The sequence below is a fragment of the Paenibacillus tuaregi genome, from assembly GCF_900086655.1.
In the GTDB taxonomy this organism is placed as follows: Bacteria; Bacillota; Bacilli; order Paenibacillales; family Paenibacillaceae; genus Fontibacillus; species Fontibacillus tuaregi.
In genome coordinates this window covers 2329869-2387539 of sequence record NZ_LT575476.1, presented here as the reverse complement: position 1 = coordinate 2387539, position 57671 = coordinate 2329869, and the positions used below count along the sequence as shown (strand labels likewise).

At 49.2% G+C, this 57671-nt stretch carries 48 protein-coding genes and 1 tRNA gene (1 of these 49 only partly in view); 11 read left to right on the top strand and 38 right to left on the bottom strand.

The window, feature by feature from the left end; genetic code table 11:
• The 5 genes from BN6628_RS11050 to dhaK form a co-directional block, all read right to left on the bottom strand.
• Window positions 1-883, bottom strand: partial view of a HAMP domain-containing sensor histidine kinase gene (locus BN6628_RS11050; RefSeq protein ID WP_068617339.1) — the 5' portion only. The gene continues 230 nt to the left of window position 1, outside the view; 883 of the gene's 1113 nt are visible here — the first part of the coding sequence; it begins with the start codon at window positions 881-883; its stop codon lies beyond the left edge, outside the window.
• Window positions 876-1577, bottom strand: a complete 702-nt coding sequence (locus BN6628_RS11045) for a response regulator transcription factor (protein WP_068617338.1) — start codon at window positions 1575-1577, stop codon at window positions 876-878. The genes BN6628_RS11050 and BN6628_RS11045 overlap by 8 nt, the downstream gene beginning before the upstream one ends.
• 208 nt (window positions 1578-1785) lie before the next feature.
• Window positions 1786-2001, bottom strand: coding sequence for a zinc-binding dehydrogenase (locus tag BN6628_RS25625; RefSeq protein WP_082927102.1), 216 nt, complete (start codon window positions 1999-2001; stop codon window positions 1786-1788).
• Window positions 1974-2849, bottom strand: coding sequence for an AraC family transcriptional regulator (locus tag BN6628_RS11040; protein ID WP_068622199.1), 876 nt, complete (start codon window positions 2847-2849; stop codon window positions 1974-1976). The genes BN6628_RS25625 and BN6628_RS11040 overlap by 28 nt, the downstream gene beginning before the upstream one ends.
• Before the next feature lie 151 nt (window positions 2850-3000).
• Window positions 3001-4767 carry a dihydroxyacetone kinase subunit DhaK gene (dhaK, locus tag BN6628_RS11035; protein WP_068617337.1) on the bottom strand — a complete coding sequence of 589 codons (1767 nt, stop codon included), beginning with the start codon at window positions 4765-4767 and terminating at the stop codon, window positions 3001-3003.
• A 259-nt stretch (window positions 4768-5026) separates the two neighbouring features.
• Here dhaK and BN6628_RS11030 point away from each other — a divergent pair, with 259 nt between their 5' ends.
• Window positions 5027-5455, top strand: coding sequence for a VOC family protein (locus tag BN6628_RS11030; protein ID WP_068617334.1), 429 nt, complete (start codon window positions 5027-5029; stop codon window positions 5453-5455).
• 174 nt (window positions 5456-5629) lie between these two features.
• Here the strand turns inward: BN6628_RS11030 and BN6628_RS11025 are convergent, their stop codons facing one another.
• The gene (locus BN6628_RS11025; protein WP_068617332.1) at window positions 5630-8227 is read right to left on the bottom strand and encodes a metallophosphoesterase; all 2598 of its coding nucleotides are present in this window, start codon (window positions 8225-8227) and stop codon (window positions 5630-5632) included.
• Between the two features lie 93 nt (window positions 8228-8320).
• Window positions 8321-9226, bottom strand: coding sequence for a chitosanase (locus tag BN6628_RS11020; RefSeq protein ID WP_068617330.1), 906 nt, complete (start codon window positions 9224-9226; stop codon window positions 8321-8323).
• 261 nt (window positions 9227-9487) lie between these two features.
• On the opposite strand from BN6628_RS11020, the gene BN6628_RS11015 reads away from it, so the two are divergent.
• A complete protein-coding gene (locus BN6628_RS11015; RefSeq protein WP_068617328.1) occupies window positions 9488-10339 on the top strand; it encodes an AraC family transcriptional regulator in 852 nt (283 codons plus the stop codon).
• Between the two features lie 328 nt (window positions 10340-10667).
• On the opposite strand, the gene BN6628_RS11010 is transcribed toward BN6628_RS11015, so the two are convergent.
• The 4 genes from BN6628_RS11010 to BN6628_RS10995 form a co-directional block, all read right to left on the bottom strand.
• Window positions 10668-11363, bottom strand: coding sequence for an ABC transporter ATP-binding protein (locus BN6628_RS11010; protein ID WP_068617327.1), 696 nt, complete (start codon window positions 11361-11363; stop codon window positions 10668-10670).
• Window positions 11360-12475, bottom strand: coding sequence for an ABC transporter permease (locus BN6628_RS11005; RefSeq protein WP_068617326.1), 1116 nt, complete (start codon window positions 12473-12475; stop codon window positions 11360-11362). The genes BN6628_RS11010 and BN6628_RS11005 overlap by 4 nt, the downstream gene beginning before the upstream one ends.
• A gap of 64 nt (window positions 12476-12539) precedes the next feature.
• Complete coding sequence (locus BN6628_RS11000; RefSeq protein ID WP_068617325.1) at window positions 12540-13916, bottom strand: sensor histidine kinase; 1377 nt, start codon at window positions 13914-13916, stop codon at window positions 12540-12542.
• Window positions 13913-14590: a response regulator transcription factor gene (locus BN6628_RS10995; RefSeq protein ID WP_068617324.1), complete on the bottom strand. Its 678-nt coding sequence runs from the start codon at window positions 14588-14590 to the stop codon at window positions 13913-13915. The genes BN6628_RS11000 and BN6628_RS10995 overlap by 4 nt, the downstream gene beginning before the upstream one ends.
• A gap of 189 nt (window positions 14591-14779) precedes the next feature.
• Between BN6628_RS10995 and BN6628_RS10990 the strand changes: the two genes are divergently transcribed.
• Window positions 14780-15094 carry a DUF485 domain-containing protein gene (locus tag BN6628_RS10990; protein ID WP_068617317.1) on the top strand — a complete coding sequence of 105 codons (315 nt, stop codon included), beginning with the start codon at window positions 14780-14782 and terminating at the stop codon, window positions 15092-15094.
• Window positions 15091-16611 carry a solute symporter family protein gene (locus BN6628_RS10985; RefSeq protein WP_068617310.1) on the top strand — a complete coding sequence of 507 codons (1521 nt, stop codon included), beginning with the start codon at window positions 15091-15093 and terminating at the stop codon, window positions 16609-16611. The genes BN6628_RS10990 and BN6628_RS10985 overlap by 4 nt, the downstream gene beginning before the upstream one ends.
• A 315-nt stretch (window positions 16612-16926) precedes the next feature.
• Here the strand turns inward: BN6628_RS10985 and BN6628_RS10980 are convergent, their stop codons facing one another.
• Complete coding sequence (locus BN6628_RS10980; RefSeq protein ID WP_068617308.1) at window positions 16927-18378, bottom strand: MFS transporter; 1452 nt, start codon at window positions 18376-18378, stop codon at window positions 16927-16929.
• Between the two features lie 240 nt (window positions 18379-18618).
• On the opposite strand from BN6628_RS10980, the gene BN6628_RS10975 reads away from it, so the two are divergent.
• Window positions 18619-19041: a MarR family winged helix-turn-helix transcriptional regulator gene (locus tag BN6628_RS10975; protein WP_068617306.1), complete on the top strand. Its 423-nt coding sequence runs from the start codon at window positions 18619-18621 to the stop codon at window positions 19039-19041.
• A 75-nt stretch (window positions 19042-19116) separates the two neighbouring features.
• The gene (locus tag BN6628_RS10970; protein WP_068617303.1) at window positions 19117-19440 is read left to right on the top strand and encodes a hypothetical protein; all 324 of its coding nucleotides are present in this window, start codon (window positions 19117-19119) and stop codon (window positions 19438-19440) included.
• Window positions 19441-19533: 93 nt separating this feature from the next.
• Here BN6628_RS10970 and BN6628_RS10965 read toward each other — a convergent pair whose 3' ends face one another.
• The 3 genes from BN6628_RS10965 to BN6628_RS10955 form a co-directional block, all read right to left on the bottom strand.
• Complete coding sequence (locus tag BN6628_RS10965; protein ID WP_068617301.1) at window positions 19534-20976, bottom strand: M14 family zinc carboxypeptidase; 1443 nt, start codon at window positions 20974-20976, stop codon at window positions 19534-19536.
• Window positions 20977-21104: 128 nt separating this feature from the next.
• Window positions 21105-21941, bottom strand: a complete 837-nt coding sequence (locus BN6628_RS10960; protein ID WP_068617300.1) for a prohibitin family protein — start codon at window positions 21939-21941, stop codon at window positions 21105-21107.
• A 193-nt stretch (window positions 21942-22134) separates the two neighbouring features.
• Window positions 22135-22914, bottom strand: a complete 780-nt coding sequence (locus BN6628_RS10955; protein ID WP_068617295.1) for an ABC transporter ATP-binding protein — start codon at window positions 22912-22914, stop codon at window positions 22135-22137.
• Window positions 22915-23112: 198 nt separating this feature from the next.
• Between BN6628_RS10955 and BN6628_RS10950 the strand changes: the two genes are divergently transcribed.
• From BN6628_RS10950 to BN6628_RS10940, 3 genes are all read left to right on the top strand, one after another.
• On the top strand, window positions 23113-23973 hold the full coding sequence (locus tag BN6628_RS10950) for a GNAT family N-acetyltransferase (RefSeq protein ID WP_068617292.1): 861 nt from the start codon (window positions 23113-23115) through the stop codon (window positions 23971-23973).
• Between the two features lie 278 nt (window positions 23974-24251).
• Window positions 24252-25115, top strand: a complete 864-nt coding sequence (locus BN6628_RS10945) for a class I SAM-dependent methyltransferase (RefSeq protein ID WP_068617290.1) — start codon at window positions 24252-24254, stop codon at window positions 25113-25115.
• A gap of 6 nt (window positions 25116-25121) precedes the next feature.
• Window positions 25122-25871 carry an RluA family pseudouridine synthase gene (locus tag BN6628_RS10940; RefSeq protein ID WP_068617286.1) on the top strand — a complete coding sequence of 250 codons (750 nt, stop codon included), beginning with the start codon at window positions 25122-25124 and terminating at the stop codon, window positions 25869-25871.
• A 124-nt stretch (window positions 25872-25995) separates the two neighbouring features.
• On the opposite strand, the gene BN6628_RS10935 is transcribed toward BN6628_RS10940, so the two are convergent.
• From BN6628_RS10935 to BN6628_RS10910, 6 genes are all read right to left on the bottom strand, one after another.
• A complete protein-coding gene (locus BN6628_RS10935) occupies window positions 25996-26433 on the bottom strand; it encodes a MarR family winged helix-turn-helix transcriptional regulator (protein ID WP_068617284.1) in 438 nt (145 codons plus the stop codon).
• Between the two features lie 427 nt (window positions 26434-26860).
• The gene (gyrA, locus tag BN6628_RS10930) at window positions 26861-29296 is read right to left on the bottom strand and encodes a DNA gyrase subunit A (protein WP_068617282.1); all 2436 of its coding nucleotides are present in this window, start codon (window positions 29294-29296) and stop codon (window positions 26861-26863) included.
• Between the two features lie 11 nt (window positions 29297-29307).
• On the bottom strand, window positions 29308-31287 hold the full coding sequence (gene parE, locus BN6628_RS10925; RefSeq protein WP_068617279.1) for a DNA topoisomerase IV subunit B: 1980 nt from the start codon (window positions 31285-31287) through the stop codon (window positions 29308-29310).
• Window positions 31288-31455: 168 nt separating this feature from the next.
• Window positions 31456-32445 (bottom strand): ABC transporter permease, encoded by a 990-nt coding sequence (locus BN6628_RS10920; RefSeq protein ID WP_068617277.1) that lies wholly within the window; start codon window positions 32443-32445, stop codon window positions 31456-31458.
• Window positions 32438-33412, bottom strand: a complete 975-nt coding sequence (locus BN6628_RS10915) for an ABC transporter ATP-binding protein (RefSeq protein WP_068622196.1) — start codon at window positions 33410-33412, stop codon at window positions 32438-32440. Before BN6628_RS10915 ends, BN6628_RS10920 begins: the two co-directional genes overlap by 8 nt.
• Window positions 33413-33466: 54 nt before the next feature.
• Window positions 33467-34279 carry a GDSL-type esterase/lipase family protein gene (locus tag BN6628_RS10910; RefSeq protein WP_068617275.1) on the bottom strand — a complete coding sequence of 271 codons (813 nt, stop codon included), beginning with the start codon at window positions 34277-34279 and terminating at the stop codon, window positions 33467-33469.
• A 141-nt stretch (window positions 34280-34420) separates the two neighbouring features.
• On the opposite strand from BN6628_RS10910, the gene BN6628_RS10905 reads away from it, so the two are divergent.
• A tRNA-Lys gene (locus BN6628_RS10905) sits at window positions 34421-34493 on the top strand.
• A 265-nt stretch (window positions 34494-34758) separates the two neighbouring features.
• Here the strand turns inward: BN6628_RS10905 and BN6628_RS26635 are convergent.
• The 12 genes from BN6628_RS26635 to BN6628_RS10845 all read right to left on the bottom strand — a co-directional run bounded on the left by BN6628_RS26635 (window position 34759) and on the right by BN6628_RS10845 (window position 49310).
• Window positions 34759-35298 (bottom strand): CAP domain-containing protein, encoded by a 540-nt coding sequence (locus BN6628_RS26635; RefSeq protein ID WP_082926874.1) that lies wholly within the window; start codon window positions 35296-35298, stop codon window positions 34759-34761.
• A 171-nt stretch (window positions 35299-35469) separates the two neighbouring features.
• Window positions 35470-36477 carry a galactose/methyl galactoside ABC transporter permease MglC gene (gene mglC / locus BN6628_RS10895; RefSeq protein ID WP_068617273.1) on the bottom strand — a complete coding sequence of 336 codons (1008 nt, stop codon included), beginning with the start codon at window positions 36475-36477 and terminating at the stop codon, window positions 35470-35472.
• Between the two features lie 25 nt (window positions 36478-36502).
• Entirely contained in the window at window positions 36503-37996 is a 1494-nt protein-coding gene (locus BN6628_RS10890) for a sugar ABC transporter ATP-binding protein (protein WP_392397660.1), read from the bottom strand.
• A gap of 157 nt (window positions 37997-38153) precedes the next feature.
• A complete protein-coding gene (locus BN6628_RS10885) occupies window positions 38154-39176 on the bottom strand; it encodes a galactose ABC transporter substrate-binding protein (RefSeq protein WP_068617268.1) in 1023 nt (340 codons plus the stop codon).
• A 987-nt stretch (window positions 39177-40163) separates the two neighbouring features.
• A complete protein-coding gene (locus tag BN6628_RS26955) occupies window positions 40164-40301 on the bottom strand; it encodes a cysteine-rich KTR domain-containing protein (protein WP_454188892.1) in 138 nt (45 codons plus the stop codon).
• Window positions 40302-40584: 283 nt separating this feature from the next.
• On the bottom strand, window positions 40585-40992 hold the full coding sequence (locus BN6628_RS10875) for an ester cyclase (protein ID WP_235847725.1): 408 nt from the start codon (window positions 40990-40992) through the stop codon (window positions 40585-40587).
• A gap of 2 nt (window positions 40993-40994) precedes the next feature.
• Window positions 40995-43256, bottom strand: coding sequence for an ATP-binding cassette domain-containing protein (locus BN6628_RS10870; RefSeq protein WP_068617262.1), 2262 nt, complete (start codon window positions 43254-43256; stop codon window positions 40995-40997).
• Window positions 43246-43785 carry a PadR family transcriptional regulator gene (locus tag BN6628_RS10865; protein WP_262363153.1) on the bottom strand — a complete coding sequence of 180 codons (540 nt, stop codon included), beginning with the start codon at window positions 43783-43785 and terminating at the stop codon, window positions 43246-43248. The genes BN6628_RS10870 and BN6628_RS10865 overlap by 11 nt, the downstream gene beginning before the upstream one ends.
• 189 nt (window positions 43786-43974) lie before the next feature.
• On the bottom strand, window positions 43975-44784 hold the full coding sequence (locus BN6628_RS10860; protein WP_068617258.1) for an MBL fold metallo-hydrolase: 810 nt from the start codon (window positions 44782-44784) through the stop codon (window positions 43975-43977).
• A gap of 130 nt (window positions 44785-44914) precedes the next feature.
• A complete protein-coding gene (locus BN6628_RS10855) occupies window positions 44915-45895 on the bottom strand; it encodes a substrate-binding domain-containing protein (protein ID WP_068617256.1) in 981 nt (326 codons plus the stop codon).
• Window positions 45892-47679, bottom strand: coding sequence for a cache domain-containing sensor histidine kinase (locus tag BN6628_RS10850; protein ID WP_068617254.1), 1788 nt, complete (start codon window positions 47677-47679; stop codon window positions 45892-45894). Before BN6628_RS10850 ends, BN6628_RS10855 begins: the two co-directional genes overlap by 4 nt.
• Entirely contained in the window at window positions 47676-49310 is a 1635-nt protein-coding gene (locus BN6628_RS10845) for a response regulator (protein ID WP_068617252.1), read from the bottom strand. The genes BN6628_RS10850 and BN6628_RS10845 overlap by 4 nt, the downstream gene beginning before the upstream one ends.
• A gap of 214 nt (window positions 49311-49524) precedes the next feature.
• Between BN6628_RS10845 and BN6628_RS10840 the strand changes: the two genes are divergently transcribed.
• A complete protein-coding gene (locus tag BN6628_RS10840) occupies window positions 49525-50205 on the top strand; it encodes a PsbP-related protein (protein WP_068617250.1) in 681 nt (226 codons plus the stop codon).
• Window positions 50206-50303: 98 nt separating this feature from the next.
• On the opposite strand, the gene BN6628_RS10835 is transcribed toward BN6628_RS10840, so the two are convergent.
• The 5 genes from BN6628_RS10835 to BN6628_RS26305 form a co-directional block, all read right to left on the bottom strand.
• Entirely contained in the window at window positions 50304-50765 is a 462-nt protein-coding gene (locus BN6628_RS10835) for a GNAT family N-acetyltransferase (RefSeq protein ID WP_082926872.1), read from the bottom strand.
• On the bottom strand, window positions 50758-51945 hold the full coding sequence (gene purT, locus BN6628_RS10830; RefSeq protein ID WP_068617248.1) for a formate-dependent phosphoribosylglycinamide formyltransferase: 1188 nt from the start codon (window positions 51943-51945) through the stop codon (window positions 50758-50760). Before purT ends, BN6628_RS10835 begins: the two co-directional genes overlap by 8 nt.
• A gap of 146 nt (window positions 51946-52091) precedes the next feature.
• Window positions 52092-53936: an ABC transporter ATP-binding protein gene (locus BN6628_RS10825; protein ID WP_068617247.1), complete on the bottom strand. Its 1845-nt coding sequence runs from the start codon at window positions 53934-53936 to the stop codon at window positions 52092-52094.
• The gene (locus tag BN6628_RS10820; RefSeq protein WP_068617246.1) at window positions 53933-55705 is read right to left on the bottom strand and encodes an ABC transporter ATP-binding protein; all 1773 of its coding nucleotides are present in this window, start codon (window positions 55703-55705) and stop codon (window positions 53933-53935) included. The genes BN6628_RS10825 and BN6628_RS10820 overlap by 4 nt, the downstream gene beginning before the upstream one ends.
• Before the next feature lie 167 nt (window positions 55706-55872).
• Window positions 55873-57671 (bottom strand): dynamin family protein (locus BN6628_RS26305; protein WP_187386129.1); only part of this gene is annotated, 1799 nt, incomplete at its 5' end.

Here is a 57671-nt window from a genome sequence, read left to right as displayed (position 1 = left end):
TGATAATTTGCACCACTGCCTCACCTTCTTGGAGGTAACCATGGATGTCCACATATTTGCCTTCATGGCCATATCTAATGGCATTCGTGAGCAGATTTGCATAGACGCGGGCCAGCATCTCGCCGTCACCTTGAATCAACAGATTAGGTTCCAATCTAAGACGGGTGGTCAGTTCATTCTTCTCAAGTACGGGATATAACTCCTCGTTCAACTGATGAAGAAGCTGACTGAGATTAATCATCTTTTTCTCCATCTTTAGTTTCCCGTAGTTCATTCGGCTAATTTCAAACAATTGATCGATCAAGGTTTCGAGGCGCTGTGATTTGGTATAAGCAATACTTGAGTAGTGTTTAATTTCATCTACAGTCAGTTCATGGTTCTGCCCGATAAAATCCAGATACCCGAGCACTGAGGTCAGCGGTGTCCGCAGGTCGTGCGCCAGGTTCAAGATCAGCTGCTCCTTACTGTTCTCCGCAAAATCCCCCCGCTCAACCGCCTGCTTCAACTTCTCACCCGCCAAATTGATGTCTCTGGCAATGTGTCCGAATTCATCTTTGGTTGGAATGTCCACCTTACTGTTAAAGTCGCCAGATGCAAGCTGATTGATTCCGTTAGAAATTTGCTGGAAGTAACGGGCGTAACGCTTGGTAAGCAGAAAGAAGAACAAGATGGAAAGCGGGATAAAAATAATCATAAAAAAGTTAATATCGCCAACTTCTCTTATGAAATAACGGACTTGAGTCAGCGGATTCTCGAACCGGGTGGTATGATAATAACCTTGCAAAGCTTTGAAGACCAGATAAGTTATCCCACCGGAGAATAACATACTTAGACCAAACAAAAGAATCATTTTGAACCGGAAGCTTTGGATCATCTTAGCCATTGAACGTATATCCCACTCCCCAAACCGTTTTGATCAGCTTATTTTTATGCGTATCTTCCCCAAGCTTCTTACGCAAGGTACGAATGTGGACCATGACCGTATTGCTGCCCTCATAGTACGCTTCGCCCCACACCTGTTCAAAAATATTCTCCGTAGTGAAGACCTTCTTCGGATAACTGGCGAGCAGATATAAAATATCAAATTCTTTTGGCGTAAGCTCAATAGGTTTGCCATAAAGAAAAACCGTACGTTCCTCCGGGTGAATGACTACTCCCCCTGCCTGTACAACCGAACTCGCCGGGCTCGCTTGTGTCTGCTGATTGAATTCCCTGACACGCCTTAACTGTGCGTTCACACGGGCAACCAGCTCCATAGGATTGAAGGGCTTAGTCACGTAGTCGTCCGCACCGCGGACCAGTCCGCTAATCTTGTCCAGATCCGATGCTTTAGCACTCAAAAAGATGATCGGCATGTAATCCTGCTCGCGAATTTGCCGGGTTAATTCATAACCGTCCATGATAGGCATCATTATATCCAGAATAGCCAAGTCAATCGAATGGGTCTGAACCACCTGTAGAGCCTCCTGCCCATTAGATACTTTGATACATTGATAGCCTTCTTTCACTAAATGAAGCTCTACCAGATCGGCAATCTCCGGCTCATCATCTGCAATGAGAATCGTGATGGTTTTCAAACTTTCCACTCCCTGTTACGTTTTTTCCAATTATAGCAAATATACCAGATTGAGCTGGCTGTGTCTGTTTTGGTGTGACTTTACTTTCTTAATCCAGATTTACGATATGATGTAATATAGAAAAAAGGCCCTAGGAGCTTCCCCCTGGACCTTCCTCTTATCCTATGAATAACAGGAAATTGCTAGATTTAACTGGATACTAGCCGCTCTAATCTACATTTATAACAACCTTTCCCCGGCCATGTCCGAGCTCAACAGCCCGGTAGGCATCTGCCGACCGCTCCAGAGGGGAGACCTGTCGAATATGAATCTTCAGCCTGCCCTGTTCATAAAGATCAGCGAGCTCCTTAAGCCGCCAGGCCGACCGCTGGCTGCGGATGATCCGGGCCCTGTTAACTAATCCTTCTTCAACACCGGAATCCATATCTCGCTTCTGAAATTCGGAACGGACACATCCTTGCTCTCATTCCAGAGAAGCTCCGGCCCTTCCGCCAGTTCATAACTGGACGACGGGAACCATTCAGAATAAATACGACCCCAAATATTCTGGAGAGTATCCGGGAACGGACCAACAGATTCAAAAACAGCCCACGTTGAAGCGGAAACCTCCAGACATGACCATTTATCCGGGCACAGCTCCTTCGTTGCCGCTCCAATGTAATGGTCTAATTCACCTTTTTCGTTCATTCGGCCCTCCGAGAAATTTGTTGAGGCACTGATCAACCCGTAAGGCTCCACATTGGACAGCGCTTTTAATTCTAGAATATCCTCCTCCTTCAGACTCTCCGCCATAGCCGAGATCTCCGGATTAACGCCTTGAAACACAATCGGCACCCGTTTGCTGAGACCTACAATCCGAAATGCTTCTTTCTCCACAATCCTGTAATTCATCTGTTCTCCTCCCTTTATCGTTAACTGGAAGGTCATCCGCGGATAGGCCTTAAGCGGTTGACCGTGATTGCGGGCTTCTGATGGAGTCAAACCGTGCATACCCTGAAAAGCTCTGCTGAACGCATCCGCCGACTGATATCCGTACTTCACGGCGATGTCGAGAATCCGATGTTGTCCGTTGACAAGTTCAAATGCGGCCAGGGTTAGGCGCCTGCGCCGGATATACTCACTTAAGGTGACACCAGCCAGAAATGAGAACATCCTTGTAAAGTGATATTCCGAACAGAATGCATGCTTGGCCGCCTCTTTGAGATCGATCTCCTCCAGAAGATGATCTTCGATATAATTCATGGCTTGATTCAGATTTTCCAGTGTATTCATGAGATCAGCTCCTTCCCGCATATATAAAATAACAAAATCTTTCATCGCCGATCCGACTTTCTGAGCACCATAATGTAGGGTATATGAACTCCTCAAGCGTAAAATGACGCAGCCACTTGAGCTGCGTCACCATGTCGCGTATCCTCAAACCCTATTCCATTGCCTGAGCCAGCTCTGTGAAAATAACCCCCAGCGCGTGAGCACCCGCATCTGGATAACCCAAGCTGCGCTCCCCTACGGCCCCTGCTCTGCCCATCCGGGCAACGATGGAGGCTGTGTGTTCTGCCCCCTGAGCCGCAGCCTCTGCCGCCCTGATAGCCGTAAGCTTCAGGTCTTCCCCTTGAAGAGAACCCTGCTCCCACACTTCTGCAAAAGGAATCAAGGCGTCCATCAAGGTCTTGTCGCCAAGCACCGCCCCTCTGCCGAAGGAGCGTTCCCCAGTGTCCTGTATTCCCTTCACCACAGCCTTCATCATGCCTGCAAAGTCGGAACTGGTAAGCTCCATCAAGCCAGCGGCATATTTGCCCGCAGCCCGGAACCCCGATCCCCAGATCGGGCCGGAAGCACCGCCGCAGTGTTCCATAATAATCAGTGAACAGGCTTGCAGAAATTCACCGATGCTGCCTGTATGCTGCTGCAGAATGTCCGGCCAATCGCGCTTCAGCTGTTTGAAGCCTTTGGCAATGCTCATTCCGAAATCCCCATCCCCCGCATGGGCGTCCAATTCACAAAAAGGCACTTCATTTCGGATGATGATTTCACTCATTTTATCGATCAGATAAATGATATTGTGCAAGGAGAAAGCATTCCCGTTGATCCGGGCATAGGACGGATCGGTCTCGCACATATAGGACGCAGAGGGAGAATCGGCAGACTGGTTTGCAGCGGACAACTCCTCCGGGACTACTGGAAGAAACGGTCCTGCAACCCGAAGCGCGGGGGTGTCACAGTCCGCCTGCAAGTACCGTTTTAACTCATCATCCAATCTAAGCAGAGATACAGAAGCTCCCGCCATATCAATGCTTGTCATATAATTTCCAACAAAAAGCTTAATCACAACGGCATCACGGCTCTGGATCTCCCTGACCACCGCATTTGCCAGCACATACAATTCCTGCAGCGGTGTTCCGCCGAAGCCATTGACCAGTACTGCGGCTTCCTGTACCTCGTGACCTCCTGACCGGATATCCCGGAACAAATCCGCCACCATTCGGGCAGCCAGTTCATTGGCGGGTACCAGAGGCTCTCTACGAATACCGGGTTCCCCATGAATACCTACCCCATATTCCATTTCGTCGTCGCCAAGCGTAAAGGTTGGTGTGCCCTTAGCCGGTACCGTGCAGGATGTCAGCGCAAAACCGATGCTTCTAGTATGATCCGCCGCTTTCTGGGCGATCGCCTTCACTTCAGGCAGGGTTTTGCCTTCCTCAGCCGCAGCCCCCGCAATCTTGTGCACAAATACCGTACCAGCTACGCCTCTCCGTCCTACGGTGTACAAGCTGTCCTCAACAGCGATATCGTCATCCACTTTGATATAATCCACCAGAATTCCGTCTTCTTCTGCAAGGTGGGCGGCATTCTTGAAGTTCATGATGTCTCCGCTGTAATTCTTAATGATCAGCAGAGTTCCCTGTGAGCCGGCAGAAGCTTTTATGGCCTGGTAGACCTGAATCTGAGAGGGGGAGGCAAATACATCCCCACAGACCGCCGCATCCAGCATCCCCTGGCCGACAAACCCGGCATGAGCGGGCTCATGTCCGCTGCCTCCCCCGCTGATCAAGGTTACCTTATCTGAATTCAACTTGCGTTTATGGATAAAATTATACTTTCGGTTGTACTCAAGCTCCGGATGGGCAAGCACAAGCCCTCTGCACATGTCCTCAACCATAGTATGAGGCTGGTTTATAATCTTTTTCATTAGTAAGTTCCCCCTTGTCTGTGATCGGTGAATGTATGGTCAACCTGACCATTCAACCGGACCAAACCGGCATGCCTAGATTAATGAACTTATGTAATCGCTACCAACTATAATACCATTTTTCACCTTCACATTGAATAAGGGGGTCTTGCTGCCTGGCCCCTTTGTGGTATAGCGCAGGTTTACGGAAAGATTTGCATATAAAGCGGTGTCTGGTTATTATGAGAGTGAATCAACTAAATAAAGGAGCGATCTATCGATGCCAGTAGAAGTGTACATTAATTTTAACGGGAATTGCCGGGAAGCCGTTGAGTATTATGCGGAGGTATTTGGCACAGAGCAACCCCATATGATGGCGTTTGGAGATAATCCTCCGAATCCTGAATTTCAAATTCCGGAAGAAGCCAAACATCTGATTATGCATACCCGTCTCACTATCAGCGGCAGCAACGTCATGTTCTCTGATGTGTTTCCAGGCATGCCATTTGTTGAAGGTAATAACATTAGCCTGTCTGTCATCGATACGGACAAGGACAAGATCGTATCCTATTTCAATAAGTTGAAGGAAGGCGGAAATGTCCGCATGGAGCTTCAGGAGACGTTCTGGAGTAAATGCTACGGCAGCCTCGTCGACAAATTCGGGATCGAGTGGCAGTTTAGCCTCGATAGTGGTGAGACCTGGTCCTAAGCACGCCCCTGGAAATAATCGGGGAAATCCAGTACCAACAACGATGGGAGCGGGCGTTCCATTCCGAAAGCCTTTCGAACACAAACCGAATTCCTAAACAAAAATTAGGGGCCGTCGTTAAGGACGGCCCCTTGCCTGTTTATTCGTACAGCATGTATCTTGGCTTACGAGAGGTTAATTCCCGGATACTTCAGCTTCTGCCGCATCCGAATTGTTTCTGGTCCCAACCGCCTTAATCACAAAATTATAAGCTTTGCCCGCATCGATATTATTTACCGTGTAGCTGTAATTGGTCTGTCCACTGACTGCCGGAACATAAACGCTCCAATTCTTGCTGACCTTATCGTTCTTCTCATAGATCCGGTAACCCCTGACCGGCTCTGAGCCTGAGGCTGGCGCTTTCCACGAAATCACCGCACGGTTGCCGGACTGCTTCACGGCGCTTGGATTCTCGACCTTATTCGGTTTACCATCTGTCCGCTTGATACTATACGCCTCATATACAGCGATCGGTTTATCCTTAACCGCAGTATAAGAGGTGAACTTTAGAACCTCATTTGTGATGGAGACATCAATGAACATCTTCTTGTTCGGCTGCTCATTCTTCGCCGCAAAGAAGGTGTCCGCATCCGGGTTCCGATCGTAGAACTTGGAGGCTGCCGAGTTGCCCATCAGGTACACAGTGCCTTTAGGATTTACGACATTTCCTTGTTCATCAATAATGACATTCTTAATCGGAACGTTATTCAGCATCTGATAGGACCGCATATACATGTGGTCGTGCCCTTCAAATACCATATCCACACCCAGTTCATCAAAAACAGGGATCAGATATTTCCGGTAAAACTGAACCCGGTCATCCTCAGCAGTGGCGTTGTCGCCGGATGAATACGGCCCTTTATGCATCGAAACGAACTTCCACTTCTTATCTGACTTCGCAACTGTGTTTCTCATCCACTCCAGCTGCTTCGTGAATTCAGGGTCAGCTTTGTAAGGCTTGACATCCCCCTCATACTGGGAGTTCATCTGCATGAACAAGGCATCTCCGTACTCAAAGGCATATACGGAGCCATCATGCGCTCCTGTTCCTACATCCTTAGGCAGATTGAAGTGATAGAAGAAGTTGTTGTTCGGGTTATCCTCCACCTCATGGTTCCCGATAATCGGAGCAAATGGAACATTGGCGAACTCCTTCTTCGGCACACCAAGGAACCACTGCCACAGCTGCTCCAAGTCCCCGTCGTCCGTCAAATCCCCAGTCAGCAGCACAAACTTCGGATCAACCGTCTTCTCAATAGCCCGCTTGAAGGTATCCTGCCACAACTCGAAATTGGATTTACTGGACCCTTGAGTGTCGGTCACATAGAGGAAATGAAAATCCTGATTATTGGCTTTGTCTGTCATGAAGGAGCCGGTCTCGCTCCAGCCGTCGTCATCCCCGTTACCAACCCGGTACACATACTTAGTTCCCGGTTTGAGACCGCTTGCAATAACCTTGTGACTGGCAAACTTCTTGTATTTCTTGCCGCTTCTATCGCTGGCTGTCATCAACGTTTCAATGACGGTAGAGGTTCCCTCGAATGAAATAGCCGTGTCCCCAGGAAATTCTCCTCCGCCTGCCTGATCAGCCTCAGCAACCTGAACGACTGTCCCTCTAACGGTATCAGCGGTATACCAGTCAAAGGCAATACTGGTCTTAGGATCTCCATTAAATGTCATGTTGAGCAGGGTAGGTGTCTTGTTGCCGGAATCAGGCGATCCTGTTTTAAAGCTCCATGAGATGTCGGCCGTGGTTGGCAACCCGTCGGAAGCCCCCTTAACCATTCCTTTGGGCAGAGTCACCTTATAGGTTTTGCCTGAGGCAAAATTAGCATGGTTGATCTTTACTGTATCGTCACTGCTGAGCGAAGCGGAGACGTTGCCGACCGGACTGTTATTACTGTCTGTAATTGACGGCTTCAAGGCGGAGTCAAGCGTAATTGCCTTGTTGAACTTAACCGTCACTGCCGCATTCAGGGCCACATTCGTTGCTCCTGCGGCAGGTGCCTTGCCGATCTCCACAGTTGGTGGATCTACCGGGCCTCCGCCTCCCTTGCGTGTGCCAGCAATGACAATGTCCTTGATCCGGCTTGAACCTGAACTTGATACCTTGCCTCCACTTACACTTGTTGTTGAATTAACAACCCAGCGGATATACAGCTGGCTCTGATCGCTTGCTCCTTCGGGGACCGGAAGTTGATTAAGCTTGCATTTATTACCGGAGCAGCTGAAATTGTTCTCCGACAGCACAAGGGTCCCGCCGGGAATATCGGTCCAGTTCGTCTGATCCGTGCTGAATTGGACCTTAAAGTCTTTAGGACCCGTGCTGGAAGAAGTCTGTTGGGAGCTTAAGGTAAGATTCTCGTAGCCTTGTGTAGAAAGGGATGCCTCCCAATATTTTGTGCCCTTTCCGTTATCCCAACCCTGATTGCGGACGCTGTTCTCCCCCGGTTCGTACGTATACTTGTCTGTGTTCGTTCCTACATCACGCAAAGATGACAGAGAATGAAACACACCTCCGGTTGCGGCAAACACACCGTTCTCACCCTTGTCTTTAAAGATCCATTCAGCCAACGTTTCTTGGGCTGCGGCGGCTTCAAAGCTCTCGCTGCTCTCACTCTGCTCCTCAGCGCGTACAGCACCAGCCATGTCCATAATGAGAAGCAGAAGAACCAGTCCTAAGCTCAAACCTCTTACGAACCGGTTTTTCGTCGAAGAGTATCCATTTAACATCGATTCATCTCCTTTACCCTTGGTTAGGTGCAATGCGGACTAGGGATAAACAAACCGCCGTCTCTTTCAAGATCGGCGGTTCATAATTTAGGTTTACTGCATTTCCCAGTCTGTAACCTGTGCAATGGCTGAATCCGCATTCTTCAGATCCGTTTCACCCATGTTCATGAGGTTGCTGTACTGCTTAACCCGGTTCTTCCCGTTCGGTGGTTGGTTATAGTCGTTGGTGTCCACGATTTTGGTACGTTCTTTATAAAACTTAGTCATGAATGTCTTCTCGTCTGAGCTGCTTCCTGACTTGGACAGAAGGCCTTGAAGCGTGTTAGAACCGCCAGTCGCCCCATGATTCAGCGCCGCATCCACGAAGGAACCAATCGTCAAGGCAGAGTTGAATCCGCGTTTACGGGCCTGATCCACACTGTATTTGATATAAATGTTGTAGAAAGTCTTCCAAGTCGCAACTTTCCAATCCTCGTCGTTTTGAAGCTTGTTGATCTTCTTACAGAAGCTGCCATCCGTAATGTTAATAACTCCATTTTTATAAGTTCCTTTAATGCCGAGCCGCTTAAACGCTCCAGTTACGGAAGGATTGCTCGCCCCCTTCTCGGCGTCATACTGCTCGAACAGCTCCGGAGCGTCACCGCCTGGATCGTTAGGCCCACCCGTGGTTGCTCCGTAGATCGTCATGGTATAACCGCGGTCGTCTCCAATATCCTCACAATATCCGTAGTACTTCGTCCAGTTCAGATTGTCCTGCTCCGGCTTGTTGACCAGCTTCATGATATTGTCCCACTGTTCACTATCAAGCCCGGTCTTGCTTTTTAGCATATCAAGCACGACTGGAGGAAACTTGGAATCCGAATTCCCGGCAGCAGCAGCCGGCTGCGAGAAAGGGCTCGAGAACAGGCTAAAGGATAAAGTAATAGCAAAACTAAGCATAATCAGCATGGACGATTTCAGCTTCTTAATTCCCTTGCTCCGCGCATTATACAAATTCATCTCTCCCTTTAGATTAATTTAAGCGTTTTAACTAATTTACAGAATTAAACTCCTCCATTTCTTGTTACAAAGCCTGATAATTACCGGGAAAATTGCGTGTCCTCTACATCCCTCCTGTTCTTCCTGAATTTAAATGCGCTTTAATTTTATTACAGAAATGTTTACAGAAGCAGCACATATCCTCTTGTAAATATTAAATTTTTATACATATATTGCTTTCATTTTGTTCCCGTCCTACAATCCATTTTAAGGAGGTGCTGTATGAAACCGGAGTTTTATCAAAGCAACCTTTTTGAGATCAGCCGTAAGACAAGAGTAGTCTCCAGCATGCCTGCCAGCCATTATCATGACGCATACGAAATTTTGTATTTCATTTCCGGAAATCTGTACTACATGGTTGGAGATCAGACGCACCAAGTCGTTGGTGGAACGCTGCTGTTCATTCGGGCAAGTGAGGTTCACAGGCTTGTCAATTCCAGCAGGCATTTGTATGAGAGAATTACGTTGGTATTCAAAAAAGAGTTTCTTCACCCCCTCTGTGCCAGCCGGGAAATTGAGGGCATGCTTTCGTTCTTTGAAAGCGGCATCAGCGCACTTAAGCTTAGCGGCAAGGATCAGCACTTCGTTGAGCATCTTTTTCACAAAATGATTCAGGAAGGCGACAAACAGGCCTTTGGCTACGAGCAGTACCAGCAGATTCTGCTGCTAGAGCTGCTGCTGTTCCTTAACCGTAAGGTCCATGACAGCGGCAGCAAGCATACGGCCGAGACTAACCGGACACATAAGAAAGTACTCGAGATTGTTAACTTTATTGACAATCACTATGCGGAACGCCTGCAGATTTGCCAGATCGCCCAGCAGTTCTCGATCAGCCCCTCTTATTTGAGCCGGACCTTCAAGGAGACAACCGGCTTTACGTTCATCGAGTATCTCAACAATCTGAGAATTAAGAAAGCCCGTGAGCTGCTTACGAGCTCCTCCTACAACATTACCGAAATCGCGGAACAGGTCGGATTTGACAACTGCTCCCATTTCGGCCGCACCTTTAAGATCATTATGGGAGTCTCCCCTCTTAGTTTCCGTAAGATGAACGGGCTCAGCTTGAAAGTCTAAGCGTATATTTAAGGACCAGAGCAGGGCAGCAGGACATAGGCTTGGAGAATTTGTATACACAAAGAAAGCATGCTTGGCTGCAAGCATGCTTTCTCTTGGTTATGAAAGTTATTTATTCGTCGTCGGGCTGGTCCCACTTTCTGGAGTACGCCTTCCGCGTAACCCAAAAGGTCGCCCATATAATGAAGACGGCTACAATCAGGATCAGGAAATAAACTAGGAACAATACATAACCTCCCATGGTCACTTTACATCGCAGCTGCGACTGCTATTCTAGCGTCATTTGCCAAATCCATTTTATTGTAAAGTAAACCTGAGATTTTGGCTACTATACCAAAATTTCTGCGGTCTCCTCAATTAACGCTCCGTTCTCCAATCGAAGCACACGGTCACATAAGGAGAGAACCCGCTCATCATGGGTAACCATCACCGCTGCCTTCCCCTCCGCCTTAACTTCCCCTGCCAGCATGCTGACCACATCATGCCCCCTGGTTGCATCCAGACTTGCTGTCGGTTCATCCGCATACAAGACGGCCGGATTATTCATCCAGGCCCTCGCAATTGCAACCCGCTGGCGCTCTCCGCCGGACAGCTGGTGAGGATAATGCCTGCGGCGATGCTGCAGGCCCAATCTCTCGAGAAGCTCACGTGCCCGACTGACTGCTTTGCCTTTATCCGTTCCCGCGAGCTTGGCCACCAGCAGCAGCTGCTCCTCCACCTTCAAGTAAGGAATCAGATTCGCGCTTTGAAATATGAATCCAATATGATTCAGTCTCAGCTGCTCCAGTTCATGGGCGCTGTGCTCCGAGAGCTTCTCCCCGTCTACAAACACCTGGCCGCTGGTTGGAGTAAGCAAAGCCCCGGCAATGGAGAGGAAGGTGCTTTTTCCTGATCCCGAAGGACCGATAACCGCAACGAGTTCCCCCGCATTCACTTGAAGCGACAGCTGGTCAAGCACCTTTAACTGCGCGTCGCCGTCTCCGTAAACATGGGTAATCTGTTCAAGTATGAGTTTGGCTGTCATGCGGATACCCTCCCTATCGCGTCCAAAGCGTCCACTTTGGCGACTTTAACTACAGAAATCAGCGAACCGGCTACCGCCATCACTACAAACAAAACGCTCGTTAGGACAATGCTGCCGGCATCCAGCTTGAACGGCATCGAATCAGGCAGAAGACGGTTAGCGGCCGCCACGAGCAGCAGGCTGACAGCCAGACTGCTTATGGTAAGCATCAGAACTTGGGCGAGAACGCTTCTCGCCAGATAACCTGAGCTTGTGCCCATCGCTTTCAGAATACCGAATTGGCTTGTCTTCTGAATCGTTATAACATAGAAGAATACCGCAAGTACAAAACCGGAAATGACGAATAGAAATGTAATCATCATCAGCAAACTCCCCTGCTCTTCCTTATAACCGGGAATTGCGGAAATCGCGGATTTCTTACTCAGGATCTGCATATCCCCCAGCTTGGACGCAAGCTTATCCGCCTGACCGTTGTCTGCTTTGACCGCTATTGTATTATAGGTGGTCTCCTCCTTGGCTGTACCTGGCTTAGCTGTGAACTTTGCCTTCCAGCTATCCCACTGCTGCATATCCATATATACAACAGGGGTATGGCTGTAGGATTCGTTTTTGACAAATCCTGCTACCGTCCACTCTGCACCCGTCATTTGATCATGGATCTGGCTGCCAAGCCGGAATCCCGATTCTTTAAGCTTGCTGTCCGCCAGCACTTCATCCGATCCGGTTCTCCTGCTGCCCTCAATCACTTCCGGCATAATCCAGCCCCCCGGGTCTGCGGCGAACAGGGTCACATCCGTCTTCGTTCCTTCCCCGCCTTGAGTCACTGTGGTCATTTGTACACCCAGCGGCTGCACATTCTTTTGCCCGACAATCGAAGCAGCCTGGCTCAGTGTATCTGGGGTAACCACAGATCGCCCAAACCGCTGCCCGGCATCCTTTTGTACGATGAAATAATCCGCTGGCATATTCTCAATGGACGATGCATTGGCGTAAGCAAGGCCCCGGGCCAAGCCGGTCACAAACATGACCAGGAATGACACCAGCAGCATAATGATCACAATTAGCGCATAACGTGTTTTGGCAAATCTCATTTCTCTTAGTGCTAGAAACATGCTCGCTCCCTCCCTTGATAGCCAAAGTATAGGAAGCGAAAATGAACGCCGTATGAACAACAAATTACAAGAGCGGAAGGGAGACCTTGAAGGTAGTACCTGAACTGCTGCTCTCTACTTCAATTGTCCCTTCATGCAAGGAGACAATCTTCTTCACAATGGACAATCCGAGCCCTGAGCTTCCTGAGGCACGCTCCCGAGCACGGTCTACCCGGTAGAATCGGTCAAAGAGATAGGGGAGCTGGTCTTCCGCAATTCCATCCCCCGTGTCCGTAACCCGGACGACACACCGGTCTCCTGTCAAATCAGCTTTGAGATGAATAGACCGGCCTTCCGGGATATATTTGACCGCATTGGATACAAGATTCATCCATACCTGGGACAATAACACCTCATCGCCACTCACTTCAATGTCAGCCGGAACCTCAAACTTCAGAGCAATATCCTTCTCCCCAAGCTGCCATTCCATGACTTGAACAACCTGACGAAGCTGGCTGCGCAAATTGAATTTCTTCTTATGCAGCCCCTCTGAAGCTTGGTCCAAGGAGGACAGCAGAAGGAGCTGCTTGCTCAGGATGGACAGATGCCGGCTCTCCTCGTTGATGATGGAGGCATAATGCTCATATTCCTCTCTCGGAAGGTCCCGATTGAGCAGAGCTTCAGCGAAACCTTGGATGGAGGTAAGCGGTGACTGAATCTCATGGGAGACATTGGCCACAAATTCCTGACGCGCCTGCTCGGCCCGTTCCAGCTCCCGGCTCATCGTGGAGAAATGTTTGGCGAGCTGTCCGATCTCATCGCGCCTTCGAACAGGCAGAACCATATCATAGGAACCTTGGGCTATTCGCTTGGTTGCTTCCGTCAGGCGGGTAATCGGCTTCACCAGGTACCTGGTGCTGAGCAGCATTGCTGCTACACTGAAGACCACAGCCAGCCCTCCAATTAGCGCAAAAAAGATTCTCAGTTCCCCGAACTGGAGCACAACATCGGGTCTCACAAATAGAGCATATCTTTCCCCATTTAAGGTCACAGGAACACCGATGGTGTTTCTCAGGGTATTATCAAAGAACCCCGTGACAAACGGGGTGTTTGGGAAATGCGCCACCCCGTGGTAGATTTGTCCGCTCAACACCATCTGCAGAGATTCCGGCGCCAGGTCCTTCTCCCGGAACGGGCTTCCATAGGAAATCTCCTGCCCTTGTCTGCTTACAAGCAGCATTTCATAACCCAAAGCCGCTGTGCTCCTGAGATAAGCTTTGGCATCGGCCGGGTGGTCTTCAACATAATTCTTCATATTAACAGCGATCTTCACCAACTTCTCATCATTAAACGGCTTCAGCTTCATATGGTAGTAAATATTAGACACGAGAAACCCGGCAAGACTGCTGAAGATGACGGTTGCCAGCGTAATCAGGAACACCCGTGAATAAAGAGATCTCAAGGTGCGCCCACCTCCAGCTTATAACCGATGCCGCGAACGGTCTGGATCGTGAAGTCTTCCTGGTAATCTGTGAAGCGCTGCCTTAGTCTCTTAATATGCACGTCCACCGTCCGCTCATCGCCTTCATAGTCTTCTCCCCAAACCAGCCGGATCAGATCCTCCCTGGAGAACAGTCTTCCAGGATACTGGGCAAGCTGTGCGAGCAGCTCAAACTCCTTCATCGGCAGCAGAATGTCTGAATGGCCATCCGACACCTCATAATTCTGGCGGTCTATGACAAGCCGGTTGAGGCGTATCTTGTCACTGGAGGCAACGGAGTACCTTCGGAACAAGGCTTTGATACGAAACATCAATTCCTTGGGCTCGAACGGCTTGGTCACGTAATCATCAGTTCCCCGCCGGTAGCCCTGTTCCTTATCCGGCAGCTGGTCCTTGGCAGTAAGCAGGATAATAGGAATATCGTACTGGCTGCGGATAAACTCACATAATGCAAGTCCATCCATGTTAGGCATCATGATATCAATCACCGCCAGGTCAACGGCTTCCTGCTCCAGCTTTGCTTTGGCTTCCAGCCCGTCGCCGGCTTGGACGATCCGGTATCCCTCCAGGGTTATCACATGTTGAAGCAGCGTTTGGATATGTTTGTCATCATCTGCGATAAGTATCGTTTTCAAGTCTGTGCCTCTTTTCTGAACATTTCTGATCCCATTATACACAGTTCCAAATCCTAGTCCGAATCTCACCAACAAATCGTCACAAAATATATCCTCAGGCCTATTCTAAGAATCAATAAATGCGAATATGATAATCGAAGCGCTTACATTTGTCACATAATATTCACATTTTATGATGGAGGGATTGACATGGAGACGAAGCCGGACTACAACCGCATATCTGCAAGCCAGAACTTCAAGCAATTAATGTTGAAGAAGAAAAGATTTCTGTTCCCGATGACCCTGTTCTTTCTGGTGTTCTACTTCCTACTTCCTGTGTTGACCTCTTATTCCAAGGTGCTTAACGAACCCGCAATCGGTCCAATCAGCTGGGCCTGGATGTTCGCCTTTGCCCAATTCATCATGACCTGGGCGCTGTGTATGATCTATTCCCGCAAATCCGTGCAATTCGACAAGGCTATTGAAGAGATCAAACAGGAAGCCGCCGGGAGGAAACAAGCATGAATACAACGGCATTTTCGCTGTTTCTTGGTATTGTTGCCATTACGCTGATCATTACCTATTTTGCCTCCAAAAGGACAAAGAGCACCAGTGAATTCTACACCGGTGGGGGCGGATTAACCGGCTGGCAGAACGGTCTGGCCATCGCGGGGGACTACATGTCTGCCGCCTCATTCCTCGGCATTGCCGGGTCCATTGCCCTTGCCGGCTTCGACGGGTTCTTTTACAGCATCGGCTTTCTTGTGGCCTATCTTGTGGTTCTGTATTTAATTGCGGAGCCGCTGCGGAATTTGGGCAAATATACGATGGCTGACATGATTGCGGCCCGTTTCGACGATAAGAAGATTCGCGGGGTTGCCGCTCTTAATACAATAGCCATATCCACCTTTTATATGATTGCCCAGCTAGTTGGGGCAGGCAGCCTGATCCGGCTGCTGCTCGGCCTGGATGCCGTCACCTCCATTGTGATCGTTGGTGTGCTGATGACCATCTATGTTGTGTTCGGCGGAATGACCGCAACCAGTTGGGTGCAGATCACAAAAGCCGTTCTGCTCATGGCAGGCACGTTCATCATTTCGCTTATCGTGTTTGCCAAGTTTAATTTCTCACTTACAGAAATGTTCAACCATTTGAAGACCGCCACCCCGCTCGGTGAGGCATTCCTCAATCCGGGCAACAAGTACAAGGTTCCGCTGGACACTCTTTCATTGAATCTCGCGCTTGTGTTAGGAACAGCCGGTCTGCCGCATATCCTGATCCGGTTCTTCACGGTAAAAGACGCCCCAACCGCACGAAGCTCTGTCGTCTATGCCACCTGGATCATCGGTATCTTCTATATCATGACCGTGTTCCTTGGATTTGGTGCCGCCGCTTTCGTAGGCGCGGATGCCATAACCGCTCAGGACAAAGGCGGCAATCTCGCCGCACCGCTTCTTGCTCAGGCCTTGGGGGGCGATTTCCTTTTCGCCTTCATTTCTGCAGTGGCTTTTGCAACGATTCTTGCTGTGGTTACCGGCCTTGTCCTCTCGGCCGCTTCAGCGTTTGCCCATGATTTCTATGGCCACATCATCAAGAAAGGAACCGCTACGGAGAAGCAGCAGTTGAAGGCCGCTCGCTGGGCTTCGGTCGGCGTATCCGTGCTGTCGATTATCCTGGCTTTGTTCGCCATGAAGCTCAACGTAGCTTTCCTCGTGTCGCTTGCTTTCGCCGTCGCGGCAAGTGCCAATCTGCCGGTGCTGGTCTTCACGATTTTCTGGAAAAGATTCAACACGGCCGGCGCCATCACCGGCATGCTGACCGGGCTTATCAGCGCCCTGCTTCTGGTCGCCATCAGCCCAAGTGTCTGGGACCCGGCTGGCAAGGCGATCTTTACCGGGGAAGCGTTGTTCCCGCTGACGAATCCGGGGATTATCTCTATACCGCTCGGCTTCATTGGAGCGATCATCGGAACACTGCTCTCTTCTAAATCAGATATCAAAAAGTACACCGAGGTCATGGTCAAAGCCAATACCGGCATTTGATGACCTTTGCAGAGTTAAACCTAAAAGAACTGGCACGGGTATCAGTCCGCTGCCAGTTCTTTGTTTAGTTTTTCTTAGTTTGCTGTTTTTTCTTAAGTTAGGATCTTTTCTAAATTATTTTTTGTTCTATAAATATAGTTGAATTCCAAGCAGGACGATGTTCATGGTTGATGCTGATGCTGTAATTGACGATTTGCAGGAATTAGTTAATATCGTCCTATAAACGCGCTCAATTAACCTCATGAATTTATTACTCCTTCCAAGGCCAGAAGAGCTAAGAGGATCTCCACAGTAAGTGGATTTCCCCTAGCAGCTTTAAGCCTCTACCACCTTTTTTCGCGAAACCCATAACCGCCACCCGGTTAACACCGCGGCAAGCAGGCTTATACCCGCCGCCAGACTGAATACAATGTGCATCCCGGCAAGGAAAATGTCAGGACGACCGGGGATCAGACTGATGACATGGTGCCCCGCCTTGCTGCTCATCACACCAAACAATGTGGTAGTAGCTACCGTAATGCCCACCACCATCCCGATATTACGGACCAGGGAGTTGATACTTCCAGCGGTCCCCAGCTCAGTCCTTGGAACCTTGGACATGATCAGAGAGTTGTTCGGGGACTGGAACATCCCGTTACCCAGCCCTAGCATCGCGGTCCAGGTCCCGACGAGTGTCAGGGAGCTTCCCTCGTGAAGGGAGGCCATTCCACATAGGGCAATGACAATAACCATCAGACCTGCGAAAGTGAGCAGTTCCGAACCGATTTTATCCGACAAGGCCCCGCTTAGCGGAGCAACAATGACCATGGTAATCGGGAAGAGCATCAGCAGAAATCCTGCATGATAAGGAGTCAGGTGCAGCACGCTTTGCGTATAGAACGGCGAGATAATGTTAAAGCAGAAGATGCTTACGAAAGTGAGGAATCCGCAGAAAATACTTAACGAGAACCAGGAATTCCGGAACAGCGACAGCTGCAGCAGCGGTTCCTTCCTGCGGGCTTCAACCCATATGAATATGAAGAACACAACTGCGGACAGGACAAGACTAATAATGATCCATGTGTCCCGGTAGCCTACCTGCTGTCCGAGCAGAAGCCCCGCGAACAAGAGGAGCACAAATGCCGCAAACAGAACACTCCCGGGAAGATCCATACTTTTGCGTGAGCGGATTAGATCTCCAGGAAGGACCCGCCATGCGATGGCAATTGCAATCAGGCCGACCGGAATGTTCACCCAGAATATATACTCCCACCCAAGGGAGGAGACAATCACACCCCCGATGCTTGGCCCCGCAATGCTGCCAAGTGACACGAATGTGCCGATTAGGCCCAGCGCACGACCCCGTTCTTTGGCAGGAAAGATGTCGGTTATAATCCCCATGCTGTTCGCCATCGTAATTGAAGCCCCCAGCGCTTGGATCACCCTTGAGACAATAAGAAATGGCAGACTTGAGCTGAAGCCGCAAAGAGCTGAGCCAAGCAGGAATACAATCGTTCCGGCTTTAAATACTTTTATTTTGCCGGCTGAATCGCCAAGCTTACCGAAGAATAATACTGCCGCACAGATCGCCATCAGATAGCTCGTTGCAACCCACTCGGTCTGAGCCATGGCAAGTGAGAGCTTAGCCGAAATCTCCGGCAATGCGATATTGACTATACTGGCATCCAAAGTAGACATAAAGGTAAACAAATTTACAGCAACGAGAATCAGCCACTTCCTGCTCTGGACCGCTTGATTCTCCTGGTAAGTCAACGGAAGATCATTCATCATTATCACCCCGGATACGATTTCGAAATAGTTGCGCACGCAACAATATGTAAGCAAAAACAGTATATCTCATATTAGTTGCGCGCGCAACAATAATAGGATAAAATTTTAATGTTATATAAGATGAACTTTAGAATTTGCAAATCGCAGCGCCCCTAAAGGATCACCTTCATAAGTTCATTTTATATAACTTCTCCTACCTTAAGTAGGATGCCGACAAGGAAGAGGTGTACACATAAAGTGAAACAGGAACCCATCGGGAAGCTCATATCGCAAATTCATAGACATTGTCAAAAAATGCTAAACAAACAGCTTGCACCCTATGGTCTGAGTGGCGGCGGCCAGCACAGTTTTCTAAAAACGATCCTCCTTAACCCGGGCATTAACCAAGACCAGCTGACCCAGGATTTGAAGTTTGACAAGGCCACGACCGCCAGAGCTGTTAAGCATCTTGAGGAAACCGGCTACATCGAGAGGATTGTCAATGAACAGGACCGGCGTTCCCTCTCCTTATATCCTACTCCCAAAGCCAGGGAGTTCCTTCCGAAGCTGCAATCGATCCTGGATGAGCATAATGCGATTCTTACCCGCAACTTATCGTCCGAGGAGCTGAACCACCTTCTGGCCCTGCTTCATCAGATTAATTTAGACACTGGGGAATAGATTTCCCCCGGCTCTTTGGCTTCCATGACCAATCATGGTATCATGATAGGGAATGAACTAAGGAGGAAATATCTGTTGAATAACATAACCGGTAATGAGCTTCATGAATCCAAGGAAGGCATGGGCAGTGTGGTCGTGTCCATTCTGCTCATGATCATCGCATTTATACTCACTCTGTTCACTCTGCTTATCTTCTCCCGCAACTATGATTCACCAAATACCGTTGGAATTTGGGTGCCGATCGGGATCACCGCTGCTGCCAGTCTGGGAGGTCTTATGTTCGGCCGGAATTCCCTGAAGACCGGTGCTGCGCGCGGTCTGTCTATCTTCAGTACAAGCGTGTCTGCGGTGCTGCTGCTCGGCGAGCTTGTTCTTGCAGTACTTCTGCTGGTGAAATAACCAGCCAGAAATTAAGGCAGCACAAAAAGATCTGACAAGACCGAGGCTGTGCTTCGAATCTTTCAGATCTTTTTTTATTTGCTATATATAAAGTTACTTGGCGGGTTTCTGATAGATCCACATATCCCCAATCGGTGTGTTAATCTTGTACCAGCTTCCCCACATCTTCATCGCGTGCGCTTCACTTAAAGTGATGACCGCCTTCGGTTCCGTTGTATAGGGCTCAGTATATACCTTCGTCTCACCTTCAAGCTGAAGGGTCATATCTACATCGGATGCCTCGCCGGCCGGTGCGGTATCCTCATCTGGAGTCGGTTCGACAATAACTGCTTTCTTGTCATAAAGCCACTTATTTCCCGTTGGGGTCTCAACCTTGTACCAATCGCCTGATTTTGCGACTGCCTTCAATACCTGAGGTTTAATCGTGCCTGCACTGCCAGAGATAAAGTTGTTAGAATTGAACAATGGCTTGTTTTCCGAGATCATAATTTGCTTGTTGAATTCCTCTACTGTCAGCTTGCTCTGATTCTTCTTCAGCCATAGTCGATAACCCTCATCCGCTATCCAAAGACCGATCTTCTTATTCAGCTTCCATTCCGAATCAAATACGGACACCGCAAGATTGGTCTCGCCCTCTTTAATACCGATCTCCGGCGTAAAGGCAGGCCGGCCAAAGGTCGTGATGAACCAGTCTGTGTAACCTCCACCCGAAGGGTTAGGCACAGGCTTCACCTGGGAATATCCCGTGATCGCAGAGAACGTATTCGCGAGCTTCTTATCTCTGGCCAGATTGGCGGGCTTTGTATTGAAATTCCAGTAGAGGATATGCCCGGCCGTATGATAGGAAACGGCAATTTCGGGATCAATCTCATACGTGAAATTGACCAATTGCTGATTCTCGCGCGTCTGGAGCGGCTTGCTTCCTTTGTAATTCATCCAGTGCGGAGCCTTGGCCGGGAACTTGATCGAAGACCAGAGCGCAGGGTACTGACGGTTGAGATCGATCCCTTGGGCATTGGCCTTCCAGCGTTTGAAGTTCCGGCTGCCGTCATTCATCTTAATCAGATTGGACCAGACCAGCTGCGGAAAGGCGGGAAGCCCAATCTGCTGCAAAGTGACTCCATCCGGATTCACCATAGGCACGAACCATATCGTGGATTCAGACAAAACGGTTCTTACATCATACCCCTCAAACCTGCTTCCGCTCAGATAAGCCTTGGCATACTGCTCAATCATATACATGTTCAGCGTGCTGGTCAGCCACTCTCTGGCATGATGGGAGCCATTAATAAATATGGTGGAATCCCCATTGCCAAGACTTACCGCCCATTGCTCACGCCCATAAGGCGTCTTGCCAATAGACTTGTAGCGGATTATGTCCGGATAATTCTTTGCCAACTCCTTAATATCCTGCGTCATTCTATCATATGTATAGGTTTCTTTGGGATTTACTATATTCGGAGCCGCATGAACCCCTGATATCCCGGCAAAAGTAAAGCTCAAGCAAGCAGCACCGATCACAAGCCATTTTTTCATGTTCTGCAGTTTCCCCCAAGATGTTATTTGTCTCCTCTCTATATAAAATATCTCATTATATTAACTATTGTCTAGTAAAAAAGACCCTTTCTCGAATTAACAAAAGGGTCCTTGGGTTAATAGTCCTATTACTTTTTATTTAAAGAGTTAATATCAATGAATGGTGTTGCTCCACCTGTCACCTGTGGCATCTGTCCATTCCATTTCTCAATAGCTTTCTCTTGAACCTCAATCTGCTTCAGCTGAACCAGTTCAGGAGTAACCTCCTGCTTCTTCAGTTTAAGTGATTGAGCCTCCGCCTGGGCCTGGGCAATCTTTTGCTTGGCTTCAATCTCCACCCGTTTGAGGTCATTCTCTGCTTTGAGCGCCTGCTGCTGAGCCACCTGCTTGGCTTCGATCGACTGGTTGAAGGCTTCCGAGAATTTGAAATTTACAATGTTAATCTCATTTACAACCAGATCGTATTTCCCCATCCGTTTCGTTAAATGCTCACTAATTTCACCGGCGACCACATCACGCTTGGCGATTAAATCTTCCGCCGGATATCTGGCCGTAACCTCCTTCACAATTTCCTGGATCGCCGGATTGATGATCACCTGGTCGAAATTCCCGCCGATGTTATTCATCAGGTTATAAACCGAATCCTTATTCACGGAATAGTTCACCGCCACATGTGTAGATACGGGCTGAAGGTCTTTGGAAGATGCAGTCGTATCCGTTTCGGCTTTGCTGACCTGAACATTAACCTCAATAATGCTCTGTACAAAAGGAATCTTCAAATGAATCCCCGGGGACAGCACATTATCGTTAAGCTTCCCAAACGTCTTGTACAATCCGACATGCCCATAAGTCACGGTTGCATAAGAATTCAATCCCACAATCACGGCGGCAATAGCAATTACAATCGTTGCGGCACCCACCCGCAAGTTCCCTATTCTTTTCTTCGGTGCTGGTTCTGTTTTCACACAACATCCCTCCCAAATGAATATCCCCACGCCTAAATTAAGCGTCTTGAATCTTAATACGCGAGACCAGGTCGAATGGTGGCAAAAGTTGGTTTTGCAATACGTCTTCTAATTGCTGAAAAAGCCCCTATAGAACCTATCTGCATGCACAAAAAAAGGCTCCTTTGGCAGGAGCCTTTCCAAGCTATAGCTATTATATTTTGGCTAACCACGCGCGGTCATGTCTCCAGGTAACTTCCACAGGCATCTCGAAGAATGAAGTCAAATTCTCATTCTCAAGCACTTCCTTCGTATTCCCGGCGGCGAACACTTCGCCTCTGCGTATCAGCAGGGTCTTGCTAAAGATCGGCAGAATCTCCTCCGTATGATGTGTTACATAAAGCAGGTGAGGCGCGTCCGGCTGCATGGACAGCTCTTCAATGCTGGACAGCAGGCCTTCCTTAGAGATAAAGTCCAGCCCGTTCGCAGCCTCATCCAGGATCAGCAGTTTGGGTGATCCCATCAGCGCCCGAGCAATCAGCAGCTTCTGCTTCTCCCCTTGTGAGCAGGTCTGATAAGAACGACCCAGCAGGTGTGGACAGCGGAGCTGATGCATCAGCTGTTCAGCGCGATCATAATCCTCGGGTGTCGGTTTCTCATATAATCCGATGGATGCAAATTTACCGCTCACCACCAAATCCTCGGCTTTCTCATTCCCGTAGAGCTTCTCCTGAAGCGATGAGCTCACCCATCCGATCGAGCGGCGCAGCTCCCTGACATCCACCTCGCCAAATTTGTGACCAAGCACACAGATTTCCCCGCTGGTAGGCCATAAATAACCGTTCAGCATGTTCAGAATCGTTGTTTTGCCCGAACCGTTAAGGCCAAGCAGCGCCCAGTTCTCCCCTTGGGCTACATTCCAGTTAATATCGTTTAGCAGAACCTTGCCTTCTCTTCTCCAAGAGACATGTTTCATTTCAATGATCGACTGCATCAAATCATCCTCCCCGCCCTTATCTTTGATCTGTTCTGTCTGTAATTTTCGTTATAGTACACCCTAAACCGCTGGCCAGAACTTGTCAATACACTCAGAATCTCCTTTTCCATGAAATGGCTACACCCATCTACTCTGATCAGTTAAAATAATAGGATCAACCTGCATAAGTTAAGATTCAATCCAGGAGGTACTATCGTGATTACTAAACAGCAATGGATGGAGATCGAGCAATTAGAGCGGATCTGCAACAAGCTGGAGAACATTCAGTTGAAGCTAAACTGGGATATGCTCCGGACCCGTAAACCCGACCAACAAGACGATTATATCGCCATCCGGGATGAGAGAATCGTTGGGTTCCTAGGCCTGTACCATTTTGGCAAAAAAATGGAGGTCTGCGGCATGGTGCATCCCGAATATCGACGGCAGGGCATCTTCACCTCCCTTCTGGGGCAGGCGCTGCCACAAGCAAAGCGAATGCAGTACCATGAAATTTTACTAAATGCGCCGGCCAATTCCGCCTCAGCCAAAGGATTTCTCAGTTCCCTCCAGGTCGAGTATTCCTTCTCGGAATATCAGATGACCTACTACAGGCAAAACACGGAAGCTCAGAAAGCTGCTCATCCTGAGAATGAACCAGCCATTCTGCGCCAAGCCAGTCCAGAAGATCGAGCAGATCTGACTGCTCTGGATGTCAAGTGCTTCGATTATTCCGAGTTCGCCGCCGAGCAGTATTATGAAGCGACCATAAACGAGCCAGACTCGGTTACCTATATTATTGAGTCCGGCGGATCGACAGCAGGCAAAGTTAGACTGGTCTTTGAGGATACGGTGAGCTGGATCTATGGCTTCGCTATCTATCCTAAATTTCGCGGCCAGGGCATTGGCCGATATATACTGACCAGGCTGATAGCCCAGGAGACGGCAGCGGGCCGGGATCTGCGGCTAGAAGTCGCTCTGAACAATCCGAGAGCTATGAAGCTGTATGAATCGGTCGGGTTCATCCCAACCGGAGTACAAGACTATTACCTGTACCCTCCGGCAAATCATATAAAATGAACTTTAGAGTTTACTGATCTCAGCTTCGATCCCGAGTGGTTCTGAAGAAGCGGAGCGTCCGCCTTTGTCTCCGAAATGCCCCTACTTGGAGATCTAGTTCAAGTATTTCGGACACAACAGCGGCCTTAAAGAACACTCGGCATCGCAGCACTCGAATAGCGTAACTTTCATAAGTTTATTTTAAATAGAATGGAATTCGTCAAGTTCTGGCATCGAATGAATGAAATGAGGTACAATAAAGTCTAAATGAATTTTAGCTGAAGGATGGAGCATGTTATATGTATATTGCAAAAGACTGGCAAGACTACGAAGTCATGGACACCGGCAATGGTGAGAAGCTGGAGCGCTGGGGCGACATTATTCTTCGCCGTCCGGACCCACAGATTATCTGGCCGATCCAGAAGGAAGACAACCAGTGGAGAGATGTTCACGGACACTACCACCGTAGTTCCTCCGGCGGCGGCGAATGGGAGATGAAGAAACCCTTACCTGAGCGCTGGACAATTTCCTATGATAAATTGAAATTTCATATCAAACCGACCAATTTCAAGCATACCGGTCTCTTCCCTGAGCAAGCAGCGAACTGGAGATGGATGATGGACAAAATTGCGGGAGCGGGCCGTCCCATCAGCGTGTTGAACCTGTTCGCCTACACCGGTGGAGCCAGCGTCGCTGCAGCATCCGCTGGAGCTTCCGTTGTTCATGTGGACGCGGCAAAGGGTATGGTTCAATGGGCGAAGGAGAACCTTCAGCTGTCAGGTCTGGGAGACCGTCCGGTCAGATTCATCACCGATGATGTGTTTAAATTCGTACAGCGTGAACAGCGCCGCGGCAATAAATATGACGCAATTATCATGGACCCTCCATCTTACGGAAGAGGGCCTGGCGGGGAAATGTGGAAGCTGGAAACAAGCCTGTATCCGTTCCTGGAATCCTGTATGTCTATTTTGTCGGACAAGCCGCTGTTTCTGCTTATCAACTCTTATACAACAGGGATATCTCCAACGGTGCTTAACAATATGCTGTCCATGACCATGAAGACAAGATTCGGTGGACGCATCTCTTCTGGAGAACTGGGACTGCCGATCACCCGTTCCGGGCTGCACCTGCCGTGCGGCATTCTTGGACGATGGGAGGAGTAGTTCCCCATGCCATTTCAAGAGGACCTGTCCTCGGATCAGCGGGGAAACTCAGGCATTCCCATCCTGTACGAGGATAACCACCTGCTCGGCATCGTGAAGCCGGTGAATATGCTGTCACAGGAGGATGCTTCCGGCGACCCGGATCTTCTTACAGTGCTTAAAGCCGATTTGAAGGAGCGTTACCAGAAGCCGGGCAATGTCTACCTCGGGCTGGTTCACCGGCTTGACCGCCCGGTTGGCGGAGCCATGATCTTCGCCAAAACTTCCAAGGCCGCATCACGGCTGTCCGAGGCTGTCCGCAGCCGGTCCTTCTCCAAGGTCTATCTGGCGGTCGCCCACGGAGTGCCCACCCGTTCCACCGGCCGTCTGGAGGATCTTCTTCTTAAAGACGAACGCACGAACACGGTGAAGGTTGTGCCTCGCGGTACACCAGGTGGTAAACAAGCTATTCTGGATTACAGAGTGCTGGGTGCACCCGTGAACGGACTAAGTCTGATCCAGGTTGAGCTTTTAACTGGAAGGTCCCACCAGATCCGTGTACAGCTAAGCCACCTGGGATGCCCGCTGTATGGGGATCAGAAATATGGGGCCAAGCTGAATAAGCCTGGCCAACAGATTGCCCTTTGGTCAGCCCATGTCGGGTTCCCGCATCCGGTAACGAAGGAGCACGTCTCCCTTTTATCCTTACCACCGCAGGAGCATCCGTGGAGCAGCTGGCCGCGGACTCTGTATGAACAAGCTATGCGGTCATTCTAACCCTGTGGAGGGGCGGACGGACCTATTAAAACTGAACAGAGCTTTTTAGCGGTTGTTACACCGGAGCTAATCGGGAGAATCCCTCATTTTAACACCATTAAAAATAGAGCTTAGGTCCTTGGACTTAAGCTCTTTCTTTACCCAGTACCGTATCGCTGGAGGAAGTAATTTTGCCAAGCAGGAAGATCAGCAGCTGCTGATTGTGGGATGAAATCTGGTCAAGCACCGAGGTCAGGAAATCATTCCGTATCTGAACACCACGTCTTGTCTCTTCCCGCCCTTTCTCGGTAATGGAAATCCAGACGATCCGCCGGTCTTCCAAGTCTCTCTCCCTGGTAATCAACCCGGCCTTCTCCATCCGGTCAAGCAGCATGGTCACAGCTGCAGGTGTTGTGGCAAGATAAGGAATCAAGTCGGAAGGCTTCATCTTCCTCTGCTCTTCAAGCAGTTCCAGTACCGAAAGCTGTGATTCAGTAAGAGAAGGCGACAGCTCGGACTCCATATGAGTCTGATAGTTCTTGCTTAACTTGGCCCACAGCCGGGCGAAATCCTGTGTATACATTAAATCCCCCCGTAATATTGGTAACGGTCGCTCTTGTTATACTTCATCAGATAAACTTTCGCCATCCGCAGCGATTTTCCTCCCAAGTCTAACCAATTTCTTTTACATGTTAATCATTCGTTCAACTTAGACAACAGAAAAAAGGCATCCCCAAGTAATTTGGAAATGCCCCCATCTATATAAAATGAACTTATGAAGATTACCCTTTTCAGGCGCTGCGATGCCAAATGTTCTTACGATACGGTTGTCTCCGAAATCCTTGAAATAAATATCCCCTGAGCATTTCAGAGACAAAGGCGGACACTCCGCTTCTTCAGAATCACTTGTCCTCTTCGCTGAGATCGGTTAATTCTAAAGTTCATTTTATATAGTTAACATCATTACAAACCCTTTTTAACTTTAAACTTCTCTTGCTTTATCAAGTCATTCACGGTTTATTTAAAAGCAAGTCCAGAATCTCTTCGCCCTTATCCAGCTGGCTCATCGCTTTGCCAATTGCTTTGCGGTCCATTATCGGCGCTTGTTCCGAGCTGAAGCTGAACATTCTGCCTTCCCTCAGCACCGCAGTAATCTGCAGCGGTTCCTTACAGAAGAAGGCCCCGGCAATGCGACTGCCATTCGGCTTCACCCGCTTGCCTTCTTTAAACTCAAATGACTGAATACCCTTGCCGCCCCGGCTTTGGGTTGGATAATCAAGCAGCAGAGACCGCTTGGCATAACCGAGATCAGAGATGACAAGGATTTCTCCCTCATCCCCTTCCACCCATAGGGCAGCGGCTACCTCATCCGCATCCTTGAGCTGAATTCCTCGTACTCCACCGGATACCCGGCCCATGGAGCTGACCTCCTGCTCATTGAACCGGATAGCCATACCGCTCTTGCTGATCAGGAAGATATCCTGATTATTCCGACTAAGGGTCACCGAGATAACGGCATCCTCAGGGGATACTTTAGCCGCGGCAATGGCTCCAGACCGCTTGGACTGGTATTCCTTAAGCTCGGTCCGTTTCACCTGTCCCCGCTTCGTGACGAAGACAAGACTTGCTTCATCCTCGAAATTCTTAACCGGAATAACACTAACAATCCGATCTTCCTTCGTGAGAGGAATCACGTTGACAATGGCCGTTCCGTTGTCTTTCCATTTGAATTCCGGAATTTGGTGCACCGGCAGCAGGAAGTATTGTCCCCGCTGGGTGAAGATCAGCAGGTTCTCCAGGGTATTCACATCAAAGATATGTTTGATGTAATCTCCTTCTTTCACCCCGGAGCCCTCCCGCTCGCCCCCGGAACGGGTGAAGCTCAGCATGCTTGTGCGCTTGATATACCCCTCACCCGAGAGAGTAACCAGAACATCCTCCTGAGTAACCAGCACTTCCAGGTTAACTTTAAGCTCTTCGACTTCTCCCTGGATCTCAGAACGGCGGTCGATGCCGTATTTCTCCCGGATTTCAAGAAGCTCTTTCTTGATCACATTGTTCAGCTTCTTGTTACTTTCCAGAATGGCGCGCAGGGAATTGATCTTCTTCTGAAGATCATCCAGATCCTTCTGCAGCGAAGTGATCTCCAGATTCGTCAAGCGGTACAGCTGGAGTGTCAGAATCGCGTCTGCCTGACGCTCGGTGAACCCAAACATCCACTCCAGATTGTTCTGGGCGTCCTGGCGGTTCTTGGATGCCTTAATGGCTGCAATCACCTCGTCCAGGATGTTTAAAGCTTTTACAAGGCCTTCCAGCACATGGGCACGGTCCTCAGCCTTCTCCAGCTCATACTTGGTCCGGAACGTCACCACTTCACGCTGATGCGCGATATAAGCTTCAAGCATAGCCTTTAGGCCCAGCTGTTTTGGTGTCTTGTTGACGATCGCAACCATGTTGAAGTTATAAGTAACCTGCAGATCGGTTTTCTTATAGAGATAAGCCAGAATGCCCTGAGCATCGGCGTCTTTCTTAAGCTCAACCACGATCCGCAGCCCGGCTCTTCCGCTTTCGTCCCGAACCTCCGCAATCCCTTCAACCTTCTTCTCCAGCCGGATGTTCTCCATGGAGGTAACCAGGCGGGATTTGACGATCTGATATGGAATTTCGGTAATGACAATCTGTTGTTTGCCGCCGCGGAGCGATTCGATCTCGGTCTTGCCGCGGAGATAAATCCGGCCTTTGCCAGTCTCATAAGCATCCTTGATCCCATCTTCCCCCATGATAATACCACCGGTTGGGAAGTCAGGACCCTTAACATAATTCATGATGTCCGCAAGCTCGATCTCTGGCTTCTCCATGACCGCAATGCACGCGTCGATGACTTCACGCAGGTTATGCGTAGGAATTTCGGTTGCAAAGCCGGATGAGATCCCGCTCACACCATTGACGAGCAGGTTCGGGTATCTGGAGGGCAGTACCACCGGCTCCTTGGTCGTGTTATCAAAGTTATCCTTGAATAGAACTGTCCGTTTGTCGATATCCCGAAGCAGCTCCATCGCAATCGGAGACAGTCTTGCCTCCGTGTAACGCATAGCCGCAGCCGGGTCATCATCCTGTGAACCCCAGTTTCCGTGTCCATCCACCAGCACATGCCCCATTTTCCAGGGCTGCGCCATCCGGACCATTCCCTCATAAATTGAAGCATCCCCGTGGGGATGATAGTTACCCATGACATCCCCGACGGTCTTGGCTGACTTGCGGTACGGCTTGTCCGGCGTATTGCCGGAATCGTACATAGCGTACAGAATACGGCGCTGAACCGGCTTGAGTCCATCTCTTACATCCGGGATAGCCCGGTCTTGTATGATGTATTTGGAGTACCGCCCGAAGCGGTCCCCAACAACCTCTTCCAAAAAAGCGGGCAAAAAGTTTTCTAACGAGCTCATTCATTCACCTTCTATTCCTCAAACTCTGTGAAATCCACGTTCTCAACGATCCAGCGCTTGCGCGGCTCGACTTTGTCACCCATCAATGTGGAGACCCGGCGCTCTGCCTTCGCGGTGTCTTCAATCTGGACCTGCAGCAAATTGCGCGTCTCCGGATTCATCGTGGTCTCCCACAGCTGTTCGGGATTCATCTCGCCAAGCCCTTTATAACGCTGGAGCTCAAAGTTCTTCCCGAATTCCTTGAGATAGTTCTGCAGCTGCTCATCCGTCCAGGCATATCTGGCTGTTTCCAGCTTACCGGATCTGCGCGTAATCTTATACAGCGGAGGCTGGGCAATATACACCCGGCCCGCATCGATCAGCGGCTTCATATAACGGTAAAAGAAAGTCAACAGCAATACCTGAATATGCGCACCGTCCGTGTCGGCATCCGTCATAATTATGATTTTGGAATAATTGCTGTCCTCCAGCGCGAATTCCGGGCCAATCCCGGCGCCAATCGCTGAAATAATGTACCGGTATTCATCATTCTTCAGAATATCGGCAAGCTTGGCCTTCTCCGGGTTCATCGGCTTGCCCTTCAGCGGCAGAATCGCCTGTGTCTTGGAGTCCCGGCCCTGCTTGGCCGATCCGCCTGCGGAATCCCCCTCAACGATGAAGAGCTCGGTCCGCGTGACATCCTTCGACTGGGCTGGCGTCAGCTTGCCCCCAAGGTTGGAGCTCTCGCTTCTCTTCTTCCCGGTGCGCATCTCATCACGCGCCTTGCGGGCTGCTTCACGTGCCCGGGAAGCCTGGATCGCCTTCTTGATCAGTACCTGTGCCACCTGCGGGTTCTCCTCCAGGTAGACCTGCATCCGGTCAGAGACAATGGCGTCAACCGTGCTCCGTGCAGAGGCGCTGCCCAGCTGGTCCTTCGTCTGTCCAACGAACTCGACCTCCGACATTTTTACACTGATGACAGCCATCATGCCTTCACGAAGATCATTACCTTCCAGGTTCTTGTCCTTCTCCTTGAGCAAACCGCTCTTGCGGGCATAATCATTCATCACCCGCGTATAAGCGGTCTTGAATCCTGTCTCATGCGTTCCTCCGCCCCGGGTAGGAATCGAGTTGACGAACGAGGCCAGCGTCTCGGTGTAACCCGCGTTATACTGCAGGGCTACTTCCACTTCGACATCTTCCCTCTCTCCAAGAAAATGGATCACGTCATGCAGAACATCCTTGCCTTCATTGAGAAATTGCACAAACTGCCGGGCTCCGCCTTCATAAAAAAACTCGTCGGAACGATCAGACCGCTCATCCTTCAGAACCACTTTCAGGCCCGAGTTCAGAAATGCAATCTCCTGTAAACGTTCCGCGAGTGTATCATAATTCAGACCAATTCCGCCTTGAAACACACGGATATCCGGCTTGAATGTAATTTTGCTGCCCGTACGGTTTGTATTTCCAATAATCTCGAGTCCTGTAACAGGTTCACCCACATGTTCGTTCCCCTGTTTGTCCACCCAATACTCAAAGCGCTGCTTGTGAATCTTACCCTCACGGAAGATCTCTACTTCCAGCCACTCGGACAAGGCGTTTGTTACCGAAGCACCCACGCCGTGCAATCCGCCGGACTTCTTGTATCCCCCGCCGCCGAACTTGCCCCCGGCGTGAAGAATTGTAAAGACTACCTGAGGCGTCGGAATTCCCATCTTGTGCATGCCTGTAGGAATCCCCCGGCCGTTATCAAATACGGTAATGGAACCGTCCTTGTGCATAGTAATGTCTATACGCGTACAAAACTTGGCCAGATGCTCGTCCACCGCGTTATCTACGATTTCCCATACCAGATGGTGAAGGCCCGACGAGCTTGTACTCCCAATATACATACCTGGCCGCTTGCGTACCGCGACTAGCCCTTCGAGCACTTGAATGTCGTCTGCCCCATAACCGGCCGAACCACTGCTTCCCGCTGGCTCATCAGCAAACAAATCGATTTGATCGACCATTCATGCTCCTCCTTTATTGTTTCACTTTATGTATACAGAGGACCTGTAGAATGAAACCTGAATTACCTGTTCCTTGCTTCGGCAAATCGCATGTTTGTCTTCTTGGTTCACACTGTATTAACAAAAACCTTCAAAATGCAAACAGATGTTTTGTTATCCTTGTCCATTTTAATTCAATATATCCTGTTTCGTAAAGACAGTGAATGAAATGATCAGTGAAGCTATCGCCCAGACGGCAAGAACCGTCAAAGAAAACCCTAAGGTCATGCCTTCAATCGGCGCGGGGGTGCCAGCCAAATAATTGGTTAAATCCAAGTTCACCATAAATAGATACTTTGCACTGGTCCAGGCCGAAGCCATATTTGTCAGAATCGTTCCGGCAATAAGAGCGGCCATCATGATCACAATACTTGCCGCTGTACTCCTCACAAGCACAGAGACCATAAAAGCCAGCATAGCCACAACAATGCTGACGAACCAGATCAACCCGCACTGCATCAGAATGTAAACCCACTGCGGAACCGCATGTACGCCAGATAAATCCACGTCTGAACCGTGCAGCTGAAAGCCGGTAAACACCGGAATATTAAAGCCCTTATAACCGAACACAAGCCCGGATATTAAATAACTGACAATGAAAGCCGCCACCACAATCAAGGACACAAACATCAGCAGAGTGATCAGCTTGCTGAGCAGCACCTTCCATCTGCGCACGGGCCTGGTCAGCAGCATTTTGATCGTACCGGTCGAGCGCTCCGACGATACGATATCGGAGGCCACAGCCATGATCAGCAGAGGAATGAAAAGAGTGGCCGCATTATCCATAAATTCGCGGGTAAAGCCCACTCCACCGGGTTCCTGTGGATTCACATCATGCTCCAGATAGTATTTCATCTGCTGGATATAAATGATCCGGTATTTCTTCCATTCCTCAGGCACCCTTGCACTCTGCAGGGAATTCTGATTATCCGTGATCGCCTGTCTTACAGCCAGCCGCCAGTCGGAATTGAACTTCTCCCGGTTGTTTTGAGCAATTTTCATTTGGGCATACACAAAGATCGGCACCAGAACCACCAGAACGAGAAGAACCACATAGAACCGTTTCTTTTTCATCATTTTGATGGTTTCATTCTTGATCAATGGCAGAATGCTACTCAATCGATTCACCCTCCGTCATCTCCAGGAACAGCTGCTCCAGGGTTGGATTAATCTTGTGAACATCTTTTACCTCCACGCCGGCGCTCACAAGCCTCGGTATGATGGTGGAAATCCGTTCGCTGCTGACCTGGGTGACCACCGAGTCCTCTGTCAAACCGGCAGCAATGGTATCATCCAGCACAGCGTGAGGGTCGTCCACCAGCTTAACTCCCTCCTGCAGCAGAAGCTGTACTCCAAGCGGCCTTGGAGACAGTTGCCAGATCACATAATTCGCATTGTTGGAGACCAGCTCCTGCACACCGCCTACCGCAAGCACGCGGCCCCGGCTAATTATAGCAACACGATCACATAACAGCTGAATCTCGCTGAGAAGATGGCTGGATACAAAAACCGCCATCCCCTCCTCCGCAAGCCCCCTGACAAAAGCCCTCAGCTCCTTGATTCCCTTAGGATCAAGTCCGTTAGTCGGCTCATCCAGGATCAGCAGCTTCGGCCTGCCCAGCAGGGCTTGGGCTATCCCCAGCCGCTGTCTCATTCCCAGAGAATAGGTTCTGACCTTGTCATGAATTCGCTGATCCAGCCTTACAATTCCGACCACCTCTTGAATTCGCTGGTCATCCACTCCGGGGTGCATTCTCGCAAAATGCTGAAGATTCTCATATCCCGTCAAATACGAGTAAACCTCTGGATTCTCTACGATGGAGCCGACGTAGGCCAGCGCACGCTCAGGGTCCCGGTTCACATCATATCCGCAAATCCTTACCTTCCCTTCGGTTGGCTTGATCAGATCCACCAGCATCCGGATGGTCGTTGTTTTGCCTGCTCCGTTAGGCCCAAGAAATCCGAAGATTTCCCCGGCCCGGATATCAAAGGTAACATCATCGATCAGCCACTTTTTACCGATTCTCTTCCTAAGGTGCTCCACATGAAGCACAATCTCCCGTTCACTTCGGTCTTCCTGACTGATTAGGGTCAACTCTCCTCACTCCTTACCTGGCTTCTTGTATCACTTCTTCAGGTATTACTCTATTCCTTGAGCAATGCGCTCAGCGATATGCTGATAACCGTCACCATTCGGATGGAAATGATCGTCTGACAAGTATTTTTGGGTATTGCCGACAAAGAGGTCAAAGGTGGAGACGACCCTGGCATTCTCATAAGCATTAACAATTTCAGACGCTTTAAGGTTCCACTCGGTTACCGCTTGGTTCCCAGGCACCCTCATCTCCCGGAGATCGTTAAAAGGATTGTATAATCCCACATATACGAGCTGTGCGGCTGGATTGATCTGGTGGATCGCATCCACAATGCGCTTTAACCGGATTGAAGCCTTGTCTACCTCTGCGGATAGTTCCTTATAAGTCGGAAGCGGCTTGCCGCTGGACACATTCTGTGCCCCTTGGAACAGATCATTGCCCCCAATGGACAGCAGGATCACATTAGCATTCCGAAGCACGTACTGAACGCCAGGCTCGTCCAACGTGGGCAGAAGCCCTTTTGTTGTCATTCCGTTCACACCGAGATTGTTAACAAGATTAACCGGCAGCTTCTGGTTCTTCTGCAGCTCGGCTATCGTTCTGCGCACGAAGCCCTGACCTGTATCGTCACCTGTGCCCTTCGCAAGAGAATCCCCAAGCGTAGCAACGTTAATCTGCTTGCTGCTGGTCTTTGGAGCTGCTTTGGACAGATCACCGCTGGGCACTGGGTTCCACAAGGCTCCGCTGCCTGGAGCCATGACATCCTTAAGCGCATACACGAATCCAACGAGCAAAAGCAATGTGGCTGCAGTGGACAGACCAGCTATCGTTCTCCATAACGCGGATGAAGATTTCATACTGAACCTCCTGATCATAAGTACTCAAACCCGGCTTTTATGTAATAACATAAAACTTCTATTTACAATTTGCAAATCAAATCAAAATATTGCTTGCATTATTTATTAGAACGGAGTACAATGTTCCTTGTCAGTTAATTCGGGTTATTAGCTTAGCTGGTAGAGCAGCCGACTCTTAATCGGCAGGTCGCAGGTTCGACCCCTGCATAACCCATACTTTCTGAAGAAGCAGCGGACAGGCTCCGCTGCTTCTTTTTGTTATGTCATATCCATATACGTCTAAAGTTTGTGATGTCACATCCGCATCCAATCAGAGTTGTTATTACCAAGAGATCAAGACAGCACACATGGACGCTTGCTGTCTATTACCGCTCGCGAGCATACTCCGAACCTCCTGGTAAATACACACCATGCCTATACCTCCCTATGACTGATCTAAAAGTCAAACACCGCCCTCCTTGTGGAGAGCGGTGCCCTGATTATTTTCCGATAAATTCTTGTACCCAGAGTCCGTTATAATAACCGACCCCGATCATCGTGTAATGCGCATTAAGAATATTCTTGCGGTGACCTGGACTGTTCATCCAGTCCTTAACGACTTCTTCCGCAGAACGCTGCCCCTTGGCAATGTTCTCTCCCGCATAGCGGAAGGTGATGTTGTAAGCGTCCATCATGTCAAAAGGCGAGCCATAGGTTGGTGAAGTATGGTCGAAGTAGTTGTGCTTATACAAGTCAACAGCTTTATCCTTCGCCATTCCCCTCAGCTTGTCGTGTACAACAAGCGGCTTCAACCCGGCGTGGGCCCGTTCCTTGTTAACGAGGGCAACCACCTTCGCCGCATTATCCGCTTGAATCTTGGCATATACGGCGGCAAGCTGAACCTGCTTACCCGTCAGTTTGGCTGCAGCTGCGGATGCTTCCCCCGATCCTGCAGTGATGGACAAAGAACAAACGGCTAGGGCGGTCAATAACATACAGATCATGCGTGAAGTCAGCATTTGAAAGTTAATCTTATTCATGATCAATTCCCCCCTTTCATTGCAGAGCTTCTGATTGACAGCAGGCCAACAAGAATTCACCCGAGACAGCAAGTGCCTATGTAACATTTTAACATGGATAGGAAAGCCTTGCATTACCAAAATGTAGAAAAACCACGATTCATAATGAATCGTGGCTGATGCTGTCTATCGTTATTTTTTGGCTGCATATTTGCGCATATCAAAGGCAACTGCGGCAACGATAATAATCCCTTTAATAATGAGCTGCCAGTTCGGGCTTACCCCGATGAAGGTCAGACCATAGTTGATTACGGTGAAAATCAATACCCCGGTCAGTACTCCCGGAACGGTACCAATCCCCCCGGTCGTGGATACGCCCCCGACCACACAAGCTGCGATGGCGTCCAGTTCGTACATGTTCCCGTAGTTATTGGTGGCTCCGCCGGTTCTGGCGGCTTCAAGCACACCAGCAAGACCGTAAAGCGCCCCCGCGATGGAATAGATCCAGATCAGGTTGCGGGATACGTTGATCCCCGATACTTTGGCGGCCTGCTCGTTGCCGCCAATAGCGTACATGTTTTTGCCAAGCCGTGTCTTATTAAAGATCACCCATACCAGAACGGAGACAACGATGGCAATAATGACGATGTAAGGAATGGAGTACTGGCCGGAGCCGATGCTTCCCGAACCCCATTGGGTGAAGTCAGCCCGCAACCCGCCGATCGGCTGGGACTGGTTCGGGTCCATGTCGAAATACAAGGAGTTCACGCCATAAATTATAACCATGGTGCCCAGTGTAGCAATGAATGGGGGGACCTTGAATTTGGATACGATCAAGCCGTTAATCATTCCGAACAGGAATCCGACCGCAATCGCGAGCAGGATAGGAACAAACACTGGCAGCTCAACCAAACCAGGGAAGAATCTTCTCGGGTAGTCCTGAATCTGGAGCATCGACGCCGAGATGACCGCCGTTAAGCCGACCATCCGTCCAGCCGAAAGGTCCGTTCCTCCTGTAATCAGTATGAAGGCCACACCTAAAGCGATAATCGTGCGTGTCGCGGACTGGTTGAGAACATCCCGAAGGGCATTAATCCCGATAAATGAAGGATCATAAATAGCAATTCCTATAATCAATACCACGAGGACGATATAAATGGCATTTTGAGTTATCATGTCTTGTATTCTTCTTGTATTCATAACCGTTGCTTCCTCCCTCTCCCTACTAATGCTGGGCGGCCAAGCGCATAATGACTTCCTCGCTGGCTGTTTCCCCGTCTACAATCCCCGTCATCCTGCCTTCGGACATCACCATGATCCGGTCGGACATGCCAAGCAGCTCGGGCATCTCGGATGAGATCATCACGATGCTTTTCCCCTGCCGGGCAAGATCCGCAATGATCGTATAGATCTCAAACTTCGCTCCCACATCGATCCCGCGTGTCGGCTCATCAAGCAGCAGAATTTCCGGTTCGGTGAGCAGCCACCGGGCAAGCAGCACCTTCTGCTGGTTCCCACCGGACAAGTTCATGATCAGCGCCTTCATGTTCGGGGTTTTCGTACGGAGCTTCTCAATCATTTTGTTGGTCTCCGTTTGCTTCTTCTTCTCATTGAGCAGCATATATGGAGTGACATACCGGTCCAAGTTGGCGATCGCTCCGTTCTCATGAACGGACAGCACCGGGAAGATTCCCGTTGTACGACGCTCCTCTGTCAGCAGGGCCAACCCGTATTTCATCGCATCCTTCGGCGATCTGATCTTAACCGGCTTTCCATGAATAGAAATGCTGCCTGATTCAAGCTCTCTCAAACCGAACAGTGCTTCAATCAGCTCGGTCCGCTGAGCTCCGACCAACCCGCCTATGCCAAGAATCTCGCCCTTCCTCAGCTCAAAGCTCACCTTCTTGAATGACTTAGCTACAGGCGATGTCAGTTCATGAGCCTTCAAAATCACTTCCCCAGGCACATTGTCCCGCTCAGGAAAACGGTGTGTCAGATCACGTCCCACCATTTTAGAAATAATGAGGTCGGTGGTCATTTCGGAAGCTGGCCAAGTGCCGATCTTTTTACCGTCACGCATGATGGTCACATCGTCCGAGATCCGCAGAATTTCCTCCATTTTGTGAGATATATAAATGATGGATACCCCTTTGGACTTAAGATCCCGGATAATCCGGAACAAGTGCTCCACCTCAACTCCTGTGAGCGAGGAAGTGGGCTCATCCATCACGATAATTCGCGAGTTAAAAGAAACCGCTTTCGCAATTTCGATAGACTGTACTTTCGAAACCGACAGCTTACCGACCAGCTCATCCGGCTTTAAGTCAATATCCAGCTGCTTAAACAGCTCCTCTGTGTCACGGTGCATTTTGCCATGATCCACGAACTTAAAAGGTCCGAACCCTCTCTCTGGAAAACGGCCCAGCCATATGTTCTCCATGACATTTCGGAAAGGCACCGGATGAAGCTCCTGGTGGATCATTGAGATTCCATGTGCCAAGGCATCGCTGGAATTATGGATTTCTGCCTTGCTGCCATTCAGGATAATTTCGCCGTCATCGGGTTTATAAATCCCGAACAAACATTTCATCAGCGTCGACTTGCCCGCTCCATTCTCGCCCATCAGCGCGTGAACGGTACCTGGTCTAACCTGCAGGGTAACCCGATCCAGCGCTTTGACGCCGGGAAATTCCTTGGAGATAGATTTCATCTCGAGCATATATTCATGTTCAGCCACTATGTTCGCCTCCTTACTGCCGCTTCCTATCCTATTTGTATACTTGTATACGACTATAAGTTCGTAAAATCCCGGAGGCTCCCTGCATCTTGGCAGAAAGCCCCCTGATCCTACAATTTATAACGAGAAGCTTCTGGTTTTATTGAGCGTCTTTCATGTTCTCTTTGGTGATTTTTTTGTAAGGAATCCAGATATACTGCTTATCTGTAACATCAAACCCAACGCTGTCTTTGGTAATCTCCTTACCTTGACCGAGCAGGGAAGCCAGCTTGATTGCCGCTTTACCTTGGTTGTTGGCGTCATTCAGTACGGTTCCAAGCAGTGTTCCATCACCGAGAGCCTGAAGTGCAGGTGCTGTTGCGTCAACTCCCACAACCGGTACGTACTTGTCGCCTTTGAAGTAACCGGCGGCTTTCAGCGCTTCAATTGCCCCAAGCGCCATGTCATCGTTGTTTGCGAATACAGCTTCGATCTTGTCACCATGAGCTGCGAGGAAAGCGGCCATTTTCTCTTGGCCTTTTACACGGTCCCAGTTCGCGTTGTCTTCGGCCAGCTTCTCAACCTTGATTCCGGCTTCTTCTACAGCCTGAATCGAATATTTCGTGCGAAGCTCCGCATCCTGGTGGCCCTGCTCGCCTTTCAGCATGACATATTGAAGCACGCCGTCTTTGTTCTTATCCGCTTCCGGATGGGCCTTCCAGTAATCTACAACCAGCCCGCCTTCCAGAGTGCCGGACTCCTCTGCTTTAGCGCCCACATAATACACTTTCTCCCATTTCTTCATGTCTTCAGGAAGAGGCTCGCGGTTAAGGAATACCACCGGAGTGTCCTTAGCTTTCGCTTTGTCAATAATGACCCCTGCCGCTGTGCGGTCAACCGGGTTAATAATTAAGGCTTTGGTGCTCTTGGTGAGGAATAAGTCCACTTTATCATTCTGTGTTGGCTGTGAATTCTGGCTGTCCACAATTTCGGTCTTGGCGATCCCGTTAGCATTCTTCTCAATGGAATTGCGCACACCCGTCATGAAGGTGTCGTCAAATTTGTAGATGGCCACACCTACACTCGGCTCCGCTGATGAACCGCTTCCCCCAGAGCTGGAGCAGCCCGCCAGCGCCGCGCCTAGAACCGTTGTTGCCAATACAACCATGCTAAGTTTTTTCATATTTCGTTTGACCTCCCAAGTCTAATATCTTGTCGTACCCTTTAACATTTCGTTTTCCCGTGTATCTCCTGGATACGCTTTCATTATGCCTGACATCCTGCGTTCTGCGAATCTAAAATTCTCATGTGTTTATATAAAAATTCTCATGAAATCTAAATGACTCATCTAAGTGCTGCATGTGGACAAAAATCGCGCCCATTTAGCGAGGATATGCTAATATAGGAAAAGTTTCCAATGATTACATCAAAGGAATCAAAATACAGACTCTTCTGTATCCTTCATCAATCCTGACCCCGAAGCCGGTTATGCAGACAACTTGCTTGTTCAAAGCATGGAAAGACAGCCGTCTGACACTTTACAATCTCTTGCGGATACTCTAACTGCCAAGTTTGTTCAAGGCTCAGCAGGAATTACAAATTATGCTAAGGCAAAGACAAAAGAATTAGACATATATAGAGAAAAAACCGCTGTTTACAGGGCAGATTTCACATCTCCAAATCATGTGGCCGCCACCTATAACAAACCATAAAGGTAACGTGTCCAATACATCCTTTGAGTTCATGATGGACAATTATGATTATTTCCCCGCTGACAGTCCCGAAAGCATCGATTCACTTAGGAAAATGATTGACCAGATGGTTACCACAAAACTGTTGAAAAAGAGCTTGAAATCGTATCAAAAAAATTTGTGCAAATCACTTTTATATCCAGGATCACTGGTCGAAAGCCTTAATGATAACAAAGTCACGATGATCGGTGTCCCTATCACAATAGTGTCCACTAAAAACCAGAAAGGTAAGACCATAGAAACCATAATTATGGCTGTATCTTCAGTTAATTAAGTCGAACGCTCTTTATCCTGGGTTTAATCGTGATAGGTGGATTCGATTTGCAAAATGGCGGTTTTTATTTTTATCACAGCTGGTGTTCTAACAAAATCATAATCACCCGTCAAACGGAAGGAAAGAGCCGATAATTGTGATGTTCTCACAAATTATCGGCTCTGCGTCTTTGCGTCTGGCTCTTTGATACTGACACATTTAATTGTTGTACATTGATTAGGGTTTCCTGTTTACACTTTGGGCAAAACCACGGGAAGTTTTCAAGTATTGTATCGTCTCGAATTTACAACTGTGATTTATTTTTTGCAAAAAGGGCATAATATCCAACTTATTTCCACTTACACGATAGGGAGTAACCAGCAAAAAGCATAGCCGAACAGACAAGTGACTTTGGGAAGCTCCGCCATAACTCGCTCAATCCGTACTTCTTCCCCCAATAATAGGCAAGCGGGATCTAGATTCCACATAACGAAAGGGCGGTAATAACCAAAGGGATGACACTTCCCCGGTTGCTCTGACGATACCTCCCATAATAAGCGCGATACCGAACAAATCTAATGAAATGATTATTGGATAGCTCCAACTTGCTGCATAAGACTAAGCGCATCGGCAACCGCCCAATGCTCGACAATCTTCTTGTCCTTCACCCGCAGAATGACGACTTCTTCGTAGCTAATGGCATTTCCCGATGCAGGAATACCGACAAATTCACCCAAATGCGTACCTTGTGCCGTGAACTTCACCATCACCTTGTCTCCTTCGGCAATCACATCACGAATCATAATTCTCTTATCGGGAAATGCCGCTCGAAACTGTCTCATGGTATCCTTAACGCCTTCCGAGCCGGGTGCCTGGCCCGGAAAGGGATCGTGAGAAAAAACATCTTTATCCAAATAAATATCAATCGCATCCACATTATCGTTGTTGTGTACCTCGTTCAGAAAATCAACACAAATTTTTTTATTCATTTCCATATTCACGTTAGTCCCTCCGTAGCAAGATATTTGCCTGTTATGGAATCAGGAGCATTCAATAATTGCAAGGGAGTTCCCGTGAATGTAACGGTTCCCCCGTTGCTGCCGCCTCCAGGGCCAAGCTCGATAATCCAGTCCGCTCGTTTGATCACATCGACGTTATGTTCAATAACAACGACGGTGTTGCCAGCATCAACTAACCGATCAAGAATTGCCATGAGTTTGGCCACATCGGACATATGAAGTCCGGTTGTCGGTTCGTCCAGAATATAGATGTTGCTTGTGGTGCCCAACTCCATGGCAATCTTGAGCCGCTGGCACTCTCCTCCCGATAAGCTGTCAAGCGTCTGACCCAACGTGATATAATCAAGCCCCACTTCGCTCAGAACAGCTAACATCTTGGCAATAGGCGGAACATCGTTAAAGAAAGCCCATGCCTCAGCAACGGTCATGGTCATCACATCGTAGATGGATTTGTTCCGATAGGTATGACTTAGTACTGCCTCTTTGAAGCCTCGTCCGTCGCACACTTCACAAACAGTTTTGACGCCGTCCATGAACGCAAGGTCTGTCCAAATCATTCCATATCCCTGGCAATTACTACACGCCCCCTCGGAATTGGTCGTAAAGAGAGAGGCGCTTACGCCACTTTCTTTTGCAAACAATGTTCTTATATCGTTCAGTATGCCTGTATAGGTTGCCGGATTGGAGCGACGGGTACTATACACGGACGACTGGTTGATCACAACTGCTTCAGGGTGCTCTCTGGCGAATACTTCATAAATGAGCGAGCTTTTGCCGGAACCTGCCACACCTGCCACAACAGTCAGCACCTTGGCCGGAATATCTACGCTGACATTTTTGAGATTATGGGCAGTTGCCTGTCTGATCGGATAAACGTGCGAATAGGGGCGACTATTTTGTTTTAAGGGCACGTGACTGCCCAAATACTTGCCGGTGAGCGTGCCCGTCTTCTCCAACTCGCGATAGGTGCCCGTAAATAAAACTTCGCCGCCATGACTGCCGGCATTCGGTCCCATATCCACGATATGATCAGCAATCTTCATTACTTCGGGATCATGCTCAACAATCAGAACTGTATTGCCTTTGTCTCTCAATTGCACGAACAGTTCGGTTAGACGATGGACATCGCTTGGATGCAAGCCGACGGTTGGTTCGTCGAAAATGTACATCATTTCCGACAGGCTGCTGCTCAGATGCCGAACCATCTTAATCCGCTGTGATTCGCCGCCAGATAATGTTGATGTTTCGCGGTTAAGACTTAGATAGCCCAAACCGATATCGTTCAACTGCTTGAGACGTTCGCGAAGATGATCCAGAAGCACCGCTACCGATTTGATATGCAGGTTATTCAGTAGATCTTGAAGAAAACTTACTTCCATTGCAGATAAATCCGCGATCGAATAGCCAGTGATTTTGCAATTGAGCGCCTTTTCGTTCAACCGTTGACCGCGGCATAGATCACATGGGGCATTCGTTGTGAATCTCTCGAATACTTGCCGATTCTTCTCCGCCATACTTTCGATGCCTTTATTGATATAGAGCCGTCGAAATTTGGGGATGAGTCCCTCATACTTAGAATGAACATCACCGCCTTGCGAAGGCAGGGCAATCGTCGCATCCCCGCTATATAGCAAAGTCTCCCATTCTTTTTGGGTGTAGTCTTTTAATTTTTTATCGTTGTCGAACAGCCCAGACAAGGTGTATAGCTTCCAGTACCAACTGTTTGGCTTAAAGTTAGGATGCAGGATGGCGCCTTCGTTTAAAGATTTATTAAGATCAAGAAACTTGTCCAGATCAAGGGATACCATTGTCCCCAAGCCCTCGCATTGCGGGCACATTCCCTCAGGGTCATTAAATGAAAAGGCATTGGAATGACCGACGTATGGTTCGCCAACCCGAGAAAAGAGAAGTCGAAGCAACGCATAAATATCGGTAATGGTACCTACTGTTGAACGTGAGTTGCCACCCAGACGTTTCTGATTAATGATTATTGGCGCGGACAAATTGGTTATATAATCAACCTCAGGCTGACCGTATTTTGGCAGGCGATTGCGGGCAAATACGGTAAATGTTTCATTGAGTTGTCGTTGCGCCTCGGCTGCAATCGTATCGAATACAAGTGAAGATTTCCCCGACCCAGATACCCCCGTAAATACAACGATGGAATGCTTTGGAATCGTAATGGAGATGTTTTTGAGATTATTTTCTTTCGCACCTTCAATAATAATCTTATTCTTCATCTTTACCCTCATCGTTTACGTTGTTAATAAATGCCTCTGTATGTTGAATACTGTACTCAAAGAATCCCGTCCAGTAGTCGACGAGCCCCGGCTCCTCTGCAGGTGTGCCACCTTCTTTCTTCGGAAGTGTGCGCATGAATTGATAGATACCTTTTAGATTCTCAAGCCGTTTTCTCTGTGTCTGGAGCAACACCTCGTGTGGGATAAGACGACGAAGCGCAATGCCTGCCGAGTATTTATCCATCTCAAGACTTTCAAGCGCTGTTTCTATCCCCTCTTTCAGTGCTGCATCGCCTTTGCCGGTAATGGCGTAAAGCGTTCGAGCGCCTCCTTTCTCTCCCGGTTCATTTTTGATGGATTGAATGTACTGCTGCTTTTCAAGTTGCGTCAGCGCGTGGTAAATCGAGCCCGGTTTGACGCATGCCCAAGTATCCACCCTCCATTCGGTCAGTTCACGATAAACGACATAGCCATGCGTTTGTTTGCGCAAAGCAATGGCCCCAAGGACAAGCAATTGTGTAGTAATCATAAGAATATTATACACAAACAACTTCATTATTCAAACTTGAATAATAAAGTTGTTTGTACCAATTCAAGATGACAAGGTGTAATTTTGCACATATTTTTCGAGATAATAATAGAAGCCGTCCACTCTGCGGCAAGATCACTTGCATTCCGGGACGGCCTTTTTATTTCTTATGAATATGTTTACGTTTAGTCAGTCCACATACCTGCCTTGCTCCGGCACAGCCACCTTATCAAAGTGACGGGCCAAATATTCCAGCCCTTCCTGTAAAACCTGACCTGACACAGGCTGACCATGCCCGGTTATAGCAAGCTTGGGCCGCAAGGTTGCCAGCTTCAGTACGGATGCCTTGGCCAGCTCCCAATCTGAAGTGAAATACGCAGGCGGGCCGTGCAGCTCAACCTCCTGGGACACAACCGCCAGAGCGGACTCCTGCTTAACGGTAATGATCGCATCACCGGCAATTAATGTTCTGTCACAATCTCTGAACAGTGAAACATGGCCCGGGCTGTGCCCAGGCGTATGAATCCAACGCCACTGCGGCAGGAAAGGAACCGATCCATCTTCAGCCAGTCCCTTTACCCGGTCTCCCAAATCAATAGCTTTATGAGGATATACCGGTGAAATCCTTGCCATCAATCCCCCTCCCACGCTTGGGTCGGCTGGAGGATAATCCTGCTTCCCGGTCAGGAAGGGAAGCTCCAGCTGATGCGCGTACACAGGCACGTTCCACTTCTCCGCCAAAGTGATCACCCCGCCCACATGGTCGAAATGACCATGGGTAAGGATAATTGCTTTAGGCGGACGACTATATATCCGGTCTACTTCTTCCTCCAAGGCTGTAACGGTGGGTCCGAGTCCTGTGTCAACCAATACCCAGTCCCCCCCGGCAGGATGGCCGACCAGGATTACGTTCGCAATCAGCGTGCGTACATAACCAAGGTCCTCCGTAACCTGCTCGGCATCAATCGTTCCTGTTTTCAGTATGCTTTTCCCGTTCATTCGAATCCCTCCTGAACCTCGTTTAAGCCGTTAGGCTGCTTCAGCTTAACCGTAATTTACCCCCGGTTCAGGCAGTCTAATACGCATAAATCAGAATACGGACTCCTCATCGGATGAACAGACCTCACATTTATTTGACAAAAGGGAACAGCAGCTTCTGGTTATCCGGCCACAGCATATTGTCCAAATCAATCAGCTTGGTTCCGGTATCAAAGCGCTCGGGAATGCTCCCTCCCTCTGCCAGCTGTACAGCAGATGCCACGGCCAGGTAGCCGTTGCTGTATGGATTCTGAACCACCATCGCCTGTACAGTACCCTTCTGAAGCTTCTCCAGCATCTCGGGTGGATTGTCAAAGGTAATCAGCTTCACCTTGCCGCCTTTGTGGAGATAATCAATCGCTTTCCCTACTCCTATGGAGGCTTCCGCATTTAGTGCAACGATTCCTTTGATCTCAGGGTACTCTGCAAGCATAGTCCTTGTAAGAATGTTAGCCAGCTCCTCATCGGAGCCGCAGTATAAAGTATCCACAATTTTAAGCCCCGGGAAGCGGGCAATATAATCTGTGAAGCCTTCTTCGCGTTGATCCGCATTACGAGCGCCTTTCACAAAGTTCACAATCCCGATCTGCCCTTCGGTGCCGGTCAGCTCTACCAGCCGCTCAGCCGCCTTTTGCCCGGCCTCATAGTTATTGGCTCCGACGTAAGTCTTCACTTTGGTAGAAGCAACTTCCGCATCCATAGACAGCACCGGAATGCCATGATAGGAAGCCTGATCCGTCACTTGTGCCAGAGCCATATAATCACTCGCCGACAGGATTATCGCATCTGTGCCCTGCAGGGTCGCCTGCTCCATAAGCGCGATCTGTCCCTTGTAATCATTTTCGTTCTTTGGAGCCAGGAAATCCAGCTTGACGTTGTACTCCTTCGCAGCAACCTCTGCCCCCATTTTAACCGTATTCCAGTAATCTCCATGATCCATTTTCACAATCATACTGACTCGGGTAACCGTCTCTTCCTCGGTGTGCAGCTGGCCCGGAATCGAGCATGACCCTGTCGACACAAACAGTACACCTAAGACTCCTAGGCGAAGGACAAAATTCTTCCAGCTCATGCGCTCCCTCCATGATCCGACTCAGCGCTTGCCGGGACAACTGGCAGCTTCACCGTAACCGATGTTCCTTCTTCAAGCTCGCTTTCAAAGGTGAGTCCATATGGCTTGCCATAGTATAAGGAGATCCGCTCATGGACGTTTCTTACCCCAACTCCCGAACCGCTGTCTTGTCTTGATTTCCCGGACAAAATGCCCCGAAGCACATCCTCGGACATGCCGATTCCGTTGTCGGTAACCCGAATGAAGAGGGATTCCTCCTCAATCCAGGCATAGATTCCGATAAAGCCTTCGTCCACCATCATCTCAATGCCGTGATGGATTGCATTCTCAACCAGCGGCTGAAGAATCAGCTTTAAGGTCATGCAGGACAAGGCCTCGTCCTGGGCTTCAATTGCATATTGAAATTTATTTTTGAAACGGATCTTTTGAATAATCAAATAATTGCGGATATGCTCAAGCTCATCCTGGACAGGAATAATGTTGCTGCCTTTGCTCAGACTAATTCTGAAAAACCTGGACAAGGAAGTAATGGTGGTCACCACCTCTTCCTTGCGCCCCATCTCGGCCATTCGTGTAACTGAATTTAACGTGTTATATAAGAAATGAGGATTAATTTGCGCCTGAAGCACCTCCAACTCGCTTTTGCGCTTCGCTTCCTGCTCCAGAATAATCTGATCCATCAGCTCACGGATCCGCCTGATCATCAGATTAAACCGCTTCGATAGCTGCTCAACCTCATATGCCCCGCTTACATCAATGATGGCGCCGAAATCCCCTTTCTCCACCTTTTTAACTGATCTTTCCAGCGTACGAAGCGGCTTGGCTATCCGGTAGGAGACCAGCACAGAGACAATAAGCACGATACTCAGCATAATCAGGAGAAATCCGATCATAAAGGTATTCAGGTCCTTCTTCGTGGTCATGATCTCATCAGCGTACGTTACACCTACGACCTTCCAGCCTGTCGGCTGTACGGTCTTGATCGTAATAATACGCTCCTCCCCGGTGGAATCGTCAGTATAATTGCCGTACTGATAGTTAAGAACCGGTTCCAAGTTCTCATATTTCAGCCCTGCATAGATTAGCTGCTGCTGGGGATGATAGACCATGTTGCCGACCCCGTCGATAATGTATACATAACCTTTCTTGCCCAGACTAACCCGCTTGCTCAGCTCATCAATGGTCCGGAAATTGATATCGACATCCAGAATGCCTTTCTTCTTGGCACCCCCATCGGTATAAGTGATCTCCTTGCTCATGGATACAACCCAACGGTATGGGGACTTAAACACATTCTGGATATGCGGCGCCGAGAATTGCAGCAGCCCCGGGTGCTCCTGCGCCGCTTCGAACCAGCCCTGCCGGGTAAGCCTGGAATTGGGCCGCATCTGCTCGTTCGGCGTATTCCAGACCAACTGGCCATCCTTCGTGAACAGGGCGATCGAGACCAGATCCTGCCTTGTCTTCAGAATGGTGCCTAGTTGGCTCCGCAGCTGCTCTCCTGAAATTAAAGGTGCATTCCCCACACTTTCTTCCACCACCTGAAAAATATCCTTCATGCCCAAAACATAGAATTCCAGATTCGAATTAACCTGATCGATGATCTGTCCGATGTTGAGCACCGTATTCTCTTCCGATGATTTGGAGAACCGGTTATACAGCATAATGCTGACCAGTAGCACGGTAATGATCGTAACCAGCATAAAGCTTAAAGTGATGATGACCTGTATTTTTTTATAATGAAATCGGCTAAATGGCTGGAACAGAACTCTCCAGAATCTCATGGCGCTTTGGCTCCGCTGCGGAACTCCTTCGGAGAGATGCCAAATTTCTTGCGGAAGCAGAAGCTGAAGTAGTTCGGATCGGCGAATCCAACCTTCTCGGCAATTTCAAAAGCCTTCAGTTCCGTATGCAGGAGCAGCTCCTTAGCGGCATCCATGCGGATGCCAAGCAGGTAATTGACAAAAGTCATTTTCATTTCCTTCTTAAAAATTGTACTGAAATATCCCGTACTGATATGCAGATGCTCACATACCCGGTTAATTGAAATATCGCTGTCCTTATAATGCTCCAGGATATACTCCTTGGCTTCCTCCACGAGTCTGTTGTAGCTCGATTCCCTGTCCATAGCGATGGAGCTTCTAAGCTTTACACACAGATCCTTGAACCAGGTCCTGGCTTCTATAATATGTTTGAATTTTGTGATCTCACCAATCCCCGTCCCCCCGCTCCCGAACAACTGCTCAAGATCCACTTGAAGCTCCTTCGCCACCTTCACTGCTGCCGTAAGCATCTCAAGCAGATAAATCTGAAACTCCTGATAAGAAATTCCAGCCTCCATGATCTGATCAAATAAATGATCCAACAAAGCGCGGATTTCCAGCTCAGTTCCCAGCTTAAGACACCTTATAAGCTCCTGCTCGCTTAGTTGAATCTCCGTCCGCTGCCGGGCAGGACGATTCTCCACATCCTCAATCCAGATCACTTTATTCCCACCAAGGATGAGCCGGTAGTCCATGGCCTGTTCCGCTTCCCGGTAGGACAAGTGAACATTTTGCAAGCTGATCTGTACGGTACCCGCTCCTGCTGTCACCGTCATTTTAAGAAACCGTTCAACATTGTGCCTTATTTCCTCCAGCACTTTTAACGTCGTCTGACTGAGACCATCGGAATCCGGTCCCTCACCTGTGCTAAGCAGCACAACCTCATCATGATGAATAAACGTATGGCCGATTGCATACTTCTCCCCAACCTCCGCTGCGATATTCAGGACCGCGAACAGTTCAAGATCCTGGTCGTACATCAGCTTAAGGGATGACAGACCGTCTTCCCTATCCCTCGGCCGGGGGTCAAGACGCAGGATGGACACCATAAATCTGCTGCCTTCCAAGTCCAGGGAATAGGACAAGAGCTTGTCTCGAATCTCTCTCAGCGGAAGCTGCTTGGATACCAACGAGGAGAGGAACATACTTTGAAGCACCGGCAGATTCTTGCGGTAATGCTCGGTCAGAACCTGAATATTCTCTTTGTCCGCGGCCTCTTCGTCCAGATGATCTTTTACTTTCTGCAAAATATCTATGAATTCCCGGGAAGAGAAAGGCTTGAGCACATACTCATCGATCTGAAGCCGAATCGCCTTCTGGGCGTATTCGAACTCCTCATATCCCGTCAATATTACAATTTTGGTCCCCGGATAATGCTCACGTATCCATTCTGACAGCTGAAGCCCATTCATAAATGGCATCTGGATATCCGTCACCACCACATCGGGCTGATGCCGCTCGATCATCTCCGAAGCTTCACGGCCATTCTCTGCGGTATCAGATACCTCGAATCCGAGGGAACTCCAGTCAATTTCAGTAAGCAGGCCTTCTCTGACATCCGACTCATCATCAACCAATATCAATTTGTACATATCATCATCCTTCGAGGTGATCTAACAATTCAAAGAATCTAATTCATGCTGCAACCTCATTGTAACCGTTTACCTTTAATCCCTCAACGGATAGGACATCCAAAACCAAATGGGAGTTGCATCTTGCATTTCCTTTTTTAGCACTTTTTTGTTAGAATAGTGAACTGATTGGTTAAATATGGATAGACCATAAATTTCTAAGAAGGAGATCAACATGACAAAGAAATGGATTACAGCTGTTATTCTAATTGGTTTATTAACAGCCTGCGGGAACAAAGCTGCGTCTGACACAAAGACTGGAGAAGCTGACAACAAACAGCCTGCCGTATCAACAGAAGCCAAGACGCCTTCTACAGATTCGGGAAGCACAAATGACAAACAAGGAACTTCTTCAGACAACAAGCAGGAAACTTCTTTCGAGAGCAAAACTCTTGAAAACGACCAGTTCGCGATTTCTTATCCAAAGGATTGGAGTACATATGATGAGAAGCAGCTGAACAGTCCCCTGATCAAAGCGGCCTTTTATGATCCGAAGCCTGAAGGAAAGTTTGCCAGCAACCTCAATGTAACCGTAACCCCTGGCGCATCTTATACAGCCAAAGATATTGCGGATAACGCGACCAAAGTGCTGCAGGAGAACGGGGAAGCAAATGGCATGAAGGATTACAAGGCTATAGATTTCACCGAAGTGGATCACAACGGCTTCAAAGCCGCCCTCTCCACAGCGAGCTATTCGAACCCGCAATCTTCCACAGACGTTGTGCTCACCCAATTAATTGTTCCAGCCAAAGAGAACACATATGTGGTCAGCTACTCAACCCCTAAGAAGGATTATGATAAAGACAAGGATACCCTGATCAAATCCATTATGGATTCCTTCAAAGTCAAAGAGTAAACAAACCAGAGGACAGCCACCAGATAGGGCTGTCCTCTTTCTTTCGTTAAAGAGCAGAAAAAAGTCATCCCATCAAGGGATGACTATGTGAAGGTTATTTATTTCAAAGTTTTGTAAAGACGGTATCCTGCGCATTCAAATCCGAGCCGTTCATAGAACGGTCTGGCGTCAGGACGGTAATGGTTATCATCCCCGGTGGACAGGAACAGCTCCTGGCTGCCCTTGCGTTTTCCCCAGGCTTCCACTTCTTGAATCAGAGTGGTTCCAATCCCCTTGCCTCTGTGATTCTCATCCACAACAAGTGCGGTAATCCGTGTAACTGGCTGTTTCATTTCATGGGTCTTCAATTGCTTAAGACTGATGGTGCCTACAATCTTGCCATCAAGCTCTGCAACAAAATTCCGATAATTCGGATGATTCTCCAGTGCGGTAAGTCTCTCTTCCATTACACTCACCGTAGTAGGGTAGCGAAGCTGTCTCATTAAAGCCGTGATTTCCTTCGCATCGTGATGTGAACATTTGCGGATTAAGAGTGCCGGAGCACACACCTGATTACTCATTTTCAGCCCATTCCACCTTTAATAGACTTGCCGCTTTTTTGGCTTGGATACGTGCATTGTCCACATCTTCATCTGCACTTAGCGCCACCGCCATCCGTCGCCCCGGCTTGCTGAGCGGCTTACCGAAAATTCTAACTTGTGTACGGGGGATTTCCAATGCTTCATGAAGACCATTAATGATGAATCCTTCTCCCTCGGCTTCCGCTTTGAGTGTCGCGGAGGCACCAGGCGTCAGTACGTGCACACTAGGTACCGGGAATCCCAGAATAGCCCTAACATGCAGGGCGAACTCAGACAGATCCTGGGTCACCATCGTTACCATTCCCGTGTCATGCGGACGCGGGGATACTTCACTGAACAAGACCCCTTCGCTTGTCAGGAACAGCTCCACACCGAACAACCCATACCCACCTAACGCATCAGTAATCCGGCGGGCGATATCCTGAGCCTCCAGCAGAGCCTTCTCCCCCATGGGATGGGGCTGCCATGATTCAATATAATCGCCATCCTTCTGAATATGACCAATAGGTGGACAAAAGATCGTTCCGGATACGGAACGAACCGTTAACAGTGTAATTTCACTGTCAAATTGAATGAAGGATTCCACAATAACTGCGGCTCCTTTGGCACGGGCACCTTCCAGTGCCGCATTCCAGCTGGCTTCTGCGTCTTCAGGAGTCCGGCATACCGTCTGGCCTTTCCCCGAGGAGCTCATTAACGGCTTAACCACACACGGTGTTCCGAGTTCCTTAACCGCTTCTTTTAAGCTGTGCAGACTGTCCGCGAACCGGTAAGCGGCTGTTGGAATACCCAGTTCTTCCGCTGCAAGACGGCGTATGCCTTCACGGTCCATCGTCAGCCTGGCTGCCCTGGCCGTCGGCACCACATGGTACCCTTCCTCTTCGAGCTCGAGCAGCGCAGCTGTGGCAATCGCTTCGATCTCTGGAACAATAAGATCGGGTTTCTTGTCATAAATTAAACTTTTAAGTGCATTCGCATCCAGCATATCAATGACATGTGACTCATGGGCCACCTGCATGGCAGGCGCGTGTTCATAGCGGTCCACCGCAATGGTTCTGACCCCGAGTCTTTGGGCCTCTATGATGACTTCCTTACCCAGCTCTCCGCTGCCCAACAGCATCATCGTTCTGGCACGCTCAGAAAAAGGAGCACCCCACATTCCTCAGAAATCCCCCTTATGAATATGGAACGGACTGTCCTAGGTCCTCCCACGCAGATAAGTGTTTCTTCTTATCTATTTTCCGGGTTTCTTGTCTAGAATGCAAGAGTGCTCTACGAAAAAAATCTTGGATATCCGACACAAAGTTACAAAAATCTGAATTGTGCTTCGATTAATCCACTGTATATTCCCTTCTTCTCCAAAAGTTGGTCATGGGTTCCTTCCTCTTTGATTTCCCCATGATCCAGTACCACAATATGATCGGCATGTCTGATTGTAGAAAGACGATGAGCCACAATAAAGGACGTTCTGCCTTTCAGAAGCACCTTCAGTGCCTCCTGAATCTTAAGCTCAGTCTCTGTGTCAATACTCGCCGTAGCCTCATCAAGAATGAGAATACGCGGGTCGGCCAGAAGCGCCCGGGCAAAGCTCAGCAGCTGACGCTGCCCCATGGACAGCGCACTCCCGCGCTCCTCCACCTCGGTATCATAACCACCCGGCAGCTGGGATATGAACTCATGGGCGTCCACCGCTCTCGCGGCCGCCTCCACTTCCTCATCCGTAGCGTCCAGGCGCCCGAACCGGATGTTGTCCCGGATCGTTCCTGAGAAGATGAACGTATCCTGGAGCACAATCCCGATCTGGCTGCGCAGACTCTGAAGTGTGACATCCCGAATATCATAACCGTCGATCGTGATCCGGCCCTGAGTTATATCATAGAACCGGCTGACCAGGTTAATAATCGTGCTCTTCCCTGAACCCGTATGACCCACCAGGGCCACAGACTGACCTGCCTTGACCGAAAGGTCTATCCCCTTCAGGGCAGCTCTTCCTTTCTCATACTCAAACACCACGTGATCAAACCGGATATCCCCGCGGATGACCGGAAGCGGCTTAGCCCCTTCCTTGTCGGCGATCGAAGGCTTCTCATCAATAAACTCAAAAATTCTCTCGGATGAAGCCATGGCCACAAGCAGCTGATTATACATTTGCCCCAAACGGTTGATCGGGTCCCAGAAATTGCCTACATAGTTGCTGAACGCGACCAGCAGACCAATCGTAATTTCACCCGATTGAATGAGATAGGCCCCGAGCCAGAACAGGATGAAGCTGCCGATTCCGCCCGTGATCTCGATCAGAGGACCAAACATTTGGTTCATGGCGGAAGCTTTGTCCCAGGATTTCTTGCTGTCATAATTCATGGCATCGAAGAAACGCATGTTCTCCTGCTCCTGGGTATAAGCCTGGGTTACCCGGATACCTTGAATAGATTCATTCAAGTGTGAGTTGATTCTAGAGTTCTTCGTGCGCACAACCTGCCAAGCAATACGGATGGTCTGGCGCAATTTGGTTGAAATGAAGAACATGATTGGCACAGTTACCATAACCGCGAGCCCCAGCTTCCAATTGACCAGAAGCAGGATGACAACAATACCGACAAGCTGGACGCAGTCGATCATGAGGTTCACAACCCCATTTGTGAACAGATCCTGCAGGGAATTGACATCGTTTGTCACCCGGACCAGAACAGAGCCCGCCGGTCTCTTATCGTAGAAATTAAAAGACAGCTTCTGAATATGCCGGAATAAATCCGATCTTAGGTCATAGATCACACGTTGGCCAATGATGTTCGTATACTTGATCCGGTAAGCACTCGCTCCCCATTGGATAAGATATAATAGGATAACAGAACCGGTGATGATATAAAGAAGACTGAGACTGCCCTCCTTCACAATCGCTTTATCGATCGCCAGACTTGTTAAATAAGGAACAGTCAGTTTCGTAATGGTCCCCAGAATCATCATGAGGATAATCAGCGGCAGGAGCTGTCTCGCATACGGTTTCATATAAGAGAACAGACGCCGGAACTGCTTCCAGTCAAAGGCCTTGTCGATCGCATCATCGTCTTTGTAGATAAATCTCTCGTTCAGCTCGATTCTCTTCTTCAAGCCCGGATCCTGCTTCCCGGTTGTCTCGGTCTGTGTACTCATGCCGGATTCACCTCATCTTTCCCTTCGGACTGCCTGGACAGAAAGTCTGCATATTGGATTCGGAATACGTCCCGATATGGCCCTTCCACATGAATTAGCTCGTTGTGGGTCCCCTGCTGCACGACCCGTCCTTGATCCATAACCAGGATCAAATCCGCATGTCTCAGCGAGGATATTCGGTGGGCAATAATAAAAGTCGTTCTCCCCCGCATAACTTCCTGGAATCCGGTCTGAATCTCATGCTCAGTTTCCATATCCACCGCACTTGTAGCGTCATCCAGAATGAGGATCTTAGGATTGGTTAAGAGGGCGCGGGCAATTGCGATCCGCTGCTTTTGGCCCCCGGAGAGCCCCATTCCGCGTTCACCTACCACTGTGTCGTAACCGTCTGCGAGTTCCATAATGAAATCATGGGCCTTCGCCAGCTTGGCAGCCCGGATGATCTCCTCCATAGATACATCCTTAATGCCGTAGGCAATATTGTTGCGGATGGAAGATGAGAATAAGAACGTCTCTTGGAACACAGTGGAGATCTGACTCCGAAGCTGCTGGATTTGAATTTTTCTAATATCCGTCCCATCCAGCAGAATACGTCCTTCATTTACGTCATAGGCACGCATCAGCAGCTGGATAATTGTTGATTTACCCGATCCTGTTCCGCCCAGGAAGCCAATCACCGAGCCGGGCTTTGCTTCAAAATTGATGTCTGCCACGGCAGGCATCTTATTCCCGTATGCGAAAGTCACATGATCAAACACCACGTGCCCTTTAATGTTCTCTGGCGCAAGCTGAATCGTATCCGGAGCGTCCTTCACATCGATAGGCTGGTTGAGAATCTCCAGCACACGCTCCCCGGAAGCCTTGGATTGGGTATAGTTATTGATATGGAAGCCTAGACCCCAAAGCGGTCCGATAATGAACCAAATCAAGCCGAAGAAAGCAACTAACTCCCCAAGTGACAGGGATTTATGTATGACGAGTGAACCCCCAAACCCCAGCAGTATAGCAACGCTTACAGAGGCCAGCAGCTCCATAACAGGGAAATATCTGCTCCATAGCAAGGCAGCGAAGATCTGATTAGACTTGTAACGTTCATTTCGCTCAGAGAATTTCTCCACCTCGTGTGGCTCTCTGGCAAAAGATTTGACGGTTCTAACCCCGGTAATGTTCTCCTGAACCGAAGTGGTCAAGGAACTTAAAGCCAGACGCATCTCCTGAAACGCCGGGTGAATCTTGGTTTCAAATTTCCATGCTACAGCCACAAGCAGAGGCATGGTAATCAGAGTAAGCAGGGTAAGCTGCCAGTTAATAGAAAGCATCATTACGGCTCCGAAGCTGACCATAAAGAAAAGGTTCAGCAGCTGGGCAAAGCCAAACCCGATAAACAGTCTGATGGCTTCCAGGTCCCCGGTCAGCCGCGACATCAAATCCCCGGTTTTGGCCGTATCGTAATACCGGAAGGATAGGAACTGCAGCTTCTCGTAGCAGGCATTACGCAGGCGGTATGCCAAAAAATTGCCCAGTCTTCCACCAAAGTAACCGCTTAAAAATTGCAGGAATGCTTTCACCACGATAACTGAAAGCGCTATTAAAGCAAGATACGGTGCTTGCTCATACTTCCCCGGTCCAACCACATCGTCAATCAACCTTCGAAGCAAATTAGGGTACACCAGCCCCAGGGCTGTGGCCGCTGCCAGACATAGAATCGAGAGAATTAACAAGTAGTTCTTCTCCCGATAATAGACGTGCAATTGCCTGAGAACATTCATAAGTCTCCTCCTCGCTGCCAACCGTCATATTATGGAACATTTATGAAGTTTACCATCCTAACTTTAAGGCAGCAAAGAGGAAAATTGTTCATTTAATAGGGTATTTCAGAGCGGATCAGACTTAGGTGATGCTAATCCGGTATCGCCTTCTAAATCCTCCCGAATGCTCAGGATATCTGCCGAAGCTGCTGTTCACTTTCGGCCAGCCTTTTGCCCAGGGCGATTAAGGTGTCTGTCTCGTCTCCAGAAGCTTGAATTCCGCGTAATTCTTCTTCCCACTCCACCCATAATTGTTCAAAGTGATCGGCCATTTCCTCAAGCCCGCGGACCGCCTCATTACAATAGTATGAAGATAAGGTTTCCTGAATTCGGTCTGCCACTTCTTTTACCATATCATCGAGTGGCGCGGCCAGGGCTTCCCGTAGAGCTTCCCTGCCGCTGCCTTCAAAGAAATGCTTCGGATTCTTGAAATAAGACCAATAATCCTTCCAGTTAAACCGGCCAGTCAGCAGCCCTTCCCCTATTTCCGGCGTGGCCCATCCCGAGAATTCCTTTACAAATAAGGACGGCCTTGGTTCGCGGCCCGACTCATGTTCAAGCCATTTGCCGGCCTCCCGGCTGATCAGGGCATCAACTTTCTTCTCCAGCCGCAGGGAAGTGGCAAGAAGCTCGCGCTCCAATTCACCGGATAATCCAGACATCCAATCATGCAGCGATACGGCAAATTTCTTCTTCATATCGCCCCCATCCTCCTGAAGCAGGGATGGATGGAAGAATTCACGGTACAGATCTATAGAGGCCAGACGCACCCGCTGGCGGACGTGAAATACAAGCTCACCGGTCTCCTGAATAATTTCTGGACTGAGATCCGTACCTCGAAGACAGACGAGTGACTCTTGATAGCTACCACGCTCCTGCTCCAGTCGCTGGATCAGCTGCTCCCGTTCGGTCCCGGATTGAGACAGGGCGCTAATGCGCTGCTGTACCCGAAGAAGACTCTGGTGAAGCTCATCGGCTGCCGATGCAGCAGCCAGGCCGCTGAGGTCATGCCCAATGAAGGAATCAAAGACCGAAGCAAATTCTGCGAATCCAGAGACCGACAGGGAAGATTCATCTCCCGCCAGCTTCGCCTCCAGGGCGTTCAAGCTGGATACCGGATAAATCTGAGGACGTTCTATGCCCGCGGTTCTGAGGCTGGAATCCACGTGGGCAACAACCTCATGCAGCTCTTCCGAAGATGAAGCCAAATCGGCTGCATTCACGATGAAGAACATTTTATCAAGCGCAAAGCTGCCTTTAACCCGGCCAAGCTGGGCTAGAAACTGTTTATCGGCGCGGGAGAACGCATGGTTGTAATACGTGACATAAAGAAGGGCATCTGAATTTTTCATATATTGAAAGGTGACACCTGTATGGCGGGCATGAATTGAGTCCGCACCCGGTGTATCCACTAGTACAATTCCCTGTTCAGTAAGTGGACAGCTGTAGTACAAATCGATCCCGGCCACGTAGCAGGCCCGATTCTCTTCGGCCACAAAGGCGGAAAATTCGGCCATGTCCACCGTAAGACTCTCACCGAGGTGGCCCGAATTCTCCTCCCAGCCAAGGGCGGCCGCTTGCAGGAAGCTGTAATGGGACCGTCCAGAGGCTGGAATATCCTTAGCTTTCAGCTTCCGCACAGTGTCCAGCCAGTTATGCTCCTGCCAGGACCCAATCTGAAGCACGCCGAAGGAATAAGCCAGATCCTCGCGCATAGCCTCCGGGCTCTTCAGCTTCACCACAGCTGTGCCGTGGGCGAAGCCGTCCTCCGGCGCGAGAATACGATTGATCGCCGCGGTGGTCGGATGCGGCGATACCGGCAGTACGCGCTGCCCGAGCAGGGCATTCGCGAAGGAAGACTTGCCCGCGCTGAACGCCCCGAACAGCGCGACCGTGAACCTGCCGCGGCGCAGCTCCGCCGCCCGCG

Excerpts from the sequence above, each read along its gene's own strand:
- BN6628_RS25625 (WP_082927102.1), bottom strand. The coding sequence starts at position 2,001 with ATGGATTCCGGTGTTGAAGAAGGATTAGTTAACAGGGCCCGGATCATC.
- BN6628_RS11040 (WP_068622199.1), bottom strand. The coding sequence starts at position 2,849 with ATGAATACACTGGAAAATCTGAATCAAGCCATGAATTATATCGAAGAT.
- dhaK (WP_068617337.1), bottom strand. The coding sequence starts at position 4,767 with ATGAAAAAGATTATAAACCAGCCTCATACTATGGTTGAGGACATGTGC.
- BN6628_RS11030 (WP_068617334.1), top strand. The coding sequence starts at position 5,027 with ATGCCAGTAGAAGTGTACATTAATTTTAACGGGAATTGCCGGGAAGCC.
- BN6628_RS11025 (WP_068617332.1), bottom strand. The coding sequence starts at position 8,227 with ATGTTAAATGGATACTCTTCGACGAAAAACCGGTTCGTAAGAGGTTTG.
- BN6628_RS11020 (WP_068617330.1), bottom strand. The coding sequence starts at position 9,226 with ATGAATTTGTATAATGCGCGGAGCAAGGGAATTAAGAAGCTGAAATCG.
- BN6628_RS11015 (WP_068617328.1), top strand. The coding sequence starts at position 9,488 with ATGAAACCGGAGTTTTATCAAAGCAACCTTTTTGAGATCAGCCGTAAG.
- BN6628_RS11010 (WP_068617327.1), bottom strand. The coding sequence starts at position 11,363 with ATGACAGCCAAACTCATACTTGAACAGATTACCCATGTTTACGGAGAC.
- BN6628_RS11005 (WP_068617326.1), bottom strand. The coding sequence starts at position 12,475 with ATGTTTCTAGCACTAAGAGAAATGAGATTTGCCAAAACACGTTATGCG.
- BN6628_RS10990 (WP_068617317.1), top strand. The coding sequence starts at position 14,780 with ATGGAGACGAAGCCGGACTACAACCGCATATCTGCAAGCCAGAACTTC.
- BN6628_RS10985 (WP_068617310.1), top strand. The coding sequence starts at position 15,091 with ATGAATACAACGGCATTTTCGCTGTTTCTTGGTATTGTTGCCATTACG.
- BN6628_RS10980 (WP_068617308.1), bottom strand. The coding sequence starts at position 18,378 with ATGAATGATCTTCCGTTGACTTACCAGGAGAATCAAGCGGTCCAGAGC.
- BN6628_RS10965 (WP_068617301.1), bottom strand. The coding sequence starts at position 20,976 with ATGAAAAAATGGCTTGTGATCGGTGCTGCTTGCTTGAGCTTTACTTTT.
- BN6628_RS10955 (WP_068617295.1), bottom strand. The coding sequence starts at position 22,914 with ATGCAGTCGATCATTGAAATGAAACATGTCTCTTGGAGAAGAGAAGGC.
- BN6628_RS10945 (WP_068617290.1), top strand. The coding sequence starts at position 24,252 with ATGTATATTGCAAAAGACTGGCAAGACTACGAAGTCATGGACACCGGC.
- BN6628_RS10940 (WP_068617286.1), top strand. The coding sequence starts at position 25,122 with ATGCCATTTCAAGAGGACCTGTCCTCGGATCAGCGGGGAAACTCAGGC.
- BN6628_RS10935 (WP_068617284.1), bottom strand. The coding sequence starts at position 26,433 with ATGTATACACAGGATTTCGCCCGGCTGTGGGCCAAGTTAAGCAAGAAC.
- gyrA (WP_068617282.1), bottom strand. The coding sequence starts at position 29,296 with ATGAGCTCGTTAGAAAACTTTTTGCCCGCTTTTTTGGAAGAGGTTGTT.
- parE (WP_068617279.1), bottom strand. The coding sequence starts at position 31,287 with ATGGTCGATCAAATCGATTTGTTTGCTGATGAGCCAGCGGGAAGCAGT.
- BN6628_RS10910 (WP_068617275.1), bottom strand. The coding sequence starts at position 34,279 with ATGAAATCTTCATCCGCGTTATGGAGAACGATAGCTGGTCTGTCCACT.
- BN6628_RS26635 (WP_082926874.1), bottom strand. The coding sequence starts at position 35,298 with ATGAATAAGATTAACTTTCAAATGCTGACTTCACGCATGATCTGTATG.
- mglC (WP_068617273.1), bottom strand. The coding sequence starts at position 36,477 with ATGAATACAAGAAGAATACAAGACATGATAACTCAAAATGCCATTTAT.
- BN6628_RS10890 (WP_392397660.1), bottom strand. The coding sequence starts at position 37,996 with ATGCTCGAGATGAAATCTATCTCCAAGGAATTTCCCGGCGTCAAAGCG.
- BN6628_RS10885 (WP_068617268.1), bottom strand. The coding sequence starts at position 39,176 with ATGAAAAAACTTAGCATGGTTGTATTGGCAACAACGGTTCTAGGCGCG.
- BN6628_RS10875 (WP_235847725.1), bottom strand. The coding sequence starts at position 40,992 with ATGGAAATGAATAAAAAAATTTGTGTTGATTTTCTGAACGAGGTACAC.
- BN6628_RS10870 (WP_068617262.1), bottom strand. The coding sequence starts at position 43,256 with ATGAAGAATAAGATTATTATTGAAGGTGCGAAAGAAAATAATCTCAAA.
- BN6628_RS10865 (WP_262363153.1), bottom strand. The coding sequence starts at position 43,785 with ATGATTACTACACAATTGCTTGTCCTTGGGGCCATTGCTTTGCGCAAA.
- BN6628_RS10860 (WP_068617258.1), bottom strand. The coding sequence starts at position 44,784 with ATGAACGGGAAAAGCATACTGAAAACAGGAACGATTGATGCCGAGCAG.
- BN6628_RS10855 (WP_068617256.1), bottom strand. The coding sequence starts at position 45,895 with ATGAGCTGGAAGAATTTTGTCCTTCGCCTAGGAGTCTTAGGTGTACTG.
- BN6628_RS10850 (WP_068617254.1), bottom strand. The coding sequence starts at position 47,679 with ATGAGATTCTGGAGAGTTCTGTTCCAGCCATTTAGCCGATTTCATTAT.
- BN6628_RS10845 (WP_068617252.1), bottom strand. The coding sequence starts at position 49,310 with ATGTACAAATTGATATTGGTTGATGATGAGTCGGATGTCAGAGAAGGC.
- BN6628_RS10840 (WP_068617250.1), top strand. The coding sequence starts at position 49,525 with ATGACAAAGAAATGGATTACAGCTGTTATTCTAATTGGTTTATTAACA.
- BN6628_RS10835 (WP_082926872.1), bottom strand. The coding sequence starts at position 50,765 with ATGAGTAATCAGGTGTGTGCTCCGGCACTCTTAATCCGCAAATGTTCA.
- purT (WP_068617248.1), bottom strand. The coding sequence starts at position 51,945 with ATGTGGGGTGCTCCTTTTTCTGAGCGTGCCAGAACGATGATGCTGTTG.
- BN6628_RS10825 (WP_068617247.1), bottom strand. The coding sequence starts at position 53,936 with ATGAGTACACAGACCGAGACAACCGGGAAGCAGGATCCGGGCTTGAAG.
- BN6628_RS10820 (WP_068617246.1), bottom strand. The coding sequence starts at position 55,705 with ATGAATGTTCTCAGGCAATTGCACGTCTATTATCGGGAGAAGAACTAC.